General features: G+C 60.3%; 53 protein-coding genes, 2 tRNA genes and 1 pseudogene (2 of these 56 running past the window's edge). 30 read left to right on the forward strand and 26 right to left on the reverse strand.

From position 1 onward, the window contains the following. The 7 genes from C482_RS09525 to C482_RS09555 form a co-directional block, all read right to left on the reverse strand. On the reverse strand, window positions 1–418 hold the beginning of the coding sequence (locus tag C482_RS09525; RefSeq protein ID WP_006167362.1) for a methyl-accepting chemotaxis protein. It extends 551 nt beyond the left edge of the window; only the first 418 of its 969 coding nucleotides appear in the window; its start codon is at window positions 416–418; its stop codon lies beyond the left edge, outside the window. 1,020 nt (window positions 419–1,438) lie between these two features. Further along, window positions 1,439–1,512 (reverse strand) — tRNA-Thr (locus C482_RS09530). 97 nt (window positions 1,513–1,609) lie between these two features. Next, entirely contained in the window at window positions 1,610–2,191 is a 582-nt protein-coding gene (locus C482_RS09535) for a GNAT family N-acetyltransferase (protein ID WP_006167363.1), read from the reverse strand. Continuing rightward, window positions 2,169–3,380, reverse strand: a complete 1,212-nt coding sequence (locus C482_RS09540) for a phosphoglycerate kinase (RefSeq protein ID WP_049896605.1) — start codon at window positions 3,378–3,380, stop codon at window positions 2,169–2,171. Before C482_RS09540 ends, C482_RS09535 begins: the two co-directional genes overlap by 23 nt. A gap of 201 nt (window positions 3,381–3,581) precedes the next feature. Continuing rightward, complete coding sequence (locus tag C482_RS09545; RefSeq protein ID WP_006167365.1) at window positions 3,582–4,220, reverse strand: CBS domain-containing protein; 639 nt, start codon at window positions 4,218–4,220, stop codon at window positions 3,582–3,584. Between the two features lie 139 nt (window positions 4,221–4,359). Then, window positions 4,360–5,124 carry a GTP cyclohydrolase III gene (locus C482_RS09550; protein ID WP_006167367.1) on the reverse strand — a complete coding sequence of 255 codons (765 nt, stop codon included), beginning with the start codon at window positions 5,122–5,124 and terminating at the stop codon, window positions 4,360–4,362. A gap of 145 nt (window positions 5,125–5,269) precedes the next feature. After that, on the reverse strand, window positions 5,270–5,596 hold the full coding sequence (locus C482_RS09555; protein ID WP_006167369.1) for a DUF5785 family protein: 327 nt from the start codon (window positions 5,594–5,596) through the stop codon (window positions 5,270–5,272). 164 nt (window positions 5,597–5,760) lie between these two features. Between C482_RS09555 and C482_RS09560 the strand changes: the two genes are divergently transcribed. Continuing rightward, on the forward strand, window positions 5,761–6,234 hold the full coding sequence (locus C482_RS09560; protein WP_006167370.1) for a GNAT family N-acetyltransferase: 474 nt from the start codon (window positions 5,761–5,763) through the stop codon (window positions 6,232–6,234). Window positions 6,235–6,297: 63 nt separating this feature from the next. On the opposite strand, the pseudogene C482_RS09565 reads toward C482_RS09560, so the two are convergent. After that, a pseudogene (locus C482_RS09565) lies at window positions 6,298–7,092 on the reverse strand (class I SAM-dependent methyltransferase). Window positions 7,093–7,256: 164 nt separating this feature from the next. Next, window positions 7,257–8,444, reverse strand: coding sequence for a succinyl-CoA:mesaconate CoA-transferase (gene mct, locus C482_RS09570; protein WP_006167373.1), 1,188 nt, complete (start codon window positions 8,442–8,444; stop codon window positions 7,257–7,259). 136 nt (window positions 8,445–8,580) lie between these two features. Between mct and glmS the strand changes: the two genes are divergently transcribed. The 6 genes from glmS (at window position 8,581) to C482_RS21125 (ending at window position 15,723) form a co-directional block, all read left to right on the forward strand. Then, a complete protein-coding gene (glmS, locus tag C482_RS09575) occupies window positions 8,581–9,036 on the forward strand; it encodes a methylaspartate mutase subunit S (RefSeq protein WP_049896606.1) in 456 nt (151 codons plus the stop codon). Window positions 9,037–9,043: 7 nt separating this feature from the next. After that, window positions 9,044–10,483 (forward strand): methylaspartate mutase subunit E, encoded by a 1,440-nt coding sequence (locus C482_RS09580; RefSeq protein WP_006167377.1) that lies wholly within the window; start codon window positions 9,044–9,046, stop codon window positions 10,481–10,483. Between the two features lie 30 nt (window positions 10,484–10,513). Next, the gene (locus C482_RS09585) at window positions 10,514–11,794 is read left to right on the forward strand and encodes a methylaspartate ammonia-lyase (protein WP_006167379.1); all 1,281 of its coding nucleotides are present in this window, start codon (window positions 10,514–10,516) and stop codon (window positions 11,792–11,794) included. Beyond that, complete coding sequence (mch, locus tag C482_RS09590; protein WP_006167381.1) at window positions 11,787–12,926, forward strand: 2-methylfumaryl-CoA hydratase; 1,140 nt, start codon at window positions 11,787–11,789, stop codon at window positions 12,924–12,926. Before C482_RS09585 ends, mch begins: the two co-directional genes overlap by 8 nt. A gap of 69 nt (window positions 12,927–12,995) precedes the next feature. Further along, complete coding sequence (gene citE / locus C482_RS09595; protein WP_006167382.1) at window positions 12,996–14,039, forward strand: L-malyl-CoA/beta-methylmalyl-CoA lyase; 1,044 nt, start codon at window positions 12,996–12,998, stop codon at window positions 14,037–14,039. 361 nt (window positions 14,040–14,400) lie between these two features. Continuing rightward, window positions 14,401–15,723, forward strand: a complete 1,323-nt coding sequence (locus C482_RS21125; protein WP_152421993.1) for a hypothetical protein — start codon at window positions 14,401–14,403, stop codon at window positions 15,721–15,723. Between the two features lie 931 nt (window positions 15,724–16,654). On the opposite strand, the gene C482_RS09600 is transcribed toward C482_RS21125, so the two are convergent. Together C482_RS09600 and C482_RS09605 are read right to left on the reverse strand one after the other, a co-directional pair. Next, window positions 16,655–16,738: transfer RNA gene (locus C482_RS09600), tRNA-Ser, on the reverse strand. Between the two features lie 40 nt (window positions 16,739–16,778). After that, a complete protein-coding gene (locus C482_RS09605; protein ID WP_006167383.1) occupies window positions 16,779–17,555 on the reverse strand; it encodes a hypothetical protein in 777 nt (258 codons plus the stop codon). Between the two features lie 168 nt (window positions 17,556–17,723). Here C482_RS09605 and C482_RS09610 point away from each other — a divergent pair, with 168 nt between their 5' ends. Then, window positions 17,724–17,948 (forward strand): hypothetical protein, encoded by a 225-nt coding sequence (locus tag C482_RS09610; protein ID WP_049896607.1) that lies wholly within the window; start codon window positions 17,724–17,726, stop codon window positions 17,946–17,948. 22 nt (window positions 17,949–17,970) lie between these two features. Here the strand turns inward: C482_RS09610 and C482_RS09615 are convergent, their stop codons facing one another. From C482_RS09615 to C482_RS09630, 4 genes are all read right to left on the reverse strand, one after another. Then, window positions 17,971–18,582 (reverse strand): uracil-DNA glycosylase, encoded by a 612-nt coding sequence (locus tag C482_RS09615; RefSeq protein ID WP_006167386.1) that lies wholly within the window; start codon window positions 18,580–18,582, stop codon window positions 17,971–17,973. A 92-nt stretch (window positions 18,583–18,674) separates the two neighbouring features. After that, window positions 18,675–18,944: a hypothetical protein gene (locus tag C482_RS09620; RefSeq protein WP_006167387.1), complete on the reverse strand. Its 270-nt coding sequence runs from the start codon at window positions 18,942–18,944 to the stop codon at window positions 18,675–18,677. Further along, the gene (locus C482_RS09625) at window positions 18,941–20,017 is read right to left on the reverse strand and encodes an Mrp/NBP35 family ATP-binding protein (protein WP_006167389.1); all 1,077 of its coding nucleotides are present in this window, start codon (window positions 20,015–20,017) and stop codon (window positions 18,941–18,943) included. Before C482_RS09625 ends, C482_RS09620 begins: the two co-directional genes overlap by 4 nt. Before the next feature lie 65 nt (window positions 20,018–20,082). Beyond that, window positions 20,083–20,424, reverse strand: coding sequence for a hypothetical protein (locus C482_RS09630; protein WP_006167390.1), 342 nt, complete (start codon window positions 20,422–20,424; stop codon window positions 20,083–20,085). 105 nt (window positions 20,425–20,529) lie between these two features. Here C482_RS09630 and C482_RS09635 point away from each other — a divergent pair, with 105 nt between their 5' ends. From C482_RS09635 to C482_RS09650, 4 genes are all read left to right on the forward strand, one after another. After that, on the forward strand, window positions 20,530–20,907 hold the full coding sequence (locus tag C482_RS09635) for a DUF5783 family protein (RefSeq protein WP_006167392.1): 378 nt from the start codon (window positions 20,530–20,532) through the stop codon (window positions 20,905–20,907). Between the two features lie 92 nt (window positions 20,908–20,999). After that, window positions 21,000–22,664: an MBL fold metallo-hydrolase gene (locus C482_RS09640; protein ID WP_049896608.1), complete on the forward strand. Its 1,665-nt coding sequence runs from the start codon at window positions 21,000–21,002 to the stop codon at window positions 22,662–22,664. A 45-nt stretch (window positions 22,665–22,709) separates the two neighbouring features. Then, entirely contained in the window at window positions 22,710–23,561 is an 852-nt protein-coding gene (locus tag C482_RS09645; RefSeq protein ID WP_006167396.1) for a translation initiation factor eIF-2B, read from the forward strand. 150 nt (window positions 23,562–23,711) lie between these two features. Next, on the forward strand, window positions 23,712–24,998 hold the full coding sequence (locus tag C482_RS09650) for a TIGR00341 family protein (protein ID WP_006167398.1): 1,287 nt from the start codon (window positions 23,712–23,714) through the stop codon (window positions 24,996–24,998). A gap of 24 nt (window positions 24,999–25,022) precedes the next feature. Here the strand turns inward: C482_RS09650 and C482_RS09655 are convergent, their stop codons facing one another. Further along, a complete protein-coding gene (locus C482_RS09655; protein WP_006167399.1) occupies window positions 25,023–25,733 on the reverse strand; it encodes a ThuA domain-containing protein in 711 nt (236 codons plus the stop codon). A 354-nt stretch (window positions 25,734–26,087) separates the two neighbouring features. On the opposite strand from C482_RS09655, the gene C482_RS09660 reads away from it, so the two are divergent. The 5 genes from C482_RS09660 (at window position 26,088) to C482_RS09680 (ending at window position 31,902) form a co-directional block, all read left to right on the forward strand. After that, a complete protein-coding gene (locus C482_RS09660) occupies window positions 26,088–27,245 on the forward strand; it encodes a Gfo/Idh/MocA family protein (RefSeq protein ID WP_006167400.1) in 1,158 nt (385 codons plus the stop codon). A gap of 247 nt (window positions 27,246–27,492) precedes the next feature. Further along, on the forward strand, window positions 27,493–28,821 hold the full coding sequence (locus C482_RS09665; RefSeq protein WP_006167401.1) for an ABC transporter substrate-binding protein: 1,329 nt from the start codon (window positions 27,493–27,495) through the stop codon (window positions 28,819–28,821). 16 nt (window positions 28,822–28,837) lie between these two features. Then, on the forward strand, window positions 28,838–29,842 hold the full coding sequence (locus C482_RS09670) for a carbohydrate ABC transporter permease (RefSeq protein ID WP_006167402.1): 1,005 nt from the start codon (window positions 28,838–28,840) through the stop codon (window positions 29,840–29,842). Further along, window positions 29,842–30,753, forward strand: coding sequence for a carbohydrate ABC transporter permease (locus tag C482_RS09675; protein ID WP_006167403.1), 912 nt, complete (start codon window positions 29,842–29,844; stop codon window positions 30,751–30,753). Before C482_RS09670 ends, C482_RS09675 begins: the two co-directional genes overlap by 1 nt. 6 nt (window positions 30,754–30,759) lie before the next feature. Then, window positions 30,760–31,902 (forward strand): ABC transporter ATP-binding protein, encoded by a 1,143-nt coding sequence (locus tag C482_RS09680; protein WP_006167404.1) that lies wholly within the window; start codon window positions 30,760–30,762, stop codon window positions 31,900–31,902. 158 nt (window positions 31,903–32,060) lie between these two features. Here C482_RS09680 and C482_RS09685 read toward each other — a convergent pair whose 3' ends face one another. The 3 genes from C482_RS09685 to C482_RS21790 form a co-directional block, all read right to left on the reverse strand. Continuing rightward, a complete protein-coding gene (locus C482_RS09685; protein WP_006167405.1) occupies window positions 32,061–32,807 on the reverse strand; it encodes a DUF4013 domain-containing protein in 747 nt (248 codons plus the stop codon). Window positions 32,808–33,032: 225 nt separating this feature from the next. After that, window positions 33,033–33,764 carry an archaeal proteasome endopeptidase complex subunit beta gene (psmB, locus tag C482_RS09690; RefSeq protein WP_006167406.1) on the reverse strand — a complete coding sequence of 244 codons (732 nt, stop codon included), beginning with the start codon at window positions 33,762–33,764 and terminating at the stop codon, window positions 33,033–33,035. A gap of 207 nt (window positions 33,765–33,971) precedes the next feature. Beyond that, complete coding sequence (locus C482_RS21790) at window positions 33,972–34,142, reverse strand: hypothetical protein (RefSeq protein WP_006167408.1); 171 nt, start codon at window positions 34,140–34,142, stop codon at window positions 33,972–33,974. Between the two features lie 382 nt (window positions 34,143–34,524). Here C482_RS21790 and C482_RS09695 point away from each other — a divergent pair, with 382 nt between their 5' ends. Further along, window positions 34,525–34,878 carry a DUF555 domain-containing protein gene (locus C482_RS09695; RefSeq protein WP_006167410.1) on the forward strand — a complete coding sequence of 118 codons (354 nt, stop codon included), beginning with the start codon at window positions 34,525–34,527 and terminating at the stop codon, window positions 34,876–34,878. Between the two features lie 142 nt (window positions 34,879–35,020). After that, window positions 35,021–35,560, forward strand: a complete 540-nt coding sequence (locus C482_RS09700; RefSeq protein WP_006167411.1) for a CBS domain-containing protein — start codon at window positions 35,021–35,023, stop codon at window positions 35,558–35,560. Window positions 35,561–35,738: 178 nt separating this feature from the next. Here the strand turns inward: C482_RS09700 and C482_RS09705 are convergent, their stop codons facing one another. Continuing rightward, on the reverse strand, window positions 35,739–36,152 hold the full coding sequence (locus C482_RS09705; RefSeq protein ID WP_006167413.1) for a helix-turn-helix domain-containing protein: 414 nt from the start codon (window positions 36,150–36,152) through the stop codon (window positions 35,739–35,741). 226 nt (window positions 36,153–36,378) lie between these two features. Between C482_RS09705 and C482_RS09710 the strand changes: the two genes are divergently transcribed. Further along, window positions 36,379–36,933, forward strand: coding sequence for a hypothetical protein (locus C482_RS09710; RefSeq protein ID WP_006167414.1), 555 nt, complete (start codon window positions 36,379–36,381; stop codon window positions 36,931–36,933). A gap of 45 nt (window positions 36,934–36,978) precedes the next feature. Here C482_RS09710 and C482_RS09715 read toward each other — a convergent pair whose 3' ends face one another. The 3 genes from C482_RS09715 to C482_RS09725 form a co-directional block, all read right to left on the reverse strand. Beyond that, the gene (locus tag C482_RS09715; protein ID WP_006167416.1) at window positions 36,979–37,959 is read right to left on the reverse strand and encodes an aldo/keto reductase; all 981 of its coding nucleotides are present in this window, start codon (window positions 37,957–37,959) and stop codon (window positions 36,979–36,981) included. Between the two features lie 298 nt (window positions 37,960–38,257). Continuing rightward, complete coding sequence (locus C482_RS09720; RefSeq protein WP_006167419.1) at window positions 38,258–38,806, reverse strand: hypothetical protein; 549 nt, start codon at window positions 38,804–38,806, stop codon at window positions 38,258–38,260. Next, complete coding sequence (locus tag C482_RS09725) at window positions 38,803–41,304, reverse strand: penicillin acylase family protein (protein WP_006167420.1); 2,502 nt, start codon at window positions 41,302–41,304, stop codon at window positions 38,803–38,805. The genes C482_RS09720 and C482_RS09725 overlap by 4 nt, the downstream gene beginning before the upstream one ends. Window positions 41,305–42,079: 775 nt before the next feature. Here C482_RS09725 and aceA point away from each other — a divergent pair. The 3 genes from aceA to C482_RS09740 all read left to right on the forward strand — a co-directional run bounded on the left by aceA (window position 42,080) and on the right by C482_RS09740 (window position 45,068). Further along, complete coding sequence (aceA, locus tag C482_RS09730) at window positions 42,080–43,117, forward strand: isocitrate lyase (protein ID WP_006167421.1); 1,038 nt, start codon at window positions 42,080–42,082, stop codon at window positions 43,115–43,117. 41 nt (window positions 43,118–43,158) lie between these two features. After that, a complete protein-coding gene (gene aceB / locus C482_RS09735) occupies window positions 43,159–44,463 on the forward strand; it encodes a malate synthase AceB (protein WP_006167422.1) in 1,305 nt (434 codons plus the stop codon). Between the two features lie 266 nt (window positions 44,464–44,729). Beyond that, window positions 44,730–45,068 carry a winged helix-turn-helix transcriptional regulator gene (locus C482_RS09740; RefSeq protein WP_006167423.1) on the forward strand — a complete coding sequence of 113 codons (339 nt, stop codon included), beginning with the start codon at window positions 44,730–44,732 and terminating at the stop codon, window positions 45,066–45,068. A 206-nt stretch (window positions 45,069–45,274) separates the two neighbouring features. Here the strand turns inward: C482_RS09740 and C482_RS09745 are convergent, their stop codons facing one another. Both C482_RS09745 and C482_RS09750 read right to left on the reverse strand, forming a co-directional pair. Continuing rightward, window positions 45,275–45,721 (reverse strand): UPF0179 family protein, encoded by a 447-nt coding sequence (locus C482_RS09745; RefSeq protein WP_006167424.1) that lies wholly within the window; start codon window positions 45,719–45,721, stop codon window positions 45,275–45,277. A gap of 52 nt (window positions 45,722–45,773) precedes the next feature. Next, complete coding sequence (locus C482_RS09750; RefSeq protein ID WP_006167425.1) at window positions 45,774–46,196, reverse strand: DUF5820 family protein; 423 nt, start codon at window positions 46,194–46,196, stop codon at window positions 45,774–45,776. Window positions 46,197–46,871: 675 nt separating this feature from the next. On the opposite strand from C482_RS09750, the gene C482_RS09755 reads away from it, so the two are divergent. The 6 genes from C482_RS09755 to C482_RS09780 all read left to right on the forward strand — a co-directional run bounded on the left by C482_RS09755 (window position 46,872) and on the right by C482_RS09780 (window position 56,313). Further along, window positions 46,872–48,944 (forward strand): PrkA family serine protein kinase, encoded by a 2,073-nt coding sequence (locus C482_RS09755; RefSeq protein WP_006167426.1) that lies wholly within the window; start codon window positions 46,872–46,874, stop codon window positions 48,942–48,944. 1 nt (window position 48,945) lies between these two features. After that, window positions 48,946–51,231 carry a PrkA family serine protein kinase gene (locus tag C482_RS09760; RefSeq protein WP_006167427.1) on the forward strand — a complete coding sequence of 762 codons (2,286 nt, stop codon included), beginning with the start codon at window positions 48,946–48,948 and terminating at the stop codon, window positions 51,229–51,231. Window positions 51,232–51,259: 28 nt separating this feature from the next. After that, window positions 51,260–52,588, forward strand: a complete 1,329-nt coding sequence (locus C482_RS09765) for a YeaH/YhbH family protein (protein ID WP_006167428.1) — start codon at window positions 51,260–51,262, stop codon at window positions 52,586–52,588. Next, window positions 52,581–54,620: a SpoVR family protein gene (locus C482_RS09770; protein ID WP_006167429.1), complete on the forward strand. Its 2,040-nt coding sequence runs from the start codon at window positions 52,581–52,583 to the stop codon at window positions 54,618–54,620. The genes C482_RS09765 and C482_RS09770 overlap by 8 nt, the downstream gene beginning before the upstream one ends. Before the next feature lie 296 nt (window positions 54,621–54,916). Further along, complete coding sequence (locus C482_RS09775) at window positions 54,917–55,516, forward strand: HTH domain-containing protein (RefSeq protein ID WP_006167430.1); 600 nt, start codon at window positions 54,917–54,919, stop codon at window positions 55,514–55,516. Continuing rightward, complete coding sequence (locus C482_RS09780; protein ID WP_006167431.1) at window positions 55,513–56,313, forward strand: beta-ketoacyl-ACP reductase; 801 nt, start codon at window positions 55,513–55,515, stop codon at window positions 56,311–56,313. Before C482_RS09775 ends, C482_RS09780 begins: the two co-directional genes overlap by 4 nt. A 130-nt stretch (window positions 56,314–56,443) precedes the next feature. On the opposite strand, the gene C482_RS09785 is transcribed toward C482_RS09780, so the two are convergent. Continuing rightward, window positions 56,444–57,166: a MaoC family dehydratase gene (locus tag C482_RS09785; RefSeq protein ID WP_049896609.1), complete on the reverse strand. Its 723-nt coding sequence runs from the start codon at window positions 57,164–57,166 to the stop codon at window positions 56,444–56,446. A 267-nt stretch (window positions 57,167–57,433) separates the two neighbouring features. On the opposite strand from C482_RS09785, the gene C482_RS09790 reads away from it, so the two are divergent. After that, a protein-coding gene (locus C482_RS09790; RefSeq protein ID WP_049896621.1) for an AbrB/MazE/SpoVT family DNA-binding domain-containing protein crosses the window boundary here: on the forward strand, window positions 57,434–57,536 show its start. 212 nt of this gene lie beyond the right edge of the window; the window shows 103 of its 315 coding nt (coding positions 1–103); the start codon lies at window positions 57,434–57,436; the stop codon falls past the right edge of the window.

Consider the following 57,536-nt stretch of genomic DNA (forward strand, 5'->3'; position numbering starts at 1 on the left):
CAACGCTTCGCTGAATCGTCGCTACGTCGGTTGATACGTCGTTCGCTGCGTCCTGAATCTCGCTCATTGCCGTCCCGATTTCGGATGCGGATTCCTGTCCGTCTTTGGCCAGATCGCGAGCGGATTCACCGGCAGCAGAAACTTCCTCAGCCGAGGAGGCGATCTCCTCGACGGACGCTGACAGATTCGACGTCTCGTCTGCGACCTGCATGATCGCCTGATGTTGTTCGTTGGCTTCGGTGTGAATCGTCTCGAGACGTTCTCCAATTTCGACGGTACTCTCGCCGAGCGTCGCAAGCGATTCCTGCATCTCGCTTGCAGCGTCGCTGTCGTACTCGATTTCAGTATCGACGCTCCCCTTTGCTGCGGCGTCGAGATCGTCACTGAGTTCTTGATCTGCGAAAGAATCCTGTCTCACATTCGATTTCGAAACAGTCCGCCGTATTAGACGTTCTGCCCACATATGTTGATATGGAAGGTAGAATTGGTTGAATGCTCACAACTCATATATGAGCTTGTTACTATTACTTGGATCTAGAAATTAATTACGTCGACACCCAGAAATCGAGTAATACTCACCGTAATCATACTGAAATAGATGCGTAGAATATGGTTGCCAGCAGGATAGTGGTGAACTGCTGGCAGGCCAAACTGACAAGGAAGTTGTACCGTCAGTATTGTTGGTGTAGTGTTGGCAACAACGAGTAACGGTGCCTTCCTTGTCACTGCACTAATTAGCCCACACATCTATCAATGTACTGGTTTGTTTGAACAATAGCCATGAGATAGCACTATTGGATAATCTACTGTCGAGAATGTGGCTTGATATTGAACTGCCTTCGATCCCTGGTCAGCCTTCCGTTTTCAGAGCCACACAGATGCACGACTGTAGGAGAGACAGACAAGACGCGTCGCTACTCCACAGACATACATAACTCAGCAGTCAGTTGCTTACAGCGAACGGAGACCGAATTGTCAGGGAACAACGAAAACTCGAATCCATCTTTGCTGAGAATCTGTTCAATCAATTCGACATCATCGGTTTGGTTCGAAGCAATCACTGTGGAGTATGAGTGATGCTCGAACACCTTTTCTGTCCGACGGTCGCCTTGGCCGCCTCGAGATAGCTGGGATCGACGGTGGCTAGCCAGGGTAGTTGCTTGGGGCTGGCGTTCGGGTTGTTCTCGTGAGCAAATCAAGGCCGAACAACGATGTCTTCGGCTTGCTTCTCGGGCTTGGGCTTGGGGCGCTCGGTGATGTACTGGAGGGTACCGTCGTGTGGAGATCCCTCGCAGGAACGCCCACTCATGCCACAACGCCCTGTTAGCCGTCGCTATCGAAACATGTGAATTTCAGGTGGCTCTATCGGGTGTGTCGAAAATCCCAAACAACCCGGTAATACCGGGCGTTTGCTTAGGCTCGTTCAAAAATCTGAGAGAGCCAGGGCGGGGATTTGAACCCCGGAAGTCTCGATTACAAGTCGAGTGCATGAACCGCCCATGCTCCCCTGGCGCTGTCCGTTGGTTAGGGGTCCTCCTTTGAGTGTGTATCGTTTTCGGTTTCCGTTGGTGGCATCCCCCCGTGTGGATAGTTAGCACTCGATTCGAGTTCAGGAAGTCTCCTGACTGTCGTGTTCGTCGTAATCTCCCGTGAGTGAGCGTTGCATCCCAATACGGTACGGCTCGAATCCATGTGAGCGGTAGAATCGCCGTGCAGCATCGTTTTTGGCCATCACCTCGAGCAACAGCACGTCCGCACCCTGGTTCTGGAGTTCACTCGCCGCAGCGGCGAGGAGTTTCGAACCAATTCCTTGGCCGCGATAGGCTGGCACGACGTAGAGGTTCGAGAGTAGGCCGCGGGTTCGGTCGAGTTCGAGGCTGCCGCGCTCGAGTGAGAACGAGGCAAAGCCAACGATGGTTTTGGTGGGACTGGTTGTGGATGTGTTACGGTTACGGTTACTGCTACTGTCACTGCCCTGCTCACCACCATTGTCGTCTACAGCGAGCCGTGCAACGAGCAGCCCATCAGAAACACGGTGTGCAGCGAGCGTCTCGCGCATCATCTCGCGGTTGGCTTCGGCACGGACGGCAGCATCGTGTTCGCGCTGTCCGTGGGCTAACTGAACCCAGAGGTCGGTGACCGCGTCGATGTCGTCTGTCGTGGCGTGCTCAATCGTTAGCTCGGGGGCCATTCTCGAGTGCGGTCACGGCAGGCAGTGGTTCGGCAGTGAGCATCCGAAGCGCGGCACCGCCGCCGGTGCTGACGTGTGAGAAGCCCTCGACACCGAGTTGGCGCAGTGCCGAGGCGGTGTCCCCACCGCCGACGATACTCATCGGCACCGACGTGGCTGCGCCGTAGAGTTCCTTCGTCCCCGTTTCGAACGTCTCATCTTCGAAGACACCGGCAGGACCGTTGAGGATCACTGTCCCGGCGTCCTCGAGTATCCGTTCGTAGTAGGCGAGCGTCGAGTGACCGATGTCCATCGCAGCCTCACCGTCTCGTGGCGGAAGCGCGTTGACAGCGATCTCGTGGCGGTCACCATCGCGCTCGACAGCCACGTCGCGTGGGAGCGCGATACGGTCGCCGTAGGCGTCGAGCAGGTCCTGTGCGCGGTCGATTTCGTCCCAGTAGCCCTGATTGTAGATAAAATCCGAACTCGAATCACCGAGGTCGACCTCGTCGGCGATGAGGAAGACGTTGCCGACGACGCCGGCCGTGAGCACGTGATCTGCAAGGCCCTTCTCGAGTACGCTCCAGGCGACATCGATCGAGTCGGGGACCTTCGCGCCGCCGATGACGTAGACTCGCGGCTCGGGTGTCGCCTCAATCGATCCGAGGACATCGAGTTCGGACTCCATGACACGACCCGCATAGCCCGGGAGCACGGTTGGAAAGCCGACCAGTGAGGGCTGTGAACGGTGTGCTGCGGCGAAGGCGTCGTTAACGTAGGCGTCAAGGACGGGTGCAAGCCCTTCGACGAGATGCGTACGAGCGGCGCGTTCGGGGTCGAACTCCATGTACTCCTCGCTGTAGAAGCGAGTGTTCTCGAGGACGACGCACTCGCCGTTGTCGAGCGAGCGGACGGCCTCGCGTGCGGCATCGGTGAAGGTGGCATCGACGTACTCGACGGGGCGATCGAGCAGGACAGACAGTCGATCGGCGTGTGGCGCGAGCGAGACGAAATCGTTGCCGCCGGGACGGCCCTGGTGGGCGAGGACGGCGACCCGACCGCCACGCTCTAGGAGTTCCGAGAGCGTATCGACGTGTGCGCGGAGTCGGGCATCGTCGGCGAGCGACTCGTCGTCGATCGGACTGTTGACGTCGACGCGAACGCCGACGGTTGTCCCTTCGACGTCGAGGTCGTCGAGGGTATCGATCATTGTCGACCAGTCCACCGCGGCACCCGAAAGGTCTTTCTATCGGAGAGATAGTCTCCGTCTGCTGATTCATCAACACGAACGTGAACATGAATGCGAGTGCGAGTGTGTGAAGGAGAGTGTGAGTGTAAGTGCGAACAAAATGGAGGCGGCGAACTGTCGGACCTGCCAGAAATCGCAACCAGGTGCCGAATCCATCTCTCGCTATACGCTCCGACAGTCCGAACAGACGAGTTGGCCGTTCGAATCCCAGAGTTCGTCCGCGAGCGAGCCGCAGGTCTCACAGACCCCCTGCGTCGAGTACTCGTCGCCGCCGTTTGGCTGAATCTGGTCCTGTGGCTCGCGATCGGTCCCAGTGAGCGGCATGGCTGCAAGCCGCTCGTCGGCGGGCTCCTGTTCGGAGAGCCCGCTGGCCGCTGTGTTGTCCGACTGAGTACGGGTCCGAGACTGCGTCGTCGGCTGGAACGAGCCCGCAGCAGCGATGATATCGCGCTGGGTGACGAGCCCCAGCACCTCGTCATTGCTGTCGACGACGAGATTCCGGATGCTCTCGCGAGCCATGATCGTCGCCGCGTCCGGCACCGACTGCGTCGGTTCGACTGTAATCACCGGTGCGGTCATGATTTCGCCGACAGTCGTCTCCGCCGGGTCACCTCCGTTCTCGACGAGGCCGAGCACGTCCCATTCGGTCATGATTCCGACCGGATCGGAGCCACGGACGACGAGCACACAGCCCGTCTGTTCTGCACGCATTAGTGAAACTGCACCTTGAACAGTGTCCGACTCGCTCACACCGACGTATTCGCTCGTCAAGACGTCCCTGACCGACAGTTCTGATTCCATATGTGAATGAACCGCGTGGTCGGGCTAAAAACTACCTCCACTACACTTAAGCAGCCAGCCGGCGAAGTTCTGTGCTTGCGGGACAGACCAACCGACTACTGTCGTTCACAATAGCCGCTACTCTCGCTTTGACCTGTTCTTACTCCCACTCGAGTTCAACACGCGTCCCGTCAGCCCGACACGTCTCGAGTGCGTGCTTTGCGTCGAAGCCAGCGTCGTGGGCGTTCTCGCCGCGGCCGACGCCGACCTGGAGTTCGACGTCAACGGCCTCTTCGACGTGGTAGATGGCGTCCTCGTAGTCACCCTCGGTGAGGTCGGGACAGGCGACGATAATATTGTCGCCGCCGACGAAGAAGGAGAGACTGTTGTGGGCGCGACGCATGTGGCGCATGAGTTCGGCATAGCCCTGTTCGATCTCGATGAACGTGTCGAACGCGTTGAGCTCGTCGGTGTAGTTGCCGGTCGCGTCGATGACGTCGAAGTGAGCGATCTGGACGTCGTCGGTGGTTCGGTGGCCGTCGTCGATCGTCCGGCCGTCGAGACACTCTCGGCGGCTTTTGTCCTGTGCACTGCCGGCTTCCTGGACCAGCGCGGTTGCATCGGCGAGCGCCTGCACGGGAGTGGTTCCCGTCGCGACGCCGAGACTGAGCGTCACGGGATACCGGTTGCCGACGGACTCCTGGAGGAGTTCGTGGTCGTCCATCGACAGCCCGTTGGTCACCGCGATGATGTTGTCGAAGCGAGTGAAGAAGGTGTAGCCGCCGCGGTTGCCGACGAACTGAGAGATGTCGGCATAGAGGCGAGATTGCAACGTCTGGAGGTCGGCCTCGCGTCGCGGCTCCGGCGTCACGGTCCACGGTCCGTAGTTGTCGATCTGAACGAGCGTTACCTGCGTGTTAGTCACGGTGCCCGAAGATTTCGGCCACCGTCGTATAAGTGATACGTAATCCAGATTCGTGATGTGCCCTATGGTATCATGGGGCTGTCAATCAGCGCAGGAAGCTGGCTGCTGAACGCAAACAGGAACAGAGACAGAACAGAGACCGCACTCAGGCGCGCTTCTTCTCCGGGTTGGCTCCCTTCGGGTGGTACTCCCAGAAGTCACCCTCGCGCATCGCCGCACCGACTGCCTTGTGCATGTCCGTAATCGTCTCGAACTCCGACTGATCGACGTACTCGAAGATGTCGCTGAGTGAAACGACTCGCTGGTAGTTGACCCGAATTGGGTCGTCGCCGTACTCCGCGACGAACTCGTCTCGCTCGAGTGGGAAGTCCTCCTCCTCGTCGACCTTCTTGGCGATGATCGCCATGTCGTACTTGCGCATCCCCTCGCTGCCTTCCTCCCCGTCAGGGTCGTGTGGCCAGTCCGAACTCATACTCGGACGTGTGTGTGGGTCCCGCAAAAGGGTTACCTTATTCGCGGCGCTTGCCGCTCGCCTCCCCAACGGCAAGGAGCAGTACACACGTGGAAGACACAGAGCATTGTGAACCCGAACCATACCGTCCACACGTTCAAGAACGAACGCCACCCACTCGGCGTATGACTACAGAACTTGTCGAAGCCAACGCAGAGGACCTCGACGACCTCGTTACACGCTGGTACGCACTCGCAACGGCGATGGAACCCTACGATGAACTGAATGAACTCGAGTACACCGCCCTCGATGACGTTCCTGACGACGGCTTTCGGGCGCATCTCGACGACGAGTCGATCACCGACTATCTGATCGTCCACGAAGACACCACTATCGGCTTCGTCACGCTTCGTGAGGGCTCTCACCCGTCGCGGCGCTACTCGAAGTATCTCCGTATCGTGAACCTCGCGATTGACGAGACACATCGGAATCAGGGCCACGGCTCGCGGGTTATCGAGCGCGTGCGAGCGCTGGCCCGCGATCGCGGCTGTGACCATCTGAAGGAGTCCTGTGAGTGGCACAACGAGGATGCGCGTCGCTTCTACCGTGAGGTGGGCTTCCGACAGAAGCAGGTCGATTACGCGGAGCCACTGGAGTGACGCGGTTTCTTCCCGTAGCGTAGACGGTCTGACGCCGATGAGGATGCGTCTCAATCGGCTCAACTACTCGGCTCGCGAAACGGATTGTGCTGCGGACGGCTGAACAGCAACGACACGAAGCCGACGGTAGTCCGCGATCCACGTCCCACCGACGAAGTACTCGTCGCGAAGTCGGTACTCGACCACCGCAATCATATGCGTTCGCCTTCTGGCACCGTCGCGAGTAGCCTATCACCAAACATCGCAAGCCACGAGGCCAACCCGTCCGCTCTGCCGTCGAGTTCCGTCGACCTCGAACAGCGTCGCATACCGGACCTCGAAGCCGTTGGACTCGAGTACGGTCGCGTACTCGCCGACGCTTGGAAAGTACCACGGGGAGTCGACCTCGTAGCCGTGTTCGCTAGCGGCCGCGCGTACCGCGTCAACGATTGACTGCACGTTGCCGACGCCACCGAGTTCGGCGACGAACCGGCCGCCCGGTCGCAGCGACGCCGCGACGGAGTCGAGAACAGCGTCCTGTTCGGGAATCCAGTGCAGTGCTGCGTTCGAGAAGACAGCGTCGAAGTCAGTCTCGAAGGCGAACTCGCGCGCGTCTGCGCGGACGAACTCGCGGTCGGGATAGCGCTCGCGGGCCTCGGCGAGCATCTCTGCGGAGGCGTCGAGTCCGACGATGTCAGCGCCGCTTCGGGCGATCTGGTTGGTCAGGTGGCCGGTCCCACAGCCGAGGTCGAGGATTCGTTCGTCCGGCGCTGGCTCCAGCAGGTCGACGATGTCCTCACCGTATTCGAAGACGAACGAGTGGTCTCCGTCGTAGGAGGTGCTGTCCCACTCAGTGTCCGTGCAGTCGCGTGGTGACATATCCGGAGCAAGGGCGCGCCTTACGTATCAGTAGTCATGTGTGTCAACATGGAACAGAATCAAACCAGGAAACTGAAAACCGGGCATCAGGCCCAAGCTGTGGCCGTTGCCAGTCTGTTGTCGTTTCCAGTCTGTCGTCGTTGCCAGTCTGTTACCGTTGTCAGCTAGTCGTCGGCCGCCTGCTCGGCATCCGTCGTCGTCTCATCCGAGCCGAGCACTTCCTCGCGGTGCTCGTCGAGCAACGGCGCGCGGCCGCGCGGCTGCGGCGGCGTCTCGGTCATTTTAATTGGCGAGCCCGCAATCTCCACTTCTTCGTCCGTTCCCGGCTGTTCCACCGGCACGAGCATCTCTCGCGTTTCGACGTGTGGATCCTCGAAAATCTCCTCAGTGGTCTGGACTGGCGCGACAGGGACCCGGCCCTCGAGTGCACCCACGAGTTCGTCGTTGGTCAGTCCGCTGGCCCAGTCGGCGATTTCCTCGCGCAGCGACACCCGATTTTCGAGGCGCTCTGCGGCGGTGGAGTACGTCTCGGCAAGGTCCTCGCGGCCCATCGTGTCGCAGACTTCGTTCCAGTGGTTGGTTCCGAAGGCGGCGATGACGGCGTGGCCGTCCGCGGTTTCGAACGCGTCGTAAGGGAACAGCGTCGGGTGGGAGTTTCCCCGTCTGGAGGGAGCCTCACCGGTGTAGGACTGCTGGTAGATGGCGCGCTCGGTCAGGCTGAGCATGGAGTCGTACATGCCGGTGTCGACGTACTGGCCCTCGCCAGTCTGTTCGCGGTGATTGACCGCGGCGAGGATGCCGATACAGTTCAGCGTGGCCGTGAAAAGGTCGCCGATGCCGGGACCGACCTTCGTCGGCGGCCCGTCCTCCTGGCCGGTGATCTCCATGACGCCGCCGAGCGCCTGCGCGATGAGGTCGAAGGAAGGCTGGCCCTGTCGGTCCGTCTCGCCCGTGCGCGGATCGCCGAAGCCACGGATCGAGGAGTAGATCAGTTGCGGGTTGTACTCGGTGAGCGTTTCGTAACCCAGATCGTACTTCTCCATCGTACCCGCGCGATAGTTCTCGACGACGATGTCGGCTTCCTCGACCAGCGAGAGGAAGTCCGCGCGGTCCTCGTCGTCGTTGAAATCGAGTTCGATGCTGCGCTTGCCGCGGTTGACGCTCTGGAAGTAACCGCCGTAGGCCTCTTCCCCAGGGTCGTCGACGAACGGCGGGTTCGAGCGGATGAGGTCGCCACCGGGTCGTTCGATCTTGACCACGTCGGCACCCATGTCCGCGAGTAACATCGTACAGTACGGGCCCGCGAGGACCTGCGTCAGATCCAGCACGCGCAGATTCGAGAGTGCGCCCATGGTGGTGTCGTTGCGATACCGATATCTAAACCTTTACCATTGATCATGTAGGTGTGGACTTGTGACATTGAGGGGCTGTTAAGGTGTTTAAGGAATATTATCATGGAAGATCATTAACTTTATACCGAAGTCCATCATGGTTCTGCATACGATGTCCCAAACGGTCGTCCTCGGCGTGATCGGCTCTGACGCCCACGTCGTCGGCATTACGATCCTCGAGCAGGCATTCAGTGCAGCTGGCTTCGACGTCATCAACCTCGGCGTCCAGACCTCCCAGGAGGACTTCGCCGAGGCCGCAGTAGCACACGATGCTGAGGCCGTACTGGTCTCCTCGCTCTACGGACACGCCGAGCAGGACTGCCAGGGATTCCACGACGTGCTCGACGACCAGGGTGTCGATGCACTCACCTATATCGGCGGCAACCTTGCTGTCGGGCAGGACGACTTCGAGCAGACGCGGGAAACGTTCGAAAACCTCGGCTTCGACCGGGTCTTCGACTCCGAAACTGATCCCGAAGAGGCGATCGCTGCGCTCAGACAGGACCTCCAGATCACGACAACGGAGGCCGAGCGCGCGACCATCAGCTCATAGAGGCCCGATGATACGAGACGAACGCATTCCAGCCGACGAGCTACGGCGTATCGACGACGAAATCCGGTCCGACTGGCCGACGGGGGACGCAGTCGACTTCGAGGAAGCCATCGCCTACCACGAGTCACTGCCCGCCCACAAACACTTCGCTGACGTCCTCGAGACCGCGGACAAGCCGCTCTTGCAGCCACGAGCCGGCGTCCCGCGACTCGACGACCAGATCGAGCTACTCGAGTACCTCCACGAATCGGGACAGGCGGACCTCCTGCCAACCACGATCGACTCGTACACGCGCGATAACGAGTACGGAAAGGCACAGGAGGGACTCGAGAAGGCCCGCGAGACCGGCGAGGACACCCTCAACGGGTTTCCGGCGGTCAACCACGGCGTGGAGGGCTGTCGGGATCTGATCGAGGCGATCGACGCCCCGATCGAGGTTCGCCACGGCACGCCCGACGCGCGCTTGCTGGCGGCGATCACCTTCGCTGGCGGCTTCCAGAGCTTCGAGGGCGGGCCGATCTCCTACAACATTCCGTATACGAAACGCCACGGACTCGAGGAGACCATCGAGAAGTGGCAGTTCGTCGACCGGCTCGCAGGTGCCTACACGGAGCGCGGAGTGCGGATCAACCGCGAGCCGTTCGGCCCCCTGACCGGCACGCTGGTTCCGCCATCGATCGCGATCGCGATCATGATCGTCGAGGGCCAGCTCGCTGCGACGCAGGGCGTGCGCTCGATCACCCTCGGCTACGGACAGGTCGGCAACGTCGTGCAGGACGTTGCGGCCCTGAACGCACTCCAGAAGCTTGGCGACGAGTACCTGCCCGACGAGGTCGTCGTCACGACCGTTTTCCACGAGTGGATGGGTGGCTTCCCGCCGGACGAGGCCCGCGCCAACGGCGTGATCAGCCTCGGCGGAATGACGGCCGCGATTGCACAGCCAGACAAGGTCATCACGAAGTCGCCCCAGGAGTTCCAGGGTGTGCCGACGAAGGAAGCGAACGCCTCAGGCCTGCGCACGACGCGCCAGGTCATCGATATGGCGATCGAACAGGAGATCGCCATTGACGGCATCGCGGAGGAACAAGATCTGATCGAGCGCGAGACCCGGTGTCTGATGGACACCATCTTCGAGCACGGCGACGGCGATGTCGTCCAGGGAACCATCAAGGCGTTCGACTCCGGGGCGCTCGACGTGCCGTTCGCACCGAGTGACAGCGCGCGAGGAGCGGTCCTCCCGGCTCGCGACGACGACGGTCGCGTCCGCATCTTCGAGTGGGCCGACCTCGCGATGGACGACGACATCAAGGAGATCCACAAGGCCAGACTCTCGCGGCGCGCGGACACCGAGGGCCGCGATCAGTCGTTCCGCATGGTCGCAGACGACGTCGACGCGATCAGCGACGGCAAACTCATCGGTCGCCCGCAAAACGCGGGGGACGTCTAAGAACACGACTACGACGCACATACATCGAAAATGCAGATTACAGACATCCACGCGACGCCCGGTTACTCCGGGTTCTTCTTCGACGACCAACGCGCGATCAAACAGGGTGCCGAACAGGACGGGTTCACCTACGACGGCGAGCCCATCACCGACGGCTTCGAGGAAATCCGCCAGGCTGGCGAGACACTCATCGTCGACATCGAACTCGCCGACGGAACCACTCACCGCGGCGACTGCGCCGCAGTCCAGTACTCCGGCACGGGCGGACGCGATCCACTCTTTCAGGCTGCGGAGTACGCCCCCGTCGTCGAGGGCCCTGTCGCCGAGGCGCTTGCCGGACGCAACGCGACCGAGTTCCTCGCGAACGCGGACTTACTTGAGGACCTCGAGATCGGCGACGATCGACTCCACACCGCGATCCGCTACGGCGTCTCCCAGGCGCTGCTCGCCGCCGCGGCCACAGCCCAGGGAACGAGCCAGACCGATGTCCTCGCCGACGCGCTCGGCACGGAACCTGCGAGCGAACCGGTGCCCGTCTTCGGCCAGTCCGGCGACAACCGCTACGCCAACACCGAGAAGATGTTTATCAAAGGCGTCCCCGTCCTCCCGCACGCGCTGATCAACAGCGTCGAGAAGATTGGGGAAGACGGAGAGACGCTACTCGAGTACGTCGAGTGGCTCACCGAACGCTCGCAGGAACTCGGCCCCGATGGTTACGAGCCGCGATTCCACATCGACGTCTACGGCATGATCGGCGAGGTGTTCGGCGCACCCTACGACCGCGACGAGGTGATTGACTACTTCGCGGCCCTCGAGACGGCCGCCGCGCCGTATCCGATTCAGATCGAGGGGCCGATGGACGCGGGGAGTCGCGAGGCACAGATCGAGGCGATGGTCGAACTCCGCACAGGACTGCAAGAAGCCGGCGTCGGCGTCGACATCGTCGCCGACGAGTGGTGTAACACCTTCGAGGACGTGCAGGCGTTCGTCGACGCCGGCGCGGCCGACGTCGTACAGATCAAGACGCCCGACCTCGGTGGGATCCACCGCAGCGGACAGGCCGTTCGGTACTGTGAGGGCACCGAGACCCGCGCCTATCTCGGCGGGACCTGCAACGAAACGGAAACGTCCGCACGCGCCTGCGCACACGTCGCGATCGCGACGGATGCCGCACAGGTGCTCGCAAAGCCCGGCATGGGGTTCGACGAGGGCTACATGATCGTCGAAAACGAGATGCGACGGACCATCGCCCGCCGGAACCGTGAGCAGACCACAGAGACAGAGACTGACGAAATCACTGCAGATGACTAGGGAATCACAACGGGAGTCCGACACCGACACCGATACCGGGAGCAGAGAGCAACCCGAACCGCGACCGATTGACTGGACCGATCCCGACACGTTCGCACAGGCACTCGAGCAGGTCGAGACGAAGGAGAAGGGGAACTACTTCGAGGATTTCGCGGAAGGCGACCTCCTCGAGCACGACCCCGGACTCACGCTCACCCGCTGGGGCAACGAGTCGTGGCTGAGCCAGACGCTCAATCACGATCCGGCCTACTGGCGCACGGACGCCGCCGCGGAGCGCGGCTTCGACGAACCGCCGATCCACCCGGACTATCTCACCGCTGCCACACTCGGCATCACCGTCGAAGACCTGAGCGAGAAGGGGGGCTACTTCCTCGGCCGGACAGACGTCCGGTTCCCCGGCACGCCGGTCTACGCGGGCACCGAACTCCACGTCGAAAGCGAGGTCGTCTCGACGGCGACCTCGGGTTCCCGGCCCGAATTCGGGATCGTGACGTGGCGCACACGCGGCACGGACGCCCAGACGGGTGACGTGCTCTGCTCGTACGAACGGACGAACATGATTCCGCGGCGAGAGCCGGTTGCGACGGACGGCGGCGCTGCCACGGCGGAATCAGACGAGGAAGACGACGAACCGACGCTCCCCGAAACGTTCGTCACCCCCGACGGCGGCTACTTCGAGGATTTCGTCGAGGCACTCGAGACGGTCGACGACGAGAACGCCGCAGTTGCCTATCGCCACGAGCGCGGGCGCACACAGGACGACGTAACCGTCGCCTCCCTGCCGCTCGCGACGCTGAATACGGCCAAGCAACACCACAATATCGACGTGATGGCAGACTCGCCGTCGGGTGATATCGTCACCTACGGCGATGTGACCCGCTCGACCGCGCTCGGCCACGCGCGCTCGGACGAACAGACCTGGCGCGAGGTCGGCTTCGACGACGAGCAGTTCCACACGTTCGTCGCGGCCGGCGACACCGTCTACGCGTTCACGCGCGTCCTTGCCGCTGAAGACGATGCGTCCACCGACGCAGCGGGTACGGTCCGGTTCGAACACATCGCGTTCAACCAGGACGACGAACCCGTCTACTCGGGGACCAGAACAGCGGAAATCCAGAAGCGAACAGCCTAACGAGTCCGTGCGACCACGCTTCCAACAGACGACACGCAACCACACCAGACGACACACCTCAAACCAAACATGACCGACGACATCCGACTCTGCCGAACCTTCCAGACCGCACCGGCCGCCGTTCCCAAAGACGACTCGGCGAAGTACCTCGTCTCCGGCCTCGCAGCCGAGGGCTTCCAAGCACCCGACTGGCTCGTCCCCGACTTAGAGGACGGCACCGCACCCGATATGAAAGCCGAAGGCCTGGAGAACACCATCGACCGCGTGCCCGAGTACGACTTCCCCGGCGAAATCTGGCCCCGCGTCGAGTGGAGCTACGAGGATGAAGTGTATCGTGAGAAAGGGCGGAACCAGATCGACCAGCTCGTCGCCGAACTCGGCGACGAAATCGAGGGCGTCGTCGTCCCCAAGGTCGGCCGACTCGAGGACGTGAAACGCGCCGCCGAGGTTGTCGCCGAGGCCGAATCCGAACACGGCTATCCCGACGGTTCGATCGGTCTTTCGATCATCATCGAGACGGGACGCGCGAAGTCCGATCTCCGGAAGATCGCAAAATTCGGCGAGGACTCCCGACTCACTGCGCTCGTTTTCGGTCCCGTCGACTACACCGCCGAACTCGGCGGCCGCGACCTCGGTGACGGTCGCCCGCGCTGGGACGGCCTTCTCGAGGAGCTCTCGAACGAAGCCAGCGCCGGCGACTTACTCTCGATCGGCGGCCCGTTCGACGACCTGTTCAAAGAACGCGCCGGGCTGACCTACTACAACGCCGACGCCTACGCGGATCAGGTCGAACACGAAGCGCACCTCGGTCTCGACGGCTCCTGGTCGCTCTATCCCAAGCAGACCATCCAGGCCAACACGATACACATGCCGACATCCGAGGAACTCGAGCGCGACGTGAGCAAGATCGAACGATTCAACGAGGCCAAACGCGAGGGCACCGGTGCCGTGACGCTCGACGGCCAGATGGTCGACGAAGCCACGTTCAAGGTCTTCCGTAACACGATCCAGCAGGTCCGCGCCATCGACGAGACGCGGCCCGCCCAGACGGAGGAACACTACGACGACGCACTGCTGGAGCGCGCGCGGGAACTCGAGTTGTCCTACCGGTAGCACACTTCTCGCGCCTCCGGTCGCGGTGTATAGCGTCGACAGAACGACCGTTCTTCGGGAGTTCGTTTTTCTACGCGCTGGTGTTGGGGCTGGTAACGTTGATTTCGTACCACGCTAGCAACGTACAGCCGAGGAGCACGGCGAGGCCGGCTAATCCTGCAACGAGAACGATCTGGACAGCACGATCGTGCCCAAAGCGCGAAGCGAAAACACTTCAGGTGATCGATGGCTCCGACCGAATCTGGTATGGTCATTGTAACTGGAAAACCTCTACACTCGTGAGACACCGTTCTACAATTCGGAACTCGCTCGAACTCGCTCCGGCGAGTTCCTCGTCGCATTCATCCTGTTCACCGTTATATTGCTTAGCATCAATCAGATCGGTTGTGTATTTCCGACTGTCGGGTATAGAATTTCAATCTATACCATACCCAAAATCACATCCAATAGTATTAAATACCAATACAATAAATGGTTGCTTGAAATGCCGAAGAAGACAAGAGACAAATTGGGTATGAAGCGTTCAGGTGTTAGTCGACGGTCACTACTTGCGTCATCGTCAGCATTAGTGACTTACGGTCTTATTTCAGGATCTGCGGTTGCAAATAATGGCTTGGAAACAACAGTGCGACTGCGAGGTTCAAAACAAACCCCTCTATCAAAAAAGGAGATTGAAAAAGGACGTGCAAACGCGATTGAAAAATATCTCAATGATGGTGAATTAAGTGAATACGGTCTCAAACGCCTTGATAATCTCTCTGGCAATGTTGATTTGGTGGGGTATAATTTGGTAATTGGTGAACACGGGCATGTTTCTGAGAATTATGTGGAGTCTATCTCGTCAACTGTTTTATCAAATGATGAAGATGCGAAAGAAGACGTTGGATTGAATGAGAAACGCGCTGCTGATATCGCTGATGAGATGTTATCTGAGACGCTTGATAAACAAAGCCGTATGAAGCAGTCTCAGGTAACATCTAGCAATACTAATGATTTCGATTATGATTGGGATGATCTACGACACTTGCCAGGTAACGGTGTCGATGTTTCTCTTTGGTCGGAACAACCTCATTATGGAAACATCAAGCGAATGCATGAGGTCCGTGGGATTCCTGACGAAAGTGATCAATATGCAGTTCGTGCAGAGGTGAAGATGAATTCTGGCTATAACCTTTGTAATAACAGGGACGACAGTGATTACTGCCGTACTGCAAGTGCAGAATACCGGAATAGGAATTGCGAGATTGAAGTAGACTGGGGAAGTGGGAGTAATATTGGTGCGGGTGATGTTGCCCCTCAAAACGAAATCGATGATGGTACACAAGTCACATTCGGTGGGTCTATCACTGATAGTTCTATTGGAGCTAATTATTCTATTAGTGAAAGCGCAAACACTCTTGAAGAGACCTCTGACACAAGCACAGGGGTCGCTGCGCATTATGTGAGTCTTCGCCCAACCACATCAGCCGGTCGAACTATCGCACAGTTCCAATCCTATAGCACAGGTGAAGTAGAAGGCGATTGTACCTGTGGGAAAGACATAGTTGATGTTACAGTGAGTCCGAGATGGGATAAGCCTCTTAGGCCATATCGTTCACCGCCGTATTGGAACCGCAACCCCGATGAGGCGGACGATGTCACGGATACGCTTGCTACATATTGTGGTTGCTATCCGGGAGGATAAGTACGCCAGAGATATGGAAGGAAAACTTCGGATACGCTTGCTGCATACTAGGCCACCTCAAATAATCAAATTACAAAAACAGTACTTTTAACATAATATGAAAGGATTGAAGTTAGTGATATTTGGGCTTCAGATGTCTCTTATAGGGGCTCTTTTCCCAAATGAGATACATTGGGGGTTTGTATATTTCGGGATGATAATTTCTATTATTGGGATCGTTATCAATGATCGCAATGGGGAATCACATGATAAATCAGGAGATGATTAGCTATAGGGGTCTGGCGAATCGCCAGACTGTGCGGACTTTGGCCGTCAAATCTAGGAAGGTAAAGCGGGAAACGGCGGATGCTCTATTCCAAAATTTCCCCGTTTCACTAGAGAATAATGACGATGGCTAAAAGTGCTGTTGGTGGTTGAGGCGAATCCACCGCCACCTTCCAGGACGGGGTTTCGTCTCCATAACCGGTAACAACCCGAGGAATCGGCACAATCCCACCAGTGAAGCGGAAGATTTGTGTCGTAGGCAACCGATCTTCTCATTTCAACTCCTTTGATTTAGCGACCTATCCGACGGCGTCTAGTGATTCAACAGAACTCCTGAGACGTCGTTGTATGAATTCATCACGTTGGGTCAATCATTTGGGTAAGAGTAATTCGAAGATCACCAAGCAGGTATCTGGGAGCCCTATAATCGCGAGAAAGCGGTGGGGATGGGATTTGAACCACGGTCGGAGCAAAGCTCCTCCCTGATTCAAATCCCAACGTATCCGCTTTGCTCCTCACGTATTGTTCGTCGCAAAAGCGGTGGGGATGGGATTTGAACCACCTGAACTTCGGTCGCAGTGCTCCCTCGTTCCGTAATTCAAATCCCAACGTGACGTGTTCCGCTCACAGACTCCTCGCTTCGCTCGTCGTTGTTGTTCGCGGAAAACGGTGGGGATGGGATTTGAACCCATGAGGCTTGACAGCCACCTGCTCTCAAGGCAGGCGCGTTGGGCCGCTCTGCCACCCCACCTCACATGCGTCTTCCTCGTGCGTTCAAAAAGGGTTATCGGTTACGACCGCTCGAGTTGCTCGTCATCGCCAACCGAAAGTCCCAGGTCAGACACGACCGCTGCTGTCGCCTCTGCATTCAATCGCCCGGCCTGTTCGCGGGCTTCGAGCATCGCGAGCGTCGCGCACAACCCCGTCTCGGTCCCGATCGTCGGGAGCATCGGTGCAAATCCGATTCTGTGGTCTGCAGCGGCTGCCTGCGTCGCAAGCGTCGATACCGAGGGCGTCTCGTAGGCGTCGGTGAAATCGATCGGGTCGCTGAAGCCCGCGAAGTACGCCCGGCCGTTCGATGACGGACCGATCACGGTGTCGTGGCGGCGCAGCGACATCGCCGCCCCGTCGATTTCGGTCCGGGCGACCAGCGGCACCGTCGGCTCGAGTACCCCCACGGCGTCAGCCCCCTCGCGCTCGAGAAGGTGGGTGACGGTGTTGCCGATGCGCGCTGCGTGTGTGGAGCCGACCTGGCGTTCGAATCGGACGGGGGTAGTGTCGTCGTCTGCACTGTCGGCAGCGGCGACCGACTCGAGTGCATCCGCAGCGAGCGTTCGGACTGCGGCTTCGGTGTCGGCGTCTTCGTCGACGAACTCGGCGGGAAGTGTGTCCTCGTCGCGGTAGTTGAGCAGTACCTCGCCGCCGCTTTGCTCGGCAGCGCGGAGTGTATCGGTGACGGCGGCTTCGTAGAGCGCGACGGCGTCGGAGTCGGTGAATGGTGTCGATTCAACGAGCGACGACAGCACGAGTCCCGGGCGCGGCGGGTCGACGGGAACGACGACGATCATGTGCGGTGGTCGGAGCCGTGAACTCTTGAACGCGGCGTTTTGCTGGGCGCTCTGTCAGCGATATATCCTGCCAGAGTAATCTGGAACAGGACATATCGAACGGACTCATAACACGACAGCACCGCAAAACTCGGACGTATTATAATCGTGGAGTCTGTGCACTCGCATATGGCTACTCGATCACTTATGATTCCGGGACTGCTCGGCGCGCTGTCCGTCGGCGTGCTGGCCGTCCTCGGCGTCTACGGATTCGTCACTGGCTACCTACTCGAGTCCCCCGGTGCGTTGTTTGTGCCGACGATTGCGACGCTCGGGCTCACGGTGGTTGTCGTGGGAGTGTTGGTTGTTGTCGGCGCGCGCTCGAAGCGCTGGCGGCAGAATCCGTACTGGTAGTATAGCGCCTTCTCGCCCGTTCTTACCGTTCCTGCCGACCCTTCGTCTGGCGATAATCCGACGCCATCAGCGACGCGAAGTGCTCGACCCACGCCTGCGTCTGGTCCTGTGACTGCTCGCGCGGATCGATCATCGGAACCAGTTCGAAGCCACGGCCGCGGATCGTCGTCGCGTGTGCATCGGGCAGCGTCAACTCGTTCGCAGGCGTCGTGGTGTACTCGGTCCCGAGTTCGGCCAGCGCGCGCTCGCCAATCGGGATCAGAATCTCGGGGTTGATCATCCGAATCTCGGCGTTGAGGTAGGGCTCGCAGGTGTCAATCTCCTCGTCGGTCGGCGACCGCTCCGGATCGCGACAGCGCGTGAGATTCGTCAAGTACACGTTCTCGAGTGCGGGCCGATCTGCGGGCGAGGTCGCATCGCAGAGCGCGAGACGTTCGAGGATGCGACGGAGATCTGTCTCGGAGTCTGTGTCTCCATCCGACGATCGGGTCACCAGCGGAATCCCCGTCTCGTCGGCCGCCGCGGTCGGCCGCTCGCCGACAAACAGGAAGTCCGCGCCGACATCGCCGTAGCCGTGGACGACCTGCGTGCGTGTCTCGCAGAGTGACGGACAGTTCCGACACTCCTCGTCCATGCTAAACGGATTCGCCCACGTTTGCTGATTCGCGTCCACAGCGGGTACTCGAGTGGCGAGACTAAAAACGCCGCGACTGCCACTGTAGTGGGTCAGCGACCCAGACCGCCGCGCTCGTTGACCTCGAGAATGAACTTGACGTTGCGGATGATTTCCTCCGGAGACGTGTCTTCGGCCTCGTCGTAGAGGTCGCTAGTTCGGTAGAGGATGTTCGCGAGTTGCTTGCTCTCACTCGAGTCGCCGCGGACGTCGTCGGCGACGGCGCGGATGCGTTCGACGCGCTCTGGGTCTGGGGCAAACTCGCCCTCATCGGCGCTTTCGCCGCCGTCCGTCAGTACCGCTGTGTCTTCAGTCCCCGTCATTGATCCAGCGACGGCGTGTCGTGCTGTCGGCTCTGGGAGACGCCCTGCCGGTGGACGATTCCCGTGTTGTTCGCCACGTTCTGGGTGAGCGTTCGGAGTGCATCGCCCGTCTCGCTGTCGTCGTCGAGCACTGTCGGCTGGCCGCCGTCACCGCCCTCCCGAACCGCAGGATCGAGCGGGATCGAGCCCAGAAACGGCATCTCGTGGGTTTCGGCGAACTCCTTGCCGCCGCCGGAGCCGAAGATATCGTGCTCGCCGCCGCAGTCGGGACAGGCGAACGTCGACATGTTCTCGGCGATGCCCAATACGACGGTGTCGTGTTTGGCGAACATTTCGAGTCCCTTCCGGGCGTCGTCGAGCGCCACGTCCTGCGGAGTCGTGACGATGACCGCGCCCGTCACGGGCATGGTCTGGAGCATCGTTAGCTGCGTGTCGCCGGTCCCCGGCGGGAGGTCGACGACGAGGTAGTCGAGGTGGCCCCACTCGACGTCCTCCGTCAGCTGCGTGATGACCTTGTGGACCATCGGGCCGCGCCAGATGACCGGATCGTCCTTCCCGGTGAGGAATGCCATGCTCATCAGCTTCACGCCGTACTTCTCCGGCGGGACGAGTGTCTCGTCCTCGGTCGCCATCGGCGGCTCGTCGGCGTCGACCATCCGCGGCACGTTCGGCCCGTAGATGTCGGCGTCGAAGAGGCCGACGCGCGCGCCGAGTTGGGAGAGGCCGGCCGCGAGGTTGACCGCGACGGTCGACTTGCCGACGCCGCCCTTCCCGGAGGCGACGGCGATGATGTTCTTGACGTTCGGCAGCACCTGTTCGTCGGTTTCGAAGTCGTCTCGGTCGGGGATGCTCGCGGAGAGGTCCGGTTCGAGACCCTTACCCTCGAGTAGGCGGCGAATCTCGGCGGCGATATCGGATTCGGTTGGCGAGTAGGGTGCACCAAGTGCGAGATCGATGTCGACTGTGTCGCCTTCGACGGTAATCTCGTTGATCAGTCCGAGGGAGACGATGTCGTCGCCGAGTTCGGGATCCTCGACCGATCGGAGACGGTCGCGAACGGCGGCTTCGTCCATGTGCGAAGGTACTTCCGGGCGTCGAAAAGGGTTGTGTTCACCGGCGCAACCGCCGTCCTGCTTTGCTACGGGCTGAAATCGAACCGCGGACCGCCGTACGTCGGCGGATCCGGATCGAGTTCGACGCCTTGCTCGAAGCGCACGAAGTTGAGGTAGAACGGCCGACTACAGCCCTCGATCGGCTCTTCCATGAGATTGGTGACAGGGACCTCCTCGCCGCAGATGAACGCGATACCGTCGGCGGCCTCGCGGGTTTCGAAATCGTCGTCCGGAGTAGCGTACTCCCAGCCCGGCTGTGAGTGTTTCGTGACCGAGCGATCCGCGAGGTCGGGACCGCGCTCGATGCTGTGGACGGCGTCGCAGTAGGGACAGGTGTACCGGACGGTGATCGAAGGTGGAGCCGTCATTAGCGGTTCTAGGGCACCAGGAACCGTAAGCGTGCGGTCGCCGTTGTCGTTGTGCAACGATAGCGGAGCCGAATCGTTTACCGGCTGGCGCTCTCAGGACTGTCTATGACTGAGCGCGAGGACGAAATCGGAACAGACTCCGAAACCGGGATCGAAACCGAGTTCGATCCCGAAAAGTTCGAAGAGAAGTACGTCTACTACTTCGAGGAACTCGAGACGGCCTACTCGAACGCCTACCAGCAACTGCACGGCCGGGTCGACTCCGAGGTGCTGCGCGCGATCGACCGACAGGTGTTGAGCGAGAGCGAGCCGATCTACGAGGGAGACGGCGAATTCAGCATCAATCTCCCCGAGAATCCGAGAGAACGGGCCGGTTCCGTCGGCGCTGATGACGAGCAGTTCGAGGCCGTCCTCTCCAAGTTCACCGATCGGATCGACGGTGAGTTGCGGCGGATATTCGGGTTCGAACGCAGTGAGCGGTGAGGGGGGTCCGTTTTAACTCGCACGAAAATAGGACGGTGTCTTGTAGTACAATTGGTCATACTTAACAGCCAGAAGAATTATCAGTCAGGATGATGCGCGTCTCCTACCAGAATGCGAATCCAAAACAGGGGAACGAATCGACGCTTCTTCGGTTCACTGATGGTGAGACGCATGCCTGTATACTCATCGACTCGGGCGGCGGAGTCGACCTAGATCGGCTGCTCGGTCCCGACGAGTATCTTAACGCGATTCTCCTCACGCACGCACACATAGACCATTACCGAACTCTCGGCAAGAACGTTCGCCACAGCGCACCCATCTACACGTCACCCGCAACCGCGGCGGTTCTCGAGCAGTCGCTACCCGAAGCGCAGAAGGACAACGATCTTGGGAACGTTACTGCCGCCCTCGAGGCGGTCGAACCGATCGACGGCTGGGTATCCCTTCTCGACAGCCTCGATGTCCGACCTGTTCCCGCCGGGCACACTCCTGGCGGGGCAGGATTTTTGCTTCGATTTCGGGACGGATCTGGATCAGGCGCAACCGACAGTACGTTGCAGCCGACGGACCAGCACATCCTCGTGACGGGCGATTTCACGACGCAGCCCTGTGCCGGATACCCGCCACTGGCTCGCTCGTATCCGTTCGATATCGACGCTGTCTTTCTCAACGTTCCGACGAGTGACGACACCGTCGAGACACGAAATAAAGCGGTCCGGACGATTCTCGAGCGGGCATACGGCGGGTCACGCGTTGTTCTCGCCACGAGTTCGTTGACTGGCGTTCAGTACGCCGTCTTGCTCGCGCAGATCGCGACGGATCTCGACCGCCAACTGCCGATAACACTCGTCGGGCAAACGGCACGAGTCTACGACGCACTGGCGCTCGACATTCCTGGCATCGAGACGCGTGAAGTGTTCGATCAGGCGTCGACTGTCCTCGACCACGGAGCGATTACCATTGGTGGTCCAGACGATCCGACGACGGGGAGCGCGAAACGACTATTGATCGAAATCCACGACGAGCCGGCCGACGTGTTCGTCCAACTCACGGCAGGGAGCGCCGATGCAGTGTCGAACGCGAACTGTACGACACACTATTTCGAAGTGAGTAACCATCCGTCGGTGGACGTGATCGACGACCTCGTTCGTGGATTGGCTCCGAAGCAAGTTATCGTCAAACACGCGAACCGGTATGGACTCAGAACGTTTCAGCGACGATACGATCGCTGCTTTACATGGGGTGTCGACGACCGAAATGAACACGTTCTCTACGAAGACAACGAGTGGAACGCCCCGGAATGGATCGGCGAGGTGACGGCGAGGAGAATCCGACAGAAGCAGTGGAACGCCCAGCAGACCCACTCGTTCTCAACACCGGCAAATGAACTCTCTATCGGTCGCACGCGTGTCGACCTCCAGGCCGAGGGCATCGATGTCGAGGCGATCGAATCGATGTTTGCGTTCCCGATTTCGAACCCGTACGACGAGGGTGCAACCGGGTCTGCCTCCCAAACTGAGCACGAACCCAACGCCGGTGAACCGGCTGCCGGCACTCGAGAGCACGATACATCGAGTGGCGACGAAGCGACGAAGGCGATCCCCGCCCGCGTTCTCGGTGATGGTGACGGCGAAACCGTACTCCACCTCCTCGAGCAAACGGAGCTCCGCCCTGGACAAGTGATCGACATCTCGATTCCGGATCAGAGGATTGAGGGTGAATCACAGACAGCCGGGTGTCAGTCACCGCCGCGATGAACACCACCCGGAACACCTTTTGCGCTTACGAGAATCCTTGCAGGTATGATCGACGAGACGGTCGAGGAGATTCAGGACATGCAGACGCACAGCTCCTCGGTAGTCGCGGTAAACGCGACGCGCGCACTCGAGGACCTGCTCGATCGCGAGTTCGCAACTGCCGAGGAGTACGTCCGCGCACTCGAGCGCAACGGCTCGGTGCTCCGGCGGGCGAACCCATCGCACGCCTCGCTCCAGAACGCGGTCCGAGAGGTCGTCACGAACGTCACCGACGCCGACCCCGAGACCGTCGAGGAGGCCAAGGAACTGACCCAAGAGCAGATCGATACTGTCGTCTCGCGGGTCGAGTCCGCCAAGGATCGCGCCGCGGAGAACGCAGTTGAGCACCTCGCTGACGGCGCGACGCTGCTGACGCACGATTACTCCTCGACCGTTCTCGAGGCGTTAGAGCAGGCGACGGCCGCGGGCAAGACCTTCGAGGTCTACGTCACCGAGGCCCGGCCCCGCTACATCGGTCGCAAGACGGTCCGCCAACTCGCGGATCTCGACGGCGTCGAACCGACACTGATCACGGACAGCGCGAACGGCTACTATTTAAAAGAGTGTGACCGCGTGATCGTCGGGATGGACTGTATCGTCGAGGATACGCTCTACAACCGCGTCGGCACGTTTCCGATCGCGACGACGGCGAACGAACTCGATGTGCCGGTGACGGTGCTCGGCTCGGCCTCGAAGCTGATTACGGAGGGCTTTGTCTTCGAAAACGAGTTCCGCTCGGCCAGCGAGGTCATGCCCGAACCCGCCGAAGGATTCGACGTACGGAATCCGGCCTACGACGCGACGCCAGTGTCGCTACTCGAGAGCGTGATTACGGACGAGGGGCGACAGACGTTCTGATTGACTGGGCCTTGGTTCCACTCGTTTTGATGGACCACCGGTTCCATTCTCCCATCTATCCAACCGTTCTGCTCTGTCACACCCTTCTCTGGGGCTGACAGTCACGATCTCGTGACGACAGCCTATGTCACTGTCCGTCTTACTGGTAGTATGCGTCTCGTCCAAGTATTTGTCCCAGAGGGGGAGTTAGATCTCGTACTCGAGACAGCCGACGCGGCTGGGTTCGATTATGCCGTGTCGGCGGAGACGAGTCACGACGAGTTCGAGGCACTCGTCTCGATTCCGGTACCGCCGGCCGGTGTGGAACCGCTCGTTGCCGAGTTTAGAGATGCAGGGTTAGCTGACGCCTCCTATACTGTCGTGACGGCTGCAGAGACCGTTGTTTCGGAACGTACTGACGATCTTCATGGCCGATTCACCGGTACCCGAATCTCTCGTGAGGAGTTACAGGCACAGGCGGTTGGCCTCGCCCCCGCGACCTCTACCTACTACGTCCTGTTGATCGTCAGCACAATTATCGCGACGGCCGGCCTGCTGCTTGACTCCGCAGCGACGATCATCGGTGCGATGGTCGTCGCCCCGTTGATGGGACCCGCGCTCGCAGCGAGTGTCGGCGTAGTCGTCGACGACGATGACCTCGCACAGCGAGGAGTCATCTTGCAGGTCGTCGGCCTGCTCGCTGCCGTCGCGACTGCCGCAATACTCGGCTGGCTACTCCGGGGGACGGTGTTGCTCCCGCCGGGATTCGATATCACGACCGTCCCGCAGATTCAAGAGCGGATCACGCCGAACGTACTTGCCCTCTTTCTCGCACTCGGTTCCGGTATCGCGGGCGTCATCAGTCTCATCCGAGACGTCGGCTCGGTGTTGGTCGGCGTCGCGATTGCAGTTGCACTCATCCCGCCTGCTGCGACGGCAGGACTTGGAATCGCCTGGGGACATCCTGAAGTCGTCGTTACCGCCGGCACCCTCGTTCTGATTAACCTGCTCTCGATCAACCTCACTGCCTTGCTGTTGCTCTGGTTTTCCGGCTACCGGCCACAGCGCACCGGCAGTCTCGACCGCGTCTACGGTCGGCTGCGCGCGCGTGTCACCGTGCTCGTTGTCGTAATCGCCGTCCTTTCGCTCGTCCTCGGCGGCGTCACCTATGGCACCTACCAGACCGCGTCCGTCGAGCACGATGTTCAGACCGAACTCGCGGACATGAGTGACGACCCCGAATTCGGTGACCTTGTCTTTCAGGAGGTCACCGTCCAGTACGAACTGATCGACGTCTACACCGGTGACCAGCCCGCAGTCACCGTGCTCGTCGAGCGCCCGCCCGGCGAGACGGAGTCACCCGACTTTGCCGAGGTCGTGCGCGAGCGACTCGAGTCGGCGACGGGAACCCAACTCGAGGTCGCGACTGAACTGGTGGATACGCAGCGAAGCGGCTGACCGGCCGTACTCAATTCGCCCCACCTATGCCCGCTCGCCGAACGACCGCGGTGCTCCTTCGCGCGGACTCACCCACTCGACGGCGTTTCGCAGGACCTGCTGAATCTCCTTGTTCTCGTAGATTGGATACGTCTCGTGTCCCGGCCGGAAATAGAAGATGCGGCCACTGCCACGGCGGTAACAACAGCCGCTTCGGAACACCTCGCCGCCCTCAAACCAGCTCGTCAAGACCAGTTTGTCCGGTTCGGGCACGTCGAAGGGTTCGCCGTACATCTCCGTCTCCGGCAACTCGATACACTCCTCAAGCCCGTCCGTGATCGGATGCCCGGGGTCGACCACCCACAGTCGCTCAGTCGCGCCGTCCTCGCGCCACTGAAGGCTGCAGGTCGTTCCCATGAGTCGCTTGAATATCTTCGAGTAGTGTGCCGAGTGTAGGGCGAGTAATCCCATGCCCTCGAGTACCCGCTCTTGAACGCGGTCGACGATTTCGGCTGCGACCTCATCGTGAGCTTCGTGGCCCCACCAGAGCAGGATATCTGTCCCATCGAGAACCTCCTCGGTGAGTCCGTGCTCAGGTTCGTCAAGCGTCGCCGTCTGGACCTCGTACTCGGCGGCTGTCTCCTCACTTCGGAATATTTCGGCAAGCGCCTCGTGAATTCCATCTGGATAGATGGCCGCGGCCTCGTCGTCCTCGCGCTCGTGTCGGAACTCGTTCCAGATCGTAATCGTTCGCATGAGACAACCGACCACTGCCGGTCCCTTAGCTCGCGTGGTCCCCAGAAGACCCCGTCTGGTTGGTTGTTTTCAGAGGGTATGGAGCGAGTACAAGGAACCACGTCGCTGTCATCGCATTTACGTCACGACAGCCTGGTACTCTATATCACATAAAACCTATCACGCGCATGGACTCACAGCGTAATCCGGGAGATTAATCGGTCACAACTCTTATTTTGATTGCTGACTGCGTCTCTCTATGGACTGGGACAGGCTTCGAATACCATCGTTTGCGACGGCTTCTGGCTGGACGCTCTCACCATCCTGCTCACATCGCCGGTGTTGGATGTACCAGAACCGGCGAGGTGATCGTCGGTGATCGGCACCGATGTCGGTGTCGGCATCGTCGGTCTCGGTGGCATGGGCAACCACCACGCACGAAACGTCACAGAACTCGGTGCGACAGTCGTCGCGGGTGCCGATCTGGTTCCCGAGCAACGGGAGCACTTCGCCGCCGAATTCGGCGCGGAAACCTACGAAACCCATGAAGAACTTGTCGTCGACGACGCGGTCGACGCCGTGATCGTCACAACGCCAAACCGCTTTCACGAACCGATCACCATCGACGCACTCGAGGCGGGCTGTGACGTGCTCGTCGAGAAACCGCTGGCACACACACTCGATAGTGCAGAGCGAATTGCCGAGGCCGAAGCCAAGGCAGACGGCTTCTGCATGGTTGGCTTCCACAACCGCCACGCGGCCTCGATGACGATGTTCGAGGAACACCACTCGCGCGGGCGCTTCGGTGAATTGACTCACATCGAGGCCAACTACGTTCGCCGACGCGGCGTCCCCGGACCCGGCTCGTGGTTCACTAACGAGGATCTCTCCGGCGGCGGTGCGCTGCTCGACATCGGCGTCCACGCGCTGGACCTCGCCCTCTACGCGCTCGACTTCCCCGAAATCACTGAGGTCTCCGGCGTCGCACGGACGACCTTCGGCGCACAGGAGGAGTACGCCGATCCCGAAGGCTTCGGTGACAACTGGGACGCAAGCGCAGAGACGTACGAGGTCGACGATTCCGTCAGCGCCTTCATCCGGTGTGCCGACGGACAGACAATCTCGCTCGAAGCTGCTTGGGCGACTAACCGCGAAGAGAGCATGGACTTTCGCATCCGCGGCACCGAAGCCGGTGCCCAGTTCGATATCGGTGACACCAACATGCAACTCCTCGGTGCAAGTTCGGCCGGTGGCGACCACTACACCGACACCCAGTTCACCGGCGATACAACCCTAACCGGCTACAAAGAACAAGACGAGCGGTTCCTCACCACCGTCGCAAGGGCCTCCGAACCGACGACGAACACCATCGACGAAGCGCTCGTCGTCCAGCGCGTCATCGATGCCATCTACCGCTCGAGCGAAAGCGGTCGCTCTGAGCCGGTCGAGTCTGTCGCTGGTGCCCACTCGAGTACCGGCGAGAAACACGAGCAGGAAAGTGAACTCGAGGCAGAGGTTGGAGCGGACGACTGACAGACGCTGACATTGGTGCTGATTTTCCGCCACGCATCGTACAGGCTGGTGAGCAACTGAGACTGTTGAACAGTATGAGAGAGTCATCTTCGCCGTGATGTTACGAACGGTCGTCGATTCGCGCGCGACGGTTGCAGGGGAGTGACGCTGCTCTCCAGAGTAACTCTACACTGAGTTACTGTTGTGAATCTCCACCAAAGGTCTTATTACCACACATACGAGTCACCCACTGTGAGAAGAATTGACTATGATTCGAAAGAATTCTAACAAAACTGGCCGATCACGGCGGACGGTACTACAGGCAACCGGTGCGGTCGGTCTGGCCGCTATCGCGGGCTGTCTCAGTGGGGGAGACGACGCGGAGCCGCTGGAAAACCTCCTTGAGGAGGACCCCGAGGAGTATCAGGCGGTCGAGGTCGGCCACTGGTGGACAGCTGGGGGAGAAGAAGACGCCTTTGAGGCACTCGTCGAGGGCTTCGAAGCGGAGTATCCTGACATCGAGATCGATTCTTCGCCCTCGCCTGGTGGTGCAGGCAGCGCACTTGAGGCGGACATCCGTAATCGCGTCGTCGACCAGAACCCGCCGAGCACGTTCCAAGTGTGGCCCGGACAGGCACTCACCGACTACACCGAGGAAGATCTGCTCTACGATATCGACGGCAACGTCTGGGACGACGAGATGCGCGAGGCCTACCATGACGGACCAGTCGATGTTTCCCGTCCCGACGGCGAGTTCGTCGCCGTGCCGATCAACATCCACCGACTGAACAACCTCTTCTACAACGTCGACGTCGTCGAGGACAGCGGCGTCGACCCCGAGTCGATCGACAGCCCGAGTGAACTGCTCGAGGCGATGGAGGCCGTCAACGACGCTGGCTACGTCGGCATGGCCCAGCAGACAGCCTCCGCGTGGTCGACGCTCCAACTGTGGGCGCAGGTGCTCCTCGGCGAGTACGGCGTCGACGTCTACGAGTCGTTCATCGACGGCAACGTCGAGGAGAACGAGGACGAAATTCGCGACTCACTCACCCTCGTCGTCGACTACAGCGAGTACTTCAACGAGGACGCGAGTTCCATGAACGACTGGGACGACGCGAGCAACTACATCAACAGCGGCGAGGCCGCTTTCTTCCACCAGGGCGACTGGGCCGCCGGCGAGTACGAAGCTGACGACGATCTCGAGTACGGCGCGAACTGGGACCACGTTGCCTTCCCAGGGACCGAGGAGATGTACGCGCTGAACATGGACTCGTTCGTCTTCCCGAAGCACAACCCGTCGCCGAACGCGACCCTGCGCTTCCTCCAGTATGCGGCCACGCCGGAGGCACAGGAACGGTTCAACCAGCACAAAGGATCGATCCCGCCGCGAACAGATGTCTCGGACGAGGCGTTCACGCCGTTCCTGCAGGATCAGATGGCTGACTTCCAGGAGTCGACCGACCAGCCGCCGTCGATCGCACACGGGCTCGCAGTGGCCCCGGCCACGCAGACCGACATCGAGGGCGCGTTCGCGAACTTCATCGACAACTGGGACGTCGACGAGACCTACGACGATCTCGTCAACAGCTTCCAGTAGGATTGTCCACTAGGCTATGGATTCGTTACGTAACTCTCTTCGACGGCTCAACCCGCTCTCGACGGCGACAGCCGACGCTGAAACCGGAACTGGGGTTGGAGTCGAGGCCGATGCTGACGAACGCGGTGGCCTCGTCGACCGACTCCGGCGAAGCGACTTCGTCGAGTCGATGCCGTTCTGGCTGCCGCCGACGGCGCTCGTTTTGCTGTTCGTCTACGGCGCGATCGCCTGGAACGTCGTCATCTCGTTCACCGGCTGGTCCGGACTCGGCCAACCCGACTACACGAACTTCACACTCGAGATGTACCGCCAGATGCCGGCGGATCAAGACTTCATCGCGTCGCTGCGGAACACGGTCGCCTTGCTGATCGCGTTCACCAGCGCCTCGCTGGTGGTCGGACTGGGACTCGCGCTGCTCGTCGATCGGAAGATCCGCTTCGAGAGCACGTTCCGGACGATCTACCTGCTGCCGATGGCGCTGTCGTTCGTCGTGACGGCGATCTTCTGGTCGTGGATGTACGCTGATCCGGACGGACTGATCAATACGGCACTCCACGGTATCGGCCTGGAGGCACTTGCTTACGACTGGCTCGGCGATCCGCGGTTCAGACTCGCCGCGGTTATCGTCGCGCTCATCTGGCAGTTCAGCGGCTACTGTATGATCGTCTACCTCGCAGGGCTCCGGTCGATTCCTGACGACCACTACGAGGCCGCACGGATCGACGGCGCATCGACGCTGAAGCTGTACTGGCGCGTGATCATCCCACAGCTTCGGTCGTCGACTGTCGGCGCGACGGTCGTCCTGATGGTGTTCGCACTCAAGGCGTTCGACTTCATCTACGTGATGTTCGGGACGAACCCCGGCCGGTCGGTTGACATCCTTGCGGTGACGATGTACCGCGAGGCGTTCTCGGCCAGCGAGTGGGCCTACGGTGCAGCGATCGCCGTTGTGCTGTTCGCACTCGCACTGACGATCATCGGCCCGTACGCGTACACGCAGTACAAGCGAGGTGCACTCTGATGACAGCAGATACCACAACGGAACCCGAACCCGAAGACGATGTCAACGGTGACGGTGACGACAACGACGAAACCCAGGGGCACCTTGCACGACTCTCACCCGGCAGGATCGCCCTCTACGGTGGACTACTGGCACTCGTTGCGGCATACCTCTCACCGCTGTACAGCGGCCTGACAACTGCGTTCAAGTCCCAGGATGCCTACCGTGAGACATCGCCGCTTCAGCCACCGATCGACGGCTTCACCGTCGACCCCTGGCTCACGGCCGCCAGCGAACTCGCGTTCGCGATGCTCAACAGCTTCGCACTGACGATCCCGGCCGCCGTCCTCTCCGCACTGTTCGGCAGCCTCGCTGCCTACGGCCTGACGAAGGTCGACTGGCGTGGGCAGGCGCTCGTGCTCGTCCTGTTCCTCGCTGCGGTCTTCATCCCGTATCAGGCAGTGCTCGTGCCGCTGCGACAGTTCTGGTCGATGGTCGGACTCTCACAGATCCACCCGCGCGGCGAACTGGTCGAACTACTGATCACGCACGTCGCCTACGGGATCCCGATCTGTACAATCCTGTTCCGGTCGTACTACCAGACCCTCGACGGCGAACTCATCGAGGCCGCCCGCCTCGACGGGGCGAGTCTCGCACGAATCTACCGCAAGATCGTGTTGCCGCTCTCGATCCCGATGTTCGCCGTCACACTGATCTACCAGTTCACCCAGATCTGGAACGACTTCCTGTTCGCCCTCGTCCTGCTCAGCAACCGGGCGAACTACGTCGTCACACTCGAGTTGAACGCGCTCGCAGGGTCGATGGCGACTGACTACAGCGTCCAGATGGCTGGTGCGTTCATCGCGGCGTTGCCGACAATTCTGGTGTATATCCTCTTCGGAGAACAGTTCGCGAAAGGACAGACGATGTGATCACAGATGGCAGACTTACAACTCGACGACGTAACCAAGGTGTTCACCGAACGCGACGGCAACGAAATCACCGCCGTCGACGACGTATCGCTCACGATCGAGGACGGAGAGTTTCTCGTCCTCGTTGGACCCTCCGGCTGTGGGAAATCGACGACCCTGCGCATGGTCGCCGGTCTAGAATCGATTAGTTCCGGCCAGATTCGACTCGGTGACACGGTCGTCAACGAAATGAAACCGAAAGAACGGGACATCGCTATGGTGTTCCAGTCCTACGCGCTGTACCCGCACATGACCGTCCGCGAGAACATGTCGTTCGGACTCGAGGAGTCGACCGACATGCCAGCCACGCAAATCACGGAGACGGTCGAATCCGCGGCGGAGATGCTCGGCATCGGCGACCTCCTCGAGCGAAAGCCCGACGATCTCTCCGGCGGACAACAACAGCGAGTCGCACTCGGACGCGCAATCGTCCGCGATCCGGAAGTCTTCCTGCTCGATGAACCGCTCTCGAATCTGGACGCAAAGCTTCGCGCGCAAATGCGAACCGAACTCCAGCGCCTGCAGGAGGACCTCGATGTCGCAACCATCTACGTCACACACGATCAGACGGAAGCAATGACGATGGCCGACAAGATCGCCATCCTGAACGACGGTGAGCTTCAGCAGGTCGGGACACCGCTTGAGTGCTACCACGAGCCTGCGAACTTGTTCGTCGCGAGTTTCATCGGCGAACCGTCGATGAACTTCTTCGACGCGCGTCGCGACGGCACGCAACTCGTCACCGACCAGTTCAGATACGACCTGGCCGACGAGACGGTGGCCGCGCTCGGCGAGCACGACGACCTCGTGCTCGGCGTTCGTCCTGAAGACATCGAGCTTCGCTCAACTGGAAGCGACGAACACAGCTACGAGACGACCGTCGACGTCGTCGAACCGATGGGTAACGAGAACAACGTCTACCTGACCTTCGGGGACAAGCACGCCGAGTCGTTCGTCGCCACGATTGACGGGATGAACCGCGTCGAGGCCGGACAGTCGGTCGTCGCACACATTCCAGAGGAGGCAATCCACCTCTTCGATCGTTCGAGCGGGCGCGCGCTTCGCAATCGAACACTCGAGCCCACGGCGGTTGCCGAGGCGCAGTTCTGAACGGCAACTCCGACTCGGGCTAACGAATCGTCGTCGCGACTGGAATCGTTTTGTGCCGTCGCAGGTTTCTCAGACGGGGCACAAGGAATAGCGTTGTTAGTGACTCGTGCTCGGCGTGTTACTGCTACCCGTCACGCACTATCGCTACACACTACCCGCTACTCGAGTGCCCGACGATAGCCGTCGGCCGCAAGTCGCGTCGCCACGACGTGTGCGTAGAACGCGACGAAAACCGCAACGACGCCGAGCGCAGTCGCACTCGAGAGGGCTATGATGAGGAACGCCCAGCCGGGGACAACGACGAGGGCCGCGAACAGCCAGGAGACCCAGTAGCCGCCGTGAGCGAGGATTGTGCGATAGCTGTGTGTTTCGCCGTCGTCGAGTGGCAGCGATGAGTGAGCCGAGGCATCGGTTGCGAGCCTCCCGATGACAATTGGGACAGTGTAACCGACGAGGAGGACGGCAACGAGTGCGACTGTCGAGAGGCCAAAGAACAGCAGCAATCCGCCGAAGTCGATGGAGTCCGGTGTGATCGGCAGCCGTGTGAGGAGGGTAATCGTCGTGCCGACGAGTGCGGCGACGAGGGTGAGGTACCCCAGTGTGATCACGAGGAGCCGACAGCCAGTGTCGAACAACGGACGCAGCGGGCGAAACGACGGTGGCGTGTCGTCGGCTGCGACCGTCGTTGCGAAGACGCGCCCGAGGTAGCCAAGCAGCGCGATCATTGTCGTCGTCGCGACTGCCACGAACGGGAGTGCAAGAAGTGGATTCGACGCGCCGAGTGCGACGGCGAGTTGGACAGCGATTGCTGTCAGCAGTCCGAACAGGCCACCGACCGCGAACAGGTCAAGGGTGTGGTCGCCCCGAAAGGGGAACGTAAGACCGTCGTGCAGTCGGCTCGCCATTACGTTCATCTGTGCACTCGGACCGTATAACGATTGTAACTCCCGTCGCTGACAGTGTCGATCTGCCTCGTAAGAAAGGGAGAGGTGAGGGTATCCCGGACGGGTGTGACACCACGAGTGTGGTGACCGCTGAAAGGACACGATACACATGGGTCAGCACCGAGTAACGGCTGCGAGAAAGGGTGTTTGCTGAAAGTCGATCAACCCGAACAGATGGGGAACGGCTTAGACGACTTCGTCGAAGTCGTGGTGGCCGTGAATGTCGACGCCTTCGTCGGTGATCTCACAGAGGAAGACACCGTTACCGGAGCCGGTGTCACGCTCTGCGGCCGACTTGATCGCACGCGCGGCGATCGTCGTCGCCTCGTCGTTCGAGAGGTCCTCTTCGAACTCCTGCTCGAGCAGACCGTAGGCGAGTTGCATCCCGGAGCCGGTGACGGTGTAGTCGTCTTCCATGACACCGCCGGCTGGGTCGATGCTGTAGACGTGACTGCCTTCCTCGTCGACGCCGCCCAGAATCGGATGGATTGCAAAGAACGGACCGCCGCGGGCGAAGTTGCCGGCGAGGGTCGCGAGTGCGTCCATGCTGATCGGCTCGCCGCGGCGGGCTTCATAGAGGTTGACCTCGGCACGAAGGCTGCCGATGAACGACTGCGCACCGCCGACGCTACCGACCATCGTCAGCGCGCCGGTCGGGTGAATCTGTTCGACCTTCTGGACGTTCTTGTTCGAGACGAAGCGCCCGCCGAGGCTTGCGCGCATGTCCGTCGCGATGACGACGCCGTCCGCAGTCGAGATGCCGATCGTCGTCGTCCCCGTCTTGTTCACGTTGTCGAGATCTGCGCGCGAAAACTCGCTCTGGGGCATCGCGCCGACCTCCGGCTCGTAGGGGTTCGGGTCGTCGGCCAGCTGATCGACCGTCCGGGAGAAGTCCGAATTATGCTGTGGTGCTCGCATTGACGAACGTTACGACCGGCACAATATAAAACATCGGCGGTCATCATCCTTGTTTCCGGTTTGTGTGCCGGCCTGTTTGCCACCGTGTTCGCCGTCGACTGCGAGGGACAAGGCTCACACCACCGTGTGGTTCAGCACTCAAACCAGCCACACCGCTCCAGATTGAGTTGCATGCGGCCGCAAAACGAGTGCAGTGTTAGTACCCGATCAGTGCTGTGCGCCCTCGTAGGCGTTCTCGACGGTGTCGATGAGGCGGTGGACCGGGAGCGTAATTCCGGCCTGGCGGGCGGCGATGGCGAGTGGCATGGCAACGATGCCAACCATGATGCACAGTTGGTACAGCGCGAACAGCGTTGCGTGGTACACGCGGGAGATCATCAGCGTTCAGCCGTGGCTCAGACGGGGGCAATATATAAAGGTTCGTTATTTCTAACTTTCATAATGATTGTGTATGTTGAATCGGGTCGACGCAGTCATGCGATTCAAGGAAGGTTGTGCTCGGCCAAACTCAGGGTGTACTCGAGTCGAAATCTGGCTATGCAGACAGCAATCGATACGCTGAATTTGCATAACTTATGGAGGCCATTTCGTTGCCGTGCGCGCTCGTCGGCGCGCCTTTCCCATGTTTGTCTTTGCCATGTGTTATTGAACCATGTCTGTAGGTTGCATGCGAGTGTGCGTGACGATTCACGCCAGGATCGCCACCGCAGAGGCGCGGACGAACCGCAAGACAAGAAACCCCCCGGACCGACCACGATGTATGGGCAACTATCTCGTCGCGATGGAAGCAGCGTGGCTCGTTCGTGACGTCGATTCGATTGACGACGCAATCGGTGTCGCAGTGAGCGAAGCCGGAAAGCGACTCAACAGCGAGAATATGGACTACGTCGAGGTCGAAGTCGGCGCGACGGGCTGTCCGGCCTGCAACGAACCGTTCGACTCCGCGTTCGTCGCGGCCCAGACCGCACTCGTCGGCCTGGCACTCGAGATGGAAGTGTTCAACGCCGACAGCGAAGAACACGCCTCACGTATCGCAAAGAGCGAAATCGGCGGCGCACTGCGCGACGTGCCGTTGTCGGTCGTCGAAATCATCGAAACGCCGGACGACGAGTAACGGACGCGGTCACAGCCGTCGTATCTCCCGTCAGAGCGAATTGCAGAAGACTGGGTGACGAGAGATGGCGGTCGACACTCGTCGGCCGGGAAGAACCACACTCACCCAAAGCTCTTTCTATAACCCCTGGTTATTGGCTGCTATGGAGCTACCAACCCCTGCAGATCTGCGCCAGCGACGGACCGACCTCGGGTTGACCCAGAGCGAACTCGCCGAGACGGCAGACGTATCTCAGCCGCTGATCGCCCGTATCGAGGGCGGCGACGTCGATCCGCGCCTCTCGACGCTGCGTCGAATCGTCAACGCACTCGAGAAGGCAGAGAGCGACGTGGTTCGCGCGGACGACCTGATGAACGAAGCCGTCGTGAACGTGACGCCGGATGATCCAGTCAAGGAAGCGGCGCGAAAGATGGAAGAGGAGGCCTATTCCCAGCTTGCCGTCATCCAGGACGGCATTCCAGTTGGCTCGATCAGCCAGAGCGATCTGGTTCATCTCGACTCGGCGGCCCGCGACGAGCCAATCGCAGACCACATGAGCGAGAGTTTCCCGACGGTGTCGAAGGATGCGACGCTCGACGAGATCAGCAACCTGCTGGAACATTACAAGGCCGTGATGATCACAGAAGCGGGCGAAACGGTTGGGATCATCACTGAGGCAGACGTTGCGTCGCGGTTCTCCTGAGTTCTATGATTCTGCGGTTCTAAGGCCCGGAACTTGAACGCTTGGGCTCGTGGGCTCGTGGGCTCGTGGGCTCGTGGGCTCGTGGGCTCGTGGGCTCGTGGGCTCGTGGGCTCGTGGGCTCGTGGGCTCGTGGGCTCGTGGGCTCGTGGGCTCGTGGGACCACCCGGACGGCTACTGTCTACTCGAGTGCAGGTCGCGGCGCGTTTTCGTAGCGGATCATTTTCTCCGGTTTGTCGGAGATGGTCTCGTACAGTTGCTGGAGGGTTTCCTCTGCGGCGAGGACGTTGTGCTCGTCGAGGAACTGTCGGCCGTCGTCGGTGAGTGCGTAGAACTTCCAGGGGTAGCCCTGTTGGCGCTCGTCTTCGGGGAGGGTGACCTCGCGAACGACGCCGACATCGATCAGTTTCTGGACGTGTTTGTAGACGGTTGCCTCACTCACGCTCGGGTTCAACTGCTCGAGTTCGTACATCGAGGGCAGTTGTTCTGGGTGTTGAACGATGTTCGTGAGCAGTGCAAACCGGGTCTGTTGGGTGACGAAGTGGAGGAGTTCGCGCGCGTTCGACCCCTCGGCGGTCCCAAGCCGGGTACTCATACAACGGCCTACGGACTGTATCACCAAGTAGTTTACCCTGGAGTGAACTACTCTGGAGTAACTTACCTTAGAGTCAACCACCCCCGAAGAGTCGTTGCAAAAGAATCGGAAAGGGGGTTTTCTGCCGATATGCGCTGTTTCAGGGTCTGTACCCAGTATCGGAAGAATCGGAAGAATCGGAAACGGCCCGGAAACGACTATAACGGCGTGCCGATACGCATTGGATATGACCAACACCGAGCCACCCGTCCCCGTATCGGTCCTGACGAGCGCTCGCGAGCGCTTAGAGCAGGAAGAACTCACTCTCGCCGACAACGAGGCCATCCTCCACTCACTGAGCGAGCTCACGCCAGTCTACGAGAACGAACGATCCTACTTCGTCCTCGGAAGCTACGACCGCGAGCCGATCCGCCGGCTCAACCTCGTCGTCGACCGGCTCAACCGCCGCCCCGACACCTACGCCTTCCGCATGGTCGATGTCCGCGGCGAGTGGGAAAATGGTATCCAGAAGTTCTGTCTCATCGCGGACCTCGTCACCCACGTTGTCGGCGTCGCCGAGAAGGAGCCAAGCGACTTCCTCGTCGAACAGGGCCTACTCGCGGGCACCACCGAATTCTTCGAGAAGAGCTACGTCCTGAAGCGCGAGTATCCGGACACCGAGGAGAACCATCCCTTCGGCTGGATGCAGGACGGCGTCTTCGAGCTACTCGAGTCCGAGGGGCGACTTCACCGCTGGGAAACGAAGGCGGAGCTTGCCGAGGCGGCGGAAGCGCTTCCCTGACGGAGAGCGGTCCCCAAACTATCCGCGTGCGACCCGGCGACTGGCTCAGGTGTGCCCAGACACCGGAACCGGCTCGTAGGGCTCTTCGAGATACGCCATATCCGACGCGGACAGCGAGATGTCGAGCGCCTCGACGGCCTGCTCTAGGTGCTCGACGCTCGTCGTCCCGATGATCGGCGCGTCGACCCAGTCTTTGTGCAAGAGCCAGGCAAGGGCGATTTGAGCCATCGTGACGCCCTTCTCTGCTGCGAGTTCGGCGACACGTTCGTTGATCTCTCTGCCGCCGCCCTGGCGATAGGGGTGGTTGTACATGTGCTCTTCCGCTTCCCCGCGGGTCGTCGCGTCGATGTCTTCGTGCGGACGCGTGAGATAGCCGCGAGCCAGGGGCGACCAGGGGAGAACACCAATGCCCTCTTTCGCACAGAGCGGCAGCATCTCGCGTTCCTCCTCGCGGTAGACGAGGTTGTAGTGGTTCTGCATCGTGACGAACCGGTCCAGCCCACGGTTGTCGCTCGTGTGCAGCGCCTCGGCGAACTGGTGGGTCCACATCGAGGAGGCCCCGACATACCGCACGTGACCCCGACGAACGGCGTCGTCGAGGGCTCGCATGGTCTGCTCGATCGGCGTCTCGTCATCCCAGCGGTGGATCTGGTAGAGGTCGATGGTGTCGACACCGAGGCGCTCGCGGCTGGCCGCAAGCTCTTGCTCGATCGTCTTCCGGGAGAGCCCCTGCGAGTTCGGATCGTCGTCTCGCATCTGGTGGTAGACCTTGGTCGCGACGACGGCCTCTTGCTGGTAATCGAACTCCGCCAGGGCATCGCCGAGAATGCGCTCGGACTGGCCTCGCGAGTACATATTCGCCGTATCGAAGAAGTTGATCCCGAGATCGATTGCACGCTCGATGATCTCCTTGCTTTCCTCGTCTTCGAGCACCCACTCGCGCCAGTCCGAAGATCCAAAGCTCATGCAGCCGAGACAGAGGCGGCTGACCTCCATGCCAGTGGTACCGAGTGTCGTGTACTCCATACGCGTGCGTCGACGAGCGGGGTGAAAACAGTACTGTCCGCCGACGAACGGTATCGGAGAGCCCTTCTTCCTCCACCAAATTTTAGTGTCGGATGGCCATACAGTCGCGTGCATATGACGGACGAGCACTCCGACCGAGAGACCCAGCGCACCGACGAGGATAGTGGCATCGTCTCGCGCATCAAGAACATGTTCGACCGCGACTAGCGGCACAGACGCGGACACGACAGCACAGTCGATCGGCCGTTCTTCCGTCATCCCCGCTTTCTTGGGCCACACCAAACCCTGACAGCCTCAGCTACACGATTCCGCGTAGCAGCGACCCGAACACCGGCAACCCGATCGCCGCCCCGACGGTGAGGTAGACGATCGGTGCCATCTCGAGTACCTGCGCTGTCGCCCCACCCAGGCTGATCACGAACAGACCGAGGACGACGATGCCGAAGCCGGCCGCGGTGACCAGCGCTCGCCGGAACGTCGTCGAGACGAGTCCAACGAGCGCACCGCCGACGACGAGGCCGATCCAGTGGTGCCACGCGAATACGACGCCGAGTCCGGCGGCGAGGACGAGCGCGGAAGCTCGACGGCGCGGCGTCGTTCGAATGGACGCGAGTTCCTGTTCCACGCTGGCGGGGATGCCGTCGCCGCCGAGTGTGCTGGTCGGTGGCTCCAGTTCTGGGTCCGATTCCGGGTCTGGTTCTGGTCCCGATTTTCGGTCCGGTTCCGATCCCAAACTGTGTCTCGGCTCTGCGTCTGCGTCCACATCTCCGTTCCCGTTCACCACCGCGTTACCGTCTCGGTCCGCGTTCTGTCCTCCACTGTCGCCGTCATCCGATGTCGGCGTCATTGATCTCCCTCCGCGACAAACGAGACATCTGGCTCGCCATCGTCGACCGTACGATTCATCGGCTTCTGCTCGCCGTTTCGCCACTGATCGAACTGGTCGTCGTAGTGCGGCGAGAAGTAGTCACCCGAGTTCCCGCCGGGCAGGACTGCCGTCGCGTCACCGCCGGGTTCGACGACCATCCGCCAGCTTGCGCCGACTGCGGACTCGACGCGGTAGTTCTTGACCGTCGCCCGCGAGCCGTCCGTCGGTGCCGTCTCGTAGTCCAGAAACGGCGCTTCGACGGCGAAGGGGTGCTCGATCGTCCGCGTCGAGTTCCAGTCGCCGTAGCTCTCCCAGCCCTCGGCGTCGATTTCCGAACGGGCGTCCTCGAGTGCCGCGAGCATCGTCTCCGACTTCGAACGGTTGTCGAAGAACTCGCTGTCCGCCGAAAGCGTGGCGACGATCCAGTCGTTCGGATAGTACGACTCGTCGAGCCCCGCATCCTCGAACTCGTCCTCGAAGAGCTGGCGGTGGTAGTGGTCGAACCAGCGGGCGAACACGAGCGCGCCACGGGAGTCGCGGTCCATGCGCAAGTCCCAGTCTGCAAGCGTGTCCGCTGTGTCGTCGAACTCGTCCGTCTCGCTCGCTGCGAGTGCGTCGAGCAGCTCCGGTACCAACTGTTCAGCACGCCCGTCGTACGTATCGTTCTGCAGTTCGCGATGGAAGTCGAGGTCCGTCGGCTCGCCGCCCTCGAGTTGCTCGTCGAGGCGGTCGTAAATCCGCTCGCCCCGGTAGGGTGCCGCGTAGGCGACGCCGACGTAGTGTTCGGGGTCGTCAGCCACGCGCTGGTTCGCCGTCGCGAGCACGTCCGGATCGATCGCGTGCGGCTTCTCCTCGAAGGGGACGAAGCCGTCCCAGGAGGATTCGCCGAACGGCGTAAAGCCCTCCCACTCGCCCTCGCCCGCGGAGCCGTCGAAGATCTGATTACCGGATACCGGCTCGCCGTCCACCTCCCGAATCGGGAGTTTGCCCGTTGCGTAGTACATCGACCGCCCATCCGCGTCCGCGTAGACGAGATTCTGCGTGGGCAGGTCGAACTTTCGGGTGGACTCGAGTACCTCGTCCAGTCCGTCACTACGCTCGAACTCGTAGATCGCGTCGGTCGTCCGCGTGGCTGTGTGGCCGGTCCAGGCGACGCCGACGGTCTGGCCCTCGCGCTCGAGGACGGGGCCGTGAACGGTTTTCCGAATCGTCAGCGTCCGGTTCTCACCGCCCGCAACGGCGATTTCACGCTCTTCGGTGTCGAACTCGCGCCACTCGTCCTGATAGCGGTAGCGCTCGCCGTCCTCGTCGATGTCGTACTCGTAGCAGTCGAGGACGTCCGCGCCGACGTTGGTGAACGACCAGGTGCCGCTGTCGTTCGCGCCGGTGATGACGAACGGGACGCCGGGGAAGGTTGCCCCACGGACCGAGGTGTTGGGTGTCTCGACGTGCTGTTCGTACCACAGCGGCGGCGTCATCAGTGTGAGATGGGGGTCGTAGGCGACGATCGGGAGCCCACTCTCGGTGTGGTCGCCGGAAACGACCCAGCTGTTCGAGCCGACGCCGGGCGGTGATTCGAACTGCGAAAGCCAGCCGGTTAGTGCTGGACCGATGCTGGCGGTGGTGGTCGTGTCGGTTTCGCTGTCCTCGGGTGAGGAATTGCTAGCAGAACCGGCGGAACCAGACACCGGCGCAGTTGCCGTCGACACAGAACCGATCCCAGCAGATCCGCTGTCGCCAGTGTCTCCCCCACCGTTCTCGTCCAGCCGATCCGCGTCGATCTCCTCCCGGAGAATCGGCACATCGTGATCCAGCCGATCCGGATACAGTGCAGCCGCAACGTCGTCACCGAGCCGTTCCGCAATCATCGCCTCGCGGAGTTCGCCGAAATTGCCCGTCAGATCCCACGAAATCTGCTTCTCCATCAGCATCGAATCCACCGGCGTCCACGGCTCAGGTTCGGCTCCGAGCAGTTCGAACTCGAGTGGCAACTGCTCGTCCTCGATCACTGCGTTGACGCCATCGGCGTAGGCCTCGACCAGCGGGCTGGCTGGCGTGTCGGCCACGTGCTCCCAGGTTGCTTCGGCTGCGCCCGCAAAGTCCATGGCGACGTGGAACTCATCGTCTGCGAGCATCGCTTCGCCGACGAGTTCGGACACCTGCCCGCGCATAACTCGTCGCTGCAGGTCGAGCTGGAAGAGCCGGTCGAACGCCTGTGCGTAGCCGACGGCGAAGTAGGCCGCTTCCTCCTCGTCGGCGCTAATCGTCGGCACGCCGAACTCGTCGTAGTGGATGCTGGCCTCGCCGTGGGGGCTCTCGACGGTTTCTGGGAGTGTACGGTCGGCCGCGTCCCAGGCATCACCCGACAGGGGGGCAAACTGGTCGAGGAGGTCGTGGGCGTCGGTCAGCGCCAGCCCCCCGACACCGGCGGCGAGCACTCCGGCGAGAACGGTTCGCCGTGTGGTATCGTTCGTCACTACTCACTGCCTGTTTCCCGGGTTACATAAACACCCTGTGTTCCTCGAACTATAGTACCAACTGCAACTAGTTACACACTGATCGCACGTTCGCGGTTCTCGCTCAGTTCACTCGCTCCGAACCGCGCTGCCGCCGTGCGATCAGGTGTGCAGTGACTTGCAGTGGCTACTATAGACCAACGTACAAGATGAGACAACACTCTATCACGGAGGCATCGGACGGCGGTATTATGGATGATACGGAGGGGGTTCTTGCGTAATCAACGCAACAGTAGCGACACTATCACCGCAATCACAGAGCTGTCAATCGACTACGTTCACATAACTGATGGTGAAATAAGCAACTAGATTTGTACTAGGACAATCTAGGATTAGTTTTATTACTGACATCGTCGGCTCAGTATATGTGGTGATTGATAATGATGAACTCTAGGCTGATGCTGTCGTGCTGTCGTAAACCCACCACCAAAATACACATGACTCGTACCACCGAGACGATAGAAACCGACGGTTCACACCGTTCTCAATCGGATTCCCCGGGCAGGCCACTCGCAACGTGGAGTGGCACCAATGGAATCGAAGATGCGGGCGCGCCACTCGTTCCAGTGAGCACGATGAGCGACACGGCTACATCCTGCCCGCAAGTCACCGGGAGCATCTCGCTGAGGCGATCCCGAACCATCGTGCTAGAAGCCGAGTGTGACGCCCCACTCGTTCCGGATCTGCGGCCACTCGAACAGAACCGACGATCAAACACAAGCGACTATACCAGACAATGAACCCTTCAGAACTCGACGACGACGTTTATGCACGACGTATTGATAATCCCGCCGGCAGACAGTTTCGTGATCTGCTCGAATCACAATCGTACACGTTCGCCCCGGGCATTTACCACGCACTCGATGCCCGCCTGGCTGAAATGGCAGGGATCGATGCTGCATACATGAGCGGCTATTCGACTGTTCTCGGCCAGTTCGGCTTCCCCGATCTGGAGATGGTCACGATGACGGAGATGGTCGAAAACGCCAAACGAATGGTCGAGGCAACGAACCTGCCCGTAATCGCCGACTGTGATACCGGCTACGGCGGCATACACAACGTTCGCCGTGCCGTTCGTGAATACGAGAAAGCGGGTGTTGCTGCCGTCCATATCGAAGACCAGACTTCCCCAAAGCGCTGCGGTCACATCGCTGGGAAGCAGATTGTCGGCCGCGAGGAAGCCAGATCACGATTCGAAGCCGCGGTCGATGCGAAACAGAGTAAGGACACGGTCATCATCGCTCGAACCGACGCGTACGGGTCGGCCAACGGCGACTGGGAGGAACATCTCGAGCGAGGTCGTATCTACGCCGACGCCGGCGTCGACCTCGTCTGGCCCGAGATGCCGGATCCGTCTCGCGAGGATGCGATCAACTATGCCGAGACAATTCACGAGACACATCCTGACCTGGATCTTGCGTTTAATTATTCATCGTCGTTCGCGTGGAGCGAAGAGGACGATCCACTGACGTTTGCGGAACTTGGTTCGCTCGGCTATCGCTACATATTCATCACCCTCTATGGGCTTCACTCCGGGGCGCATGCCGTCTATGAGGACCTGATGAACATCGCCGAAAACGATGAAGCAGCACAGTTCGACCTCGAGAACCGATACCTCGGTCACGAGACCGAAAGCCACCACGAACTCTCGTTCGTCCCACGATACCAGGACATCGAGTCCGAGTTCGACCCAGATGCACGTGAGCGGATGGCGGAATCCGCGGGATTCAGCGAGGAGCACTCCGAGCCGCTCACGTCAGACACCAGCGACTAAAACAGTACCACTGCTCCCCTATGTCAATCCAGACTACCACTATGCGGTCTGACGGACAACACGATCGATCGTTCGTGCGAACGTTCTTCACCTCCCCAGCGGCGGTGGAGGGCGAGGCTGATTCCGCAAAGATGCTCCGGCGTGCGGTCCAGCTTCGCGGAATGCGCGCACCAGATGTGTGGGTTCCGGACAACGAGGACGCGACAGCCCCCTCGATGCGCGATGACGGTATCGAGAACATCGTCGACGTCGTCGCAGAGCACGGCGAATCGTTCCCCGGCGAGATCCATCCTCGAATCGTCTGGCACAGAGACCGACCCGACACCAGATACCAGGGACTCCAACAGATGCTGTACATCGCCGACCCCGAGAGGGGAGCCATCGAGTACATCGACGGCTTCGTCGTCCCGGAAGTTGGCGACATCGATGACTGGAAAAAAGCCGACGAGTGTCTCACCATCATCGAAAGCGAGTACGGCTTAGACGAAGGGAGACTGTCCATGTCCGTAATCGTTGAAAGTGGACAGGCAGAACTAGCGCTTGCAGACCTCCGCGACGAGATCGGAAAACCCACGAACAATCTCGAGCGCCTGTCTCTCCTCGTCGATGGCGAAGTCGACTACACGAAGGACATGCGAGCAATCACACCCACTGGAGAGTTACCTGCATGGCCGGAGCTACGGCACAACACCTCACGGAGTGCAAGTGCCAACGGGTTGATTGCAATCGACGGACCCTACGATGATATCCGGGATATCGACGGCTATCACGAGCGCATGACTGCCAACCAGGCGAAAGGAATGCTCGGCATCTGGGCGTTGACGCCTGAACAGGTGATCGAAGCGAATGCAGCTCCGCTTCCACCGAAAACCGGGACCTGGCTAATCGACGTGAACGGCCATGCAGTCGAACTCAACGCGGAAGACGATGTTCAGGTCTACGATGGCGAGCAACTGTCACTCGAGAAGATCGAGTCAGATCGCTACAGGCTCGGAGTCGGCTCTAACGAGCGAACGGTGTGCGATGATGAACTGCACGAAGAGCTTCTGCAGCTGACCGACTACGTCCCGAGTCTCAACGACATCGTGGATTCGATGGAAACCTTCGAAGAAGCCACCGAAGCCGGCACGGGTGCAATTGCGATGGATAACTCGACGACGCTCAGCATCGATGGGATCGAAGTGACGATCTCTGACGAGCGGATGTGGGATGAGGCAACGTACCAGGCATCCCAGACGCCGATCAGCCTGTTCCAGGATGTCTACGAGAATCGTCCAGATCAACGCGAGGAACTGCGGGAGATGTACGGCGAACACGTCGTGAAACGGGCGATGAACGTCGGCTAACACCGGTTCGTGGGTCGGATCCCTGAGCCGTGATCCCCAGGAATAAGTACTCGCAAGCGCGGATCGCTCTGTGAGACAGACGGCACTCGAGACGCTCACGAACAATTTCTAACGTACCAGCTATAACAATTTACACACTGACAGCACAACAGTTGTGCAGTGACGTGTAGTGGCTCCGATAGGGAACGCGGCCAGTAGCTAACACAATGTTATCTGGTTCGAACCCGAACTGCTATGGGGGACCAGTGTATAGGAACAGTTGAACAATGTCATCGCCCCAAACGAAGACCCACAACAAAGACACCAGTGCATGCCCTGTTATCCAGTCGCTCGAACAGATTGGCTCGCAGTGGCGACTGGCCGTCCTTCACGAACTGCTGGCCGGCGAACAGCGTTTTAACGAACTCAAGCGCTCGACCGGCGCAAACGCGCGAACGCTCTCACGCGTCTTAGACGACCTCGGCGAGATGGGGTTCGTCGAGCGCCGCATCGAGGAAGACGCCCCGATCGCGACCTACTACAGCCTCACCGACAAGGGCGAGTCACTCGAGCCAGTGTTCAACGAGATCGAGTGCTGGGCGGGGAGTTGGCTCGACGAAGACTGACCCGGGAGTGAGCAACCGGAAACGGGATCTAGAATCGAGAGTGCGTTTCGACTAAGTCACCGACCACGGGTCAGATGACCCGCAGAATCCTGCCTCAATCGCTGTTGAAACAGTCAGGAGGCACCGATCATGGTCTGTTGTCGTTCGTTACTAGTGATCACTCAGCGGAGGCGGTGGTCACCGGCAAAACGCGACACTGATCCGTATCAGCCGTCCATATCCAGTTCAACAAGCTGCAACGACCGGTCGAGATGACAGACCTCGTGTGGCGGGTCGCCGAGAATCTCGCTGATCCGGTATTCTTCGTCGAACGCCACGCTGTCAGGTTCGCAGAACTCGTGGCTCGGACACTCAACGTACGGACACGGCCCCGAGAGGCTCGCCTTGCTCCCTGCGAACGAGCCCTTGGAGGGAATGTTTGCGCGCACGGACGCGGGCTCGACTTCGACGGCACGGACACCACCGTCGTGCATGGCGCACTCGAGTGTCTGTGCGTTTTCGCGGACGGCGGTGACGCGGTATTTGGTGCCGGTATCGAGGTTGAGACACTGGCTCCGGTAGGGACAGCCCGCGCAGCCGTCGGCCTCGCCTTCATAGACGAATTCGGTTCCCGGATCGGCGAGGCGGGAGCCGATGAGCGTGACGGTGGTCATACCCTGGAGTATTCACCACTCGCGGTTAAGCCTCACGTCACTGGGGAGACGCCTATTCCGAATCACGTGCCGTAGACGATCCACGGCCCGTAAGCTCGTCCAACCGCTCGAAGTACTGCTCTCGGGGCACCTGATAGCACGCGCGGTAGTCGATGTCACCGGCGTCGAACTGTTCGGCGAGATCGACCGCCGCTGTGAGCGCTTCGCTCCGGGTCGGAAAGCTGGTGCCGCCCTCGAGTGTCACCTCGGGTTCGAGATAGAACGTGACGTACCAGTCGGTCTGGCCCGTCGTATCACTCGGGTTTTGCCCCGGGCGGCGAGTCCGCCTGCCGTGTGTGAGGTACAACGTCGGCAGACAGGGGGCGGGAAAGTCGTCGCCGTTGAACACGTCGGGCCGGTAAGCGAGGACGAGTCGGCCGTCCGCTCCCTCAGACCAGACGTCCCAGGAATCTGGCAGGGACTCGAGTGTGGTCATGGCTGCGGGTTGGTCAAGCGCCCCTAAAGGTTCGTCGTCACACCACGCAGTCCGATTCTCAGTGAGTGTGACGAGAGCGGGCACACATAGTGTCTAACGTATCACTGTTCCTAGGAGAGCGCGCGCGAGCAAACCACGGCAATGCAGGCCGAGAATTTACGTCGATAGTCGCGAAATGAGTGTCGTGGTATCAATCGACAGCGGTGCCTCTCGGCATGAGTTGCCGGTAGTTCACTTCTGACAAATACCTTTTGGGGCCAACGTTAAGTACCTGGATTACTCAATCATTAAATACTATCGGTATCCGTTCGACGGACCGATTTACCCACGCCCGATCGTGGAACGCCGTCGTGCGAGACTGAAGATACGGTCGTCTCGCACTGGTGCGTGGTGGTAGTTCGCACATGACACAACATACCGTCGTCGCCGGCGCTCGTCCGAGCGCGTCCCCACCGAGAAGCCCCGTCTCGGCTTGGAGGGAAGCCACGAGAGTCACCTGCGGGTCGACTGTGACTGGCAGTCGAGCCGTCGATGGACCACTGATGCAGGACCCACGCTGTTTCGTCGCCTCGTGCGTTTGCGAGACCGCTCGCGATCGCGATCACGGACCGACACCGACACTGACGACCGACGAACGTGACCAAATCGACGGGGATCCACAACTGGCAAGATATCATGACTGGTGACATCGAGACGCTCGAGGAACTGAGCGCGGAGTACAAGGAATCGATGCCCGCAGACCTGCGGGAGACCAAATCCTTCGACTGGTACTTAGAGGAGGTGTACGCAGATCCCAAAGTGACCCGCAACGCCCACCAACGCGTCGCGGACATGTTTGACTACTACGGCACCACCTACGACGAGACAGAGGGTGTCGTCGAGTATCAGCTAGCGAGTGAAGACCCGCTAAACGACGGTGAGAACACCTTCTACGGAAAGGTGATCCACCAGTCGATTCACGAGTTCGTGAACAAGGTGAAATCTGGTGCCCGCCGCTTGGGTCCCGAACGGCGTATTAAGCTCCTGCTCGGCCCGGTCGGGTCGGGGAAGTCTCACTTCGACAAGCAGGTCCGGGAGTACTTCGAGGACTACACGCTCCACGAGGAGGGTCGAATGTACACCTTCCGCTGGACGAACCTCTGTGACGTCATCAAGGACCAGGACCCTGCCGACGACACTGTTCGCTCGCCGATGAATCAGGATCCGCTCGTTCTCCTGCCACGCGAGCAGCGCCAGCGCGTGATCGACGACATCAACGAGCGCCTCGACGCACCCTATACGATCCAGAACGAGCAGTCGCTCGACCCCGAGAGCGAGTTCTACATGGACAGGCTGCTCGCCTACTACGACGACGACCTCCAGCAGGTACTCGAAAACCACATCGAGATCATTCGCTTCGTCGCCGACGAGAACAAGCGCCAGGGACTCGAAACGTTCGAGCCCAAGGACAAGAAGAACCAGGACGAGACCGAACTGACGGGCGACGTCAACTACTCGAAGATCGCCATCTACGGCGAGTCCGACCCGCGTGCGTTCGATTACTCGGGTGCGTTCTGTAACGCGAACCGCGGTATCTTCTCCGGTGAGGAACTCCTCAAACTGCAACGCGAGTTCCTCTATGACTTCCTGCACGCCACCCAGGAGCAGACGATCAAGCCGAAGAACAACCCGCGGATCGACATCGACCAGGTGATCGTCGGCCGGACGAACATGCCCGAGTACAAGGACAAGAAGGGCGACGAGAAGATGGAGGCGTTCAACGACCGTACGAAGCGGATCGACTTCCCGTACGTCCTCTCCTACGAGGACGAGTCGATGATCTACGAGAAGATGCTGAACAACGCCGACGTGCCGGACATCAACGTCGAACCCCACACGCTCGAGATGGCCGGCCTCTTCGGTGTCCTCACCCGCATCGAGGAACCCGACGCGGAGACGGTCGACCTCCTCTCGAAGGCGAAAGCCTACAACGGTGAAATCGATGAGGGTGACGATATCGACGTGAAGAAGCTCCGTGATGAAGCCGAGCAGAAGGCCGAAATCGGCGAAGGCATGGTCGGCGTCTCGCCCCGGTTCATCGGTGACGAGATCGCGGAGGCGATCATGGACTCCAAACACCGCTCGCGCGGGTTCCTCTCGCCGCTGACGGTGTTCAACTTCTTCGAGGAGAACCTAGAGCACCACGGCTCCATCCCCGAGGACAACTTCGAGACGTACTACCGCTACTTGGAGACGGTCCGTGAGGAGTACAAGGAGCGCGCCATCGAGGACGTCCGCCACGCGCTCGCCTACGACTTAGACGAGATCCAGCGCCAGGGCGAGAAGTACATGGACCACGTGATGGCCTACATCGACGACGACACGATCGAGGACGAGCTCACGGGCCGCGAGCAGGAACCCGACGAGACGTTCCTGCGCTCGGTCGAGGAGAAACTCGACATCCCCGAAGACCGCAAGGAGGACTTCCGTCAGGAAGTGAGCAATTGGGTCAGCCGCCGGGCGCGCGAGGGTGAGGCGTTCAACCCACAGGACAACGAGCGCCTGCGCCGCGCCCTAGAGCGCAAGCTCTGGGAGGACAAGAAGCACAACATCAACTTCTCGGCACTGGTGTCGGCCAACGAGTTCGACGACGACGAACGCTCCGCCTGGATCGACGCGCTGATGGAACAGGGCTACTCCGAGGACGGTGCCAAGGAGGTACTCGAGTTCGCCGGCGCGGAGGTCGCCAAGGCAGAGATGGAAGACTAATATGACCGGGAGCGACTACGTCACCGAGGCCGACCGCGAACTCGAGGAGACCTACGAGGAGCCGATGGCGCTCGCGGCGTACGTCGACCGGATCTTCGAGAACCCGACGATTGCGTCTCATGCCTCGAAGTATCTGCTCGAGGCGATCGAAGCGGCCGGTACCCGTACGGTAGTCGAGGAAGGCGAAGAGAAGGAGCGCTACCGCTTCTTCGACGATCCGCACAACAACGGCGAGCACGCCATCCTGGGCAACACAGAGGTGTTGAACGGGTTCGTTGACGATCTGCGCTCGATCGCCGCCGGCCGGGCGAAAGACGAGAAAATAATCTGGTTCGAGGGGCCGACAGCGACGGGCAAGTCCGAACTCAAACGCTGTCTCGTCAACGGTCTCAGGGAGTACTCGAAGACGCCAGAGGGTCGCCGGTACACCATCGAGTGGAACGTCGCCACAGCCGAGACGAGCGACCGCAGCCTGAGCTACGGCGTCGATCCAACGGCGGGAGACGACCAGAACTGGTACCAGAGCCCCGTCCAGTCCCACCCGCTGTCGGTCTTTCCGGAGCAGGTCCGCTCGCAGGTGCTCGCCGATCTGAACGAGCAACTCGAGGACCACGTTCCGGTTCGGATCGACACTGAGCTCGACCCGTTCTCCCGGGAGGCGTACGATTTCCTGGAGGAGCGCTACCGTCGCGAGGGCAGCGAGGAGCTGTTCTCGGCGATCGCCGACAGCGAGCACCTGCGGGTGAAGAACTACGTCGTCGATATCGGGCAGGGTGTCGGCGTGCTGCATTCGGAGGACGAGGGCCGGCCAAAAGAGCGTCTCGTCGGCTCCTGGATGCACGGCATGCTCCAGGAACTGGACTCGCGCGGCCGGAAGAACCCGCAGGCGTTCAGCTACGACGGCGTGCTGTCGCAGGGCAACGGCGTCCTCACCATCGTTGAGGACGCGGCCCAGCACGCCGACCTGCTGCAGAAGCTGCTGAACGTCCCCGACGAACAGTCCGTCAAACTGGACAAGGGAATCGGGATGGACGTGGACACCCAGTTGCTCATCATCTCGAACCCCGACCTCGAGGCCCAACTGAACCAGCACGCCGACCGCAACGGCATGGACCCGCTGAAGGCGCTCAAACGACGGCTCGACAAGCACCGCTTTGGCTACCTGACGAACCTCAGCCTCGAAACCGAACTTATCCGCCGCGAACTGACCAACGAGACCGAGGTCTGGGAGGCCGACAGCTACGACGAACTCGAGGAGCGCATCCGCGAGCCGGTGCGGGCGACGATCAAAAGCCAGGACGGCGAGACGCGAACGCGCGAGTTCGCCCCGCACGCTATCGAGGCAGCGGCCCTGTACGCCGTCGTGACCCGCCTCGACGAGGAGGACCTGCCGAACGGGCTCGACCTGGTCGACAAGGCGCTGATCTACGATCAGGGCTACCTGCAGGAGGGCGACACCCGCCGCGAGAAAGAGGAGTTCGACTTCGACGACGACGGTCACGACGGCGACCATGGCATCCCGGTCACCTACACCCGCGATACCCTCGCCGAGTTGCTCCAGACAGAACGGGACCGCCACCACACCGATCTGTCCGTCGAGGATGTCGTCATGCCCCGCGATGTACTAAACGCGATGGCCGAGGGGATGGCGAACGCGCCAGTGTTCTCGACCGGCGAACGCTCGGAGTTCGAGAACCGCGTCGTCCCGGTCAAGAACTACATCTTCGACCGCCAAGAGTCAGACGTCATCGAGGCAATCATGCACGAGAAGCGGGTCGACGAGGAGACCGTCGGCGAGTACGTCGAACAGGTCTACGCCTGGGAGACCGACGAACCGCTGTACAACGACCGTGGCGAACAGGTCGAGCCCGATCCGCTGAAGATGAAGCTGTTCGAAATCGAGCACCTCGGCCGGTTCTCCGAGGACGAGTACCAGGGGAACCTCCCCCGGGAGAGCGTCCGAAACTTCCGCCGTGAGAAGGTGATCAACTCCCTGAATCGCCACGCCTGGGAGCACCGCGACGAGGACTTCTCGGTGGCCGACGTGGATCTGACGGCGATCCCCGTGATCAAGTCGGTCCTGGAGAGTCACGACTGGGACGACGTGAGTCGGACCTTCGAGGACTTCGACCCGCGCCAGTGGGACGACCCGCCGAGCGGGACCGAGACGGCGTCCGTCAAAGAGAACACGATCCAGACCATGGTGGCGGAGTTCGATTACTCCGAGGCGTCGGCCGAACTGACCAGCAGACACGTCATGGGACAGGTGAGCTACAGATGGGACTGAGAGGGATGACTAATCAGGAGGTGCAAGCATGGGATTAAGAGACGACCTCGAACGATTCCGTGAGGTTGGCGAACAGCGCCGCGAGGATCTGGCCGACTTCATCCAGTACGGTGAACTCGGAAGCGGCCGACCCGACCAGATCAACATTCCGGTCAAGATTGTCTCCTTGCCCGAGTTCGAGTACGATCAGCGCGATCAGGGTGGCGTCGGACAGGGTGAAGACGGCACCCCACAGCCCGGCCAGCCGGTCGGTCAGCCACAGCCCCAGCCGGGCGACGACGACGGTGATGGCGACGAACCCGGCGATGAGGGTGGCGAGCACGAGTACTACGAGATGGACCCCGAGGAGTTCGCCGAAGAACTCGACGAGGAGCTCGGACTCGACCTTGAGCCGAAGGGGAAACGCGTTATCGAAGAGAAGGAGGGACCGTTCACCGACCTCACCCGAACTGGACCGGACAGTACGCTCGACTTCGAGCGGATGTTCAAGGAGGGGCTCAAGCGCAAGCTTGCGATGGACTTCGACGAGGAGTTCCTCAAAGAACTCTGCAAGGTCGAGGGCATCACGCCGCGAGACGTCTTCGAGTGGGCCCGCGGCGAGAATATCCCCGTCTCGATGGCCTGGATCGAGGAAGCCTACAGCGACGTTTCCGAGCCCGAGCGGGGCACGTGGGGTTCAATCTCAGAAGTCGAGGCAAACGTCGAACGCGAGAGCGTCCAACAGCAGATCCGACGCGAAGGGATCAGACACGTCCCCTTCCGCCGCGAGGACGAACGCTACCGCTACCCCGAAATCATCGAGGAGAAGGAGAAAAACGTCGTCGTGGTCAACATCCGCGACGTTTCCGGCTCGATGCGCGAAAAGAAACGCGAACTCGTCGAACGAACCTTCACCCCGCTCGACTGGTACCTCCAGGGCAAGTACGACAACGCCGAGTTCGTCTACATCGCCCACGACGCCGAGGCCTGGGCGGTCGAACGCGACGACTTCTTTGGCATCCGCTCCGGCGGCGGCACGAAGATCTCGAGTGCGTACGATCTCGCCGCCGAGTTGCTGGAGGAGTACCCCTGGAGCGACTGGAACCGCTACGTCTTCGCGGCGGGTGACTCCGAGAACTCGAGTAACGACACCGAAGAGCGCGTGATCCCGATGATGGAACAGATCCCCGCGAACCTCCACGCCTACGTGGAGACTCAGCCAAGCGGGAACGCGATCAACGCCACCCACGCCGAGGAACTCGAGCGCCACTTCGGCACCGATGCCGACGACGTGGCGATCGCGTACGTCAACGATGCTGACGACGTGACCGACGCGATCTACGAGATTCTCAGCACGGAGAGTGAATCAGATGAGTAAGCGCAACACCAACGCCGACAGATTCCGCAAACAGGCGATCGCGACCGAACTCGAGGAGCCGGTCACCGAGGCCCGCAACTTAGCGATAAAACTCGGCCTTGAGCCGTATCCGGTCAACTACTGGATCATCGACTACGACGAGATGAACGAACTCATCGCCTACGGCGGATTCCAGTCGCGGTACCCACACTGGCGGTGGGGAATGCAGTACGACCGCCAACAAAAGCAGGGCCAGTACGGCGGCGGCAAGGCCTTCGAGATCGTCAACAACGACAACCCGGCCCACGCATTCCTCCAGGAGTCGAACACCATCGCCGACCAGAAGGCCGTCATCACCCACGTCGAGGCCCACTCGGACTTCTTCGCGAAGAACGAGTGGTTCGGCCTCTTCACCAGCGGCCGCGCCGACGAAGAGCAAGTCAACGCCGCAGCCATGCTCGAGCGCCACGCCCGGGCGATCGACGAGTACATGTCCGATCCCGAAATCGACCGCGCCGAGGTCGAGAAGTGGATCGACCACTGTCTCAGTCTGGAGGACAACATCGACCAGCACCAGGTGTTCGAACGACGGCTCGACGTCGACGGCCCCGCGGTGACGGCCGACCTCGACGAGGACCTCGCCGAAAAACTCGACGAGCTCGAGCTCTCCGACGAGATCAAGGGTGAGGTGTTCGACGAAGAGTGGCTCGAACGCCTCGAAGACGAGGACGGCGGCGTCACGTTCCCCGAGGTGCCCCAGAAGGACGTCCTCGCGTTCGTCCGTGAACATGGCAAGCAGTACGATCCCGATGCCGAGCGCGCCGTCGAGATGGAAGAGTGGCAACGGGACGTGCTCGACATGATGCGCGCCGAGGCGTACTACTTCGCCGCCCAGAAGATGACCAAGGTCATGAACGAGGGCTGGGCCGCCTACTGGGAGTCGACGATGATGACCGACGAGGGCTTCGCCGGCGCAGACGAGTTCATGAACTACGCCGACCACATGGCGAAGGTGCTCGCCTCCGGCGGCCTCAACCCCTACAGCCTCGGCATGGAGCTGTGGGAGTACGTCGAGAACACGACGAACCGCCAGGAGGTCCTAGAGCACTTGCTCCGCGTCGAGGGTCTCTCCTGGCGTAACCTGACGGACGTTGTCGACTTCGACGACGTACGCGACCAGCTCGAGCCGCCCACCGAAATCGACTCGATCACGTCGGAGACGATCGACGACCTCGCGAGCGCGGACGTGCCCGACGAGTGGCTCGACCACGAGGCACTCGAGTTGGCTCGCGAGGACGAGATCGACGTTGACCGCTACCCCTGGAAGGTGCTCACCTACGAGGGGCTCGCACGCCGTCACTACTCGCTCGTCAAGCGCCAGAACCGTGGGTTCCTTTCGCGAGTGAATCAGAACGAACTCGAGCGCATCGGGCGATACCTGTTCGACGACGCCCGTTATTCGTCGGTCGAAGAGGCGCTCGCCGAAGTCGACTACACTGCGGGCTGGGATCGGCTCTTCGACGTGCGCGAGAGCCACAACGACGTGACGTTCTTAGACGAGTTCCTCACGCAGGAGTTCATCACGGAGAACAACTACTTCACCTACGAGCATTCGAAGGCGACGGGCCAGTTCCACGTTGCAAGCGACGCCGCCGAAGATGTCAAGAAGAAACTCCTGTTGCAGTTTACCAACTTCGGCAAGCCGACGATTGCGGTCTACGATGGCAACTACAACAACGCGAACGAACTACTGTTGGGCCACCAGTACAACGGCGTGATGCTCGATCTCGGGAAAGCGACGGAGACGCTGAAGCGCATCTTCGAACTCTGGGGTCGGCCGGTGAACCTGCTGACGATCGTCAAGGAGGTCAACGAGCACGATATCGAGGTCGCAAAGCGGCGGAACCGCGAGCCCGAGGCCGAAGAACAGGGCAAGCTCATCCGCTACGACGGCGAGGAAGTGACGACTGAGGACGTGCGCTGGGACACAGTCGAACACCTCGCAGCCGATGACGTGGATTACGACACGAAGCCGGAGGACTGGCTGGCCTGAAGGAAGCGGTCGGTATGGTAGTACCTGATAGTGTGGTTGTATGGTCCTGCGCCGCTGTTGTCTGGTTTTGCGCCTGTTCAGCATATAATACCATCCAATAATCATACTCTCTGCTGCTGGTTAGTGGCGATTGTGCACACGCATCACCCGACATTTATATGACAAGCCGTTGCCGTCCTCTGTAACTATGATGTCCACGAATAAACAGGAGATAGTGCCTCCACAACGGGAGACGATAGAACTAGCGGGCTTTGAATCACGACAAGAGTATCTTGTCTCCTACACGGAGGGAGGATATGGCAGTCAGTAACGCCGTGGGTTTCTCGGCAATCGATACCGATCAGAACAAAGACCTCCGCGTCGACTGCTATGTTCGCTCTACCGTTCCTGCTTCCATCACTGAGACGATTAAGGCAACCATCGGACGCCTCCAACGCCTCTGTGAGGATGGACCCATTACCAACTATCAAGTCCTCCAGTGGCCCCCAGCGCACCGTTCGGCTACCGAGACGAATAGGGAAAACGATGTCACGCGCGACGAGCTCATGACCGAGTTCGAAAACTGGAGCGAACAGCACGGCGTCACGCTCGAGCCAGCGTTCCGTCGAGAAGGAGTTCCAACGTCGCCGTTCGGAATCGGATCCAATGCGCCGCATGAACGGGTTCGAGTTCCGCTTGTGGCGCTGGCGATTTACGAGGAACGAACGAACGCCGATACAGATGGCGGATCAGAGTCGCTTCGAGGGGTCGTCCCGCATACGGAACGGTCCCAGGTGGGGGAAGAGCGGACGTACACTGTCGATAGCTGGCTTTCCGAAGTCGAAACGGATATGGGAGAAAGTGCCGCATGGCCCGCCCAACACGATCAGACAACAATGCTGGAGGAGCAGCTATGACGGTCGAACTCGCCGAACAGCCGGCCAATCTGGAACTTCCTCCTCGACAGCCGCTCGCAGGACGGACGTGTCTGGTGACCGGTGCCTCGCGGGGTATCGGGTGCGGTGTCGCCCGCGAACTGGGACGATACGGAGCGACCGTCGTTGTCAATTATCGATCCTCTAAAGAAGCGGCCAACGAGGTTGCCGATACAATTACTACAGCTGACACGGAGGGAACTGCACATCCGGTCCAGGCTGACGTTACCGATCGCGACGAAATTGAAACGATGCGCGAGGTGGTTCACAATGCGTTCGGTCCAATCGACGTACTCGTCAATAACGCGGGGATCACATGCGATCGCACATTCGCCAATATGACTGCTGATGACTGGCACCGCGTGATTGATGTCTCGCTGCACGGGACGTTTAACTGTACCCAAGCGTTCTACGACGACCTCAAGACTGCCGACGACGGTCGAATCATCAACATCTCGAGCGTAATCGGCAAACAAGGAAACATCGGCCAGGCGAACTACGCAGCGGCGAAAAGCGGTTTGTTCGGGTTTACTCGTTCACTTGCACTCGAGTTGGCAGGTTCTGGAACGACAGCCAATTGTATCGCACCCGGCTTCACCCGGACGGAGATGGTCGAGGCTATTCCGGAGGAGGTTCAGGATCAGCTTTGCGACGAGATTCCGCTCGAGCGATTCGCTGACGTGGACGAAATCGCTGGGATCGTCCGCTATCTTGCCAGCGAACAATCGAACTACATCACTGGCGAAGTGATCGATGTCAACGGAGGACTCGACCTTTGACGCCCTTCTCGTCCTAAGTGGCGAGGACCACTTTGCAAGACAGCAGGTCAGTCCCGTGCCCTCGAAGCGATGTCTTGCCTGCCAGACGGAGTCAAACGAAAACGATACTGTGTTCGTGCGCGACACGTGCTCAGTTATCCGTAGGAGGCGTATCGATCATGACCACAGCTTCACCCTGAATAACAATTTCGTCAGCATCGTTATTGCGTATGTTGGTTTCGAGCCGATACCGATTGTTGCCGAGGGATTCGACGATTTCGACGCGTGCGGAGACGCTGTCACCGATGCCGACGGGGCCGCAGAATTCGAGATCCTGTGACAGATAGATAGTGAGTCCGGGAAGGCGCGCAAGTGCGGCACTAATGAGTCCGGAAACGAGGGTTCCGTGGACGACACGTTCGCTGAACCGCGTTTCGGCGGCGAACTCGTCATCAAGGTGAAGTCGGTTCGTATCGCCGCTGATGCGAGCAAATGCCTGGACATCGTCTTCCGAGAGCGTCTTTCTGAAGGTGACGACGTCACCAACGCTGATGTGGGCTGGATCGTCAACGGTGCGTTCGAACTCCCAGTCAGAGATCGAGTAGTCGACTGACGGAATCGGAGCGGAGACGGAATCCGTCGTCTCTGCCCCGTCAGTGGTGGTCCTGTAGATGCTGTCGCTCTTGACACCTGCCTCGTCCGAGCTACTACTCGAGTTGTTCTTGTCGGAGTAACCCGCCTCGGCAGGGGGTGTCATAGCAGATATCGTCGCACGGTTGGCAGCGGCTGTGGTCCGGATAACACTCTGTGTCATTGCCGACCAAGCATCGATCATCGCAGTAAAATCGAATTCCCCCGTATTTTGCTGAGGCATCTGCAAACGGCTATGTGAGCAGGAGTTAAATCTTCTGTGCTGCGCACAATTGATCACGGTTTGAAAACAACTAGGCTGTCGCTACAAGGTAGTATTCGGGTCGTTTGGTATCATCATCGCTATCGAGTCCTTTCAGAGGGCGTTACAACGCAGGGTCCACCCAACAAAATACCCTACAACACATTTGCTACCATCTAATGTCTTCTAATGGTATCAAATGGTATATGCGGGGAAACTTTATTAATGGACGGGTCGTCCATAGAGCTGATGATGGACGACTCCGACCGATCACTCTGGTTTCCACCTGCGATGTTTACCGAGCAAATGCAGGAAGCTGGTGAGCAAGTGGCTGAGTCCCAGCAGGAACTGA

The organism is Natrialba chahannaoensis JCM 10990 (assembly GCF_000337135.1).
GTDB lineage: Archaea > Halobacteriota > Halobacteria > Halobacteriales > Natrialbaceae > Natrialba > Natrialba chahannaoensis.

What these genes read in the sequence shown, in the direction of transcription:
- C482_RS09535 (WP_006167363.1), bottom strand. Translation starts at nt 2,191, where the DNA reads ATGGCCCCCGAGCTAACGATTGAGCACGCCACGACAGACGACATCGAC.
- C482_RS09540 (WP_049896605.1), bottom strand. Translation starts at nt 3,380, where the DNA reads ATGATCGATACCCTCGACGACCTCGACGTCGAAGGGACAACCGTCGGC.
- C482_RS09545 (WP_006167365.1), bottom strand. Translation starts at nt 4,220, where the DNA reads ATGGAATCAGAACTGTCGGTCAGGGACGTCTTGACGAGCGAATACGTC.
- C482_RS09555 (WP_006167369.1), bottom strand. Translation starts at nt 5,596, where the DNA reads ATGAGTTCGGACTGGCCACACGACCCTGACGGGGAGGAAGGCAGCGAG.
- C482_RS09560 (WP_006167370.1), top strand. Translation starts at nt 5,761, where the DNA reads ATGACTACAGAACTTGTCGAAGCCAACGCAGAGGACCTCGACGACCTC.
- mct (WP_006167373.1), bottom strand. Translation starts at nt 8,444, where the DNA reads ATGGGCGCACTCTCGAATCTGCGCGTGCTGGATCTGACGCAGGTCCTC.
- glmS (WP_049896606.1), top strand. Translation starts at nt 8,581, where the DNA reads ATGGTTCTGCATACGATGTCCCAAACGGTCGTCCTCGGCGTGATCGGC.
- C482_RS09580 (WP_006167377.1), top strand. Translation starts at nt 9,044, where the DNA reads ATGATACGAGACGAACGCATTCCAGCCGACGAGCTACGGCGTATCGAC.
- C482_RS09585 (WP_006167379.1), top strand. Translation starts at nt 10,514, where the DNA reads ATGCAGATTACAGACATCCACGCGACGCCCGGTTACTCCGGGTTCTTC.
- mch (WP_006167381.1), top strand. Translation starts at nt 11,787, where the DNA reads ATGACTAGGGAATCACAACGGGAGTCCGACACCGACACCGATACCGGG.
- citE (WP_006167382.1), top strand. Translation starts at nt 12,996, where the DNA reads ATGACCGACGACATCCGACTCTGCCGAACCTTCCAGACCGCACCGGCC.
- C482_RS09605 (WP_006167383.1), bottom strand. Translation starts at nt 17,555, where the DNA reads ATGATCGTCGTCGTTCCCGTCGACCCGCCGCGCCCGGGACTCGTGCTG.
- C482_RS09610 (WP_049896607.1), top strand. Translation starts at nt 17,724, where the DNA reads ATGGCTACTCGATCACTTATGATTCCGGGACTGCTCGGCGCGCTGTCC.
- C482_RS09615 (WP_006167386.1), bottom strand. Translation starts at nt 18,582, where the DNA reads ATGGACGAGGAGTGTCGGAACTGTCCGTCACTCTGCGAGACACGCACG.
- C482_RS09620 (WP_006167387.1), bottom strand. Translation starts at nt 18,944, where the DNA reads ATGACGGGGACTGAAGACACAGCGGTACTGACGGACGGCGGCGAAAGC.
- C482_RS09625 (WP_006167389.1), bottom strand. Translation starts at nt 20,017, where the DNA reads ATGGACGAAGCCGCCGTTCGCGACCGTCTCCGATCGGTCGAGGATCCC.
- C482_RS09630 (WP_006167390.1), bottom strand. Translation starts at nt 20,424, where the DNA reads ATGACGGCTCCACCTTCGATCACCGTCCGGTACACCTGTCCCTACTGC.
- C482_RS09635 (WP_006167392.1), top strand. Translation starts at nt 20,530, where the DNA reads ATGACTGAGCGCGAGGACGAAATCGGAACAGACTCCGAAACCGGGATC.
- C482_RS09640 (WP_049896608.1), top strand. Translation starts at nt 21,000, where the DNA reads ATGCGCGTCTCCTACCAGAATGCGAATCCAAAACAGGGGAACGAATCG.
- C482_RS09645 (WP_006167396.1), top strand. Translation starts at nt 22,710, where the DNA reads ATGATCGACGAGACGGTCGAGGAGATTCAGGACATGCAGACGCACAGC.
- C482_RS09650 (WP_006167398.1), top strand. Translation starts at nt 23,712, where the DNA reads ATGCGTCTCGTCCAAGTATTTGTCCCAGAGGGGGAGTTAGATCTCGTA.
- C482_RS09655 (WP_006167399.1), bottom strand. Translation starts at nt 25,733, where the DNA reads ATGCGAACGATTACGATCTGGAACGAGTTCCGACACGAGCGCGAGGAC.
- C482_RS09665 (WP_006167401.1), top strand. Translation starts at nt 27,493, where the DNA reads ATGATTCGAAAGAATTCTAACAAAACTGGCCGATCACGGCGGACGGTA.
- C482_RS09670 (WP_006167402.1), top strand. Translation starts at nt 28,838, where the DNA reads ATGGATTCGTTACGTAACTCTCTTCGACGGCTCAACCCGCTCTCGACG.
- C482_RS09675 (WP_006167403.1), top strand. Translation starts at nt 29,842, where the DNA reads ATGACAGCAGATACCACAACGGAACCCGAACCCGAAGACGATGTCAAC.
- C482_RS09680 (WP_006167404.1), top strand. Translation starts at nt 30,760, where the DNA reads ATGGCAGACTTACAACTCGACGACGTAACCAAGGTGTTCACCGAACGC.
- C482_RS09685 (WP_006167405.1), bottom strand. Translation starts at nt 32,807, where the DNA reads ATGGCGAGCCGACTGCACGACGGTCTTACGTTCCCCTTTCGGGGCGAC.
- psmB (WP_006167406.1), bottom strand. Translation starts at nt 33,764, where the DNA reads ATGCGAGCACCACAGCATAATTCGGACTTCTCCCGGACGGTCGATCAG.
- C482_RS21790 (WP_006167408.1), bottom strand. Translation starts at nt 34,142, where the DNA reads ATGATCTCCCGCGTGTACCACGCAACGCTGTTCGCGCTGTACCAACTG.
- C482_RS09695 (WP_006167410.1), top strand. Translation starts at nt 34,525, where the DNA reads ATGGGCAACTATCTCGTCGCGATGGAAGCAGCGTGGCTCGTTCGTGAC.
- C482_RS09700 (WP_006167411.1), top strand. Translation starts at nt 35,021, where the DNA reads ATGGAGCTACCAACCCCTGCAGATCTGCGCCAGCGACGGACCGACCTC.
- C482_RS09705 (WP_006167413.1), bottom strand. Translation starts at nt 36,152, where the DNA reads ATGAGTACCCGGCTTGGGACCGCCGAGGGGTCGAACGCGCGCGAACTC.
- C482_RS09710 (WP_006167414.1), top strand. Translation starts at nt 36,379, where the DNA reads ATGACCAACACCGAGCCACCCGTCCCCGTATCGGTCCTGACGAGCGCT.
- C482_RS09715 (WP_006167416.1), bottom strand. Translation starts at nt 37,959, where the DNA reads ATGGAGTACACGACACTCGGTACCACTGGCATGGAGGTCAGCCGCCTC.
- C482_RS09720 (WP_006167419.1), bottom strand. Translation starts at nt 38,806, where the DNA reads ATGACGCCGACATCGGATGACGGCGACAGTGGAGGACAGAACGCGGAC.
- aceA (WP_006167421.1), top strand. Translation starts at nt 42,080, where the DNA reads ATGAACCCTTCAGAACTCGACGACGACGTTTATGCACGACGTATTGAT.
- aceB (WP_006167422.1), top strand. Translation starts at nt 43,159, where the DNA reads ATGCGGTCTGACGGACAACACGATCGATCGTTCGTGCGAACGTTCTTC.
- C482_RS09740 (WP_006167423.1), top strand. Translation starts at nt 44,730, where the DNA reads ATGTCATCGCCCCAAACGAAGACCCACAACAAAGACACCAGTGCATGC.
- C482_RS09745 (WP_006167424.1), bottom strand. Translation starts at nt 45,721, where the DNA reads ATGACCACCGTCACGCTCATCGGCTCCCGCCTCGCCGATCCGGGAACC.
- C482_RS09750 (WP_006167425.1), bottom strand. Translation starts at nt 46,196, where the DNA reads ATGACCACACTCGAGTCCCTGCCAGATTCCTGGGACGTCTGGTCTGAG.
- C482_RS09755 (WP_006167426.1), top strand. Translation starts at nt 46,872, where the DNA reads ATGACTGGTGACATCGAGACGCTCGAGGAACTGAGCGCGGAGTACAAG.
- C482_RS09760 (WP_006167427.1), top strand. Translation starts at nt 48,946, where the DNA reads ATGACCGGGAGCGACTACGTCACCGAGGCCGACCGCGAACTCGAGGAG.
- C482_RS09765 (WP_006167428.1), top strand. Translation starts at nt 51,260, where the DNA reads ATGGGATTAAGAGACGACCTCGAACGATTCCGTGAGGTTGGCGAACAG.
- C482_RS09770 (WP_006167429.1), top strand. Translation starts at nt 52,581, where the DNA reads ATGAGTAAGCGCAACACCAACGCCGACAGATTCCGCAAACAGGCGATC.
- C482_RS09775 (WP_006167430.1), top strand. Translation starts at nt 54,917, where the DNA reads ATGGCAGTCAGTAACGCCGTGGGTTTCTCGGCAATCGATACCGATCAG.
- C482_RS09780 (WP_006167431.1), top strand. Translation starts at nt 55,513, where the DNA reads ATGACGGTCGAACTCGCCGAACAGCCGGCCAATCTGGAACTTCCTCCT.
- C482_RS09785 (WP_049896609.1), bottom strand. Translation starts at nt 57,166, where the DNA reads ATGCCTCAGCAAAATACGGGGGAATTCGATTTTACTGCGATGATCGAT.